The sequence below is a fragment of the Nocardia concava NBRC 100430 genome (assembly GCF_000308815.1).
GTDB lineage: Bacteria > Actinomycetota > Actinomycetes > Mycobacteriales > Mycobacteriaceae > Nocardia > Nocardia concava.
This window is the reverse complement of record NZ_BAFX01000083.1, coordinates 1-56,596: the sequence shown is the minus strand read 5'-3', so window position 1 is coordinate 56,596 and position 56,596 is coordinate 1. Positions and strand designations below refer to the sequence as shown.

The following is a 56,596-nucleotide window of genomic DNA, read 5'->3' as shown; positions in this document are numbered from 1 at the left end:
CGGGCACCATTCCCGTCGAACCCGGCGTCTACAAGTTCCGGGACAAGTTCGGGCAGGTCATCTATGTCGGTAAGGCGAAAAGCCTGCGGCAGCGGTTGAACTCGTACTTCGCGGACGTGGCCGGGCTGCACCCGCGCACCCGGCAGATGGTGACCACCGCGGCCGGCGTCGAGTGGACCGTGGTGTCCACCGAGGTGGAAGCGCTGCAGCTGGAATACAACTGGATCAAGGAATTCGATCCGCGCTTCAATGTCCGCTACCGCGACGACAAGTCGTATCCGGTGCTGGCGGTCAGCCTCAATGAGGAATACCCGCGCGTGTTCGTCTACCGGGGCGCGCGCAAGAAGGGCGTGCGCTACTTCGGCCCCTACGCCCACGCCTGGGCCATTCGCGAGACCCTCGATCTGCTGCTGCGCGTGTTCCCGGTGCGCACCTGTTCGGCGGGAGTCTTCAAGCGGCACAGCCAGATCGGGCGTCCCTGCCTGCTCGGCTACATCGACAAGTGCTCCGCGCCGTGTATCGGCCGGGTGAGCGCGGCCGAGCACCGGCAGATCGTGGACGACTTCTGCGACTTCCTCTCCGGCAAGACCGACCGCCTCGTCAAGCAGCTCGAGCGCCGCATGCACGAGGCCGCCGACGAACTCGACTTCGAACAGGCCGCGCGGCTGCGCGATGACGTGCAGGCGCTCAAGCGGGCCCTCGAAAAGCAGGCCGTGGTGCTGGGCAGCGGCACGGACGCCGATGTCATCGACTTCGCCATCGATGAACTCGAGGTCGCGGTCCAGATCTTCCATGTGCGCGACGGTCGCGTGCGCGGCCAGCGCGGCTGGGTGGTCGACAAGTCCGGTGACGCCATCGACTCGGTGGAATCCGGCGGGGAAATGCCTGCACTCGTCGAGCAGTTCCTCACCCAGTTCTACGGCGAGCAGACGGCGGTCGCCGAGCAGAGTGGGGAGACCCAGCCCGGCGCGGTGGTGCCGCGCGAGGTGCTGGTCCCGGCGCTGCCCAACGACCATGAGCAGGTGCAGCAGTGGCTCTCGGCGCTGCGCGGGTCCGCGGTGCAGCTGCGGGTACCGCAGCGCGGGGACAAGAAGGCCCTCGCCGAGACCGTGCAGCGCAACGCCCAGGAGGCCCTGGCCCAGCACAAGCTCAAGCGCGCCGGTGACCTGACCGCGCGCTCGGCCGCGCTGCAGGAACTGCAGGACGCGCTGGATCTGGACTCCGCGCCGCTGCGCATCGAGTGTGTGGACATCTCGCACGTGCAGGGCACCGATGTGGTGGCCTCGCTGGTGGTCTTCGAGGACGGCCTGGCCCGTAAGTCCGAGTACCGGCACTACAGCATCAAGGAGGCCGCCGGTGACGGCCGCTCCGACGATGTCGGCTCCATCGCCGAGGTGACCCGGCGGCGCTTCGGCAAGTTGCGCCGCGATCTGGACGCCGCCGAGGCCGCAGAGCTCGAATCCGATTCCGACGCGGTCGATTCCGATCTGCCGCCCGGCATCGACCCGAAAACCGGGAAACCGCGCCGTTTCTCGTATCCGCCCAACCTGTACGTGGTGGATGGCGGTGCGCCGCAGGTGAATGCGGCCGCCGAGATCCTCGACGAGCTGGGCATCACCGATGTCGCGGTGATCGGCCTGGCCAAGCGCCTGGAAGAGGTCTGGGTCCCCAACGAGCCGGATCCGGTGATCATGCCGCGCACCAGCGAGGCGCTATATCTCCTGCAGCGCGTCCGCGACGAGGCGCACCGGTTCGCCATCACCTTCCACCGCTCCAAGCGTTCGCGGCGGATGACCGAATCGGTCCTGGATTCGGTGCCCGGCCTCGGCGCGACCCGCAAAACCGCCCTGGTCCAGCACTTCGGATCGGTCGCCAAGCTCAAGCAGGCTACGGTGGAGCAGATCATCGAGGTCCCGGGCATCGGCGTGGCGACGGCGAAGGCGGTGCTCGCGGCCCTGCAGACCCCATAGGGCAGTCGGTTTCAGCAGGTCTGTGCGGGGCATTGTGATGCCGAGGGCGCAGTGTGACTCCGATAGCGGATCGGTGTGGCGCGTGATCCGCGCGCCATGGCGCGTCGAATCGGGACTCACCGGGTAGAGTCCGACACGCCGATCGGAAAAATTGCGACACGCCGTGTGTGCTGGTCGGGAGCAGAAATTACAGCTAGGTCTCGCTCCCTTCGTGCGCCTGCCGCGTTTCCGGCCATCGGTGCAGGATGATCGAGGGAACCCCAGACACGAACCGGTAGGACATGACGCGCGTCGAAGCCAGTACCGATACGGCCGAAAACAGCAAGACAACCGATAGTGATTCCCAGCCGACCGCCCGCCGCGGGCGGTCCGCCGCCGACTCTTCACCCGTCGAGGTCGTCATCGTGACGGGCCTGTCCGGCGCCGGACGCGGCACCGCCGCCAAGGTGCTCGAGGACCTCGGCTACTACGTCGCCGACAATCTCCCGCCCGAATTGATCGGGCGCATGGTGGAACTCGGTGCGAGTGCCGAACCACCCATTCGCAAACTCGCGCTCGTCATGGACGTGCGCAACCGCTTCTTCACCGGAAACCTCGCGGCCGTGGGCGAACACCTACGGGCGGCGGGTGTGCGCACCCGGATCCTGTTCCTCGAGGCCTCCGACGATGTGCTCATCCGCCGCTTCGGTTTCGCGCGCCGCCGCCACCCGCTGCAGAGCGAGAGCGCCGACGGCACGCTGACCGCCGGCATCGCCGCCGAGCGCCGCCGCCTGGACCCGGTGAAGACGGCCGCCGACGTGGTCATCGACACCACCGCGCTGTCCATCCACCAGCTGCACCGCAAGCTCGAGGAGGTCTACGGCGGCGATGCCGCCACCGTGCTGCAGCTGACCGTGCAATCGTTCGGTTTCAAGTACGGAGTCCCGCTCGACGCCGATATGGTGTTCGATTTGCGATTCCTGCCGAATCCGCACTGGATTCCCGAACTCCGCGAAAAGACCGGACAGGATGCCCCGGTCAGTGAGTATGTTTTGTCGCGCCCGGGCGCCCAGGACTACCTGGACACCGCGCGGCATCTCGTCGACCTGACGACCGAGGGTTACCGCCAAGAGGGGAAGCGATACATGACCGTGGCAGTGGGCTGCACCGGCGGCAAGCACCGCAGTGTGGCGATGGCGGAAGCCTTGTGCGATGCGTTAGGCGCGGACGATGAGTCGGGGGTAGTGGTTCGTGTGGTGCATCGGGATCTGGGGCGGGAATGACTGAGACGAACGGCCGCACCGCCAATCCGGCCATCGTGGCGCTCGGCGGTGGACACGGCCTGTACTCGACGCTGACCGCCATCCGGCGGCTCACGCGCAAGATCACCGCGGTGGTGACCGTGGCCGACGACGGCGGCTCCTCGGGCCGCCTGCGCTCCGAGCTCGGCATGCTGCCCCCGGGTGATCTTCGAATGGCGTTGGCGGCCTTGGCCGAAGAGGCCGACGGCATCTGGGCGCGAACTTTGCAACACCGCTTCGGCGGGACCGGCGCGCTGGCCGGGCACTCGGTCGGCAACCTGATCCTGGCGGGCCTGACCGAGGAGCTCGGCGATCCCGTCGCCGCCCTCGACGAGGCCGGGAAGGTCCTGCGCATCACCGGGCGCGTGCTACCCATGTCGCCGATCGCCCTCACCATCGAGGCGGATGTCTCTGGGCTGGAAGGCGATCCGCGCGTGAGCCGCTGTATCCGCGGTCAGGTGGCGGTGGCGACCACGCCCGGGAAGGTGCGCCGGGTGCGGCTGATCCCCTCGGATCCGCCCGCCTGCCCCGAGGCGACCTCGGCCATCGAGCACGCCGATGTGGTGGTGCTGGGCCCCGGGAGCTGGTTCACCAGTGTCATCCCGCACGTGCTGGTGCCCGAATTGCACGAAGCGCTGCTGCATACCCGGGCGCGGAAAGTGCTGGTGCTCAACCTCGCTGCCGAACCGGGCGAAACGGCCGGATTCTCCGCCGAGCGGCACCTGCATGTATTGTCCCAGCACGCACCGGATTTCACAGTCGACCATGTTTTGGTCGACTCGGGTTCCGTACCCGAGGGTAGGGAACGCGAACATCTGGCAAGAGCTGCCGAACAGCTGCGTGCACGAGTAACCTTCGCTGATGTCGCCGAGGCGGGGACGGACCGGCACCACCCCGGAAAGCTTGCCGCCGCACTGGATCAGGTGATCCGGCAACCTCGGCCGGAATCAGCAGGGCTTCGAGTCGAAGGACGGCATATGGGCCAACGTGTGCGGTCCGGGTTGGGTGGAAAGGAGCGCGTCTCGTGGCGATGACAGCGGAAGTGAAGGACGAGCTGAGCCGACTCTCTGTATCTCAGGTGAGTTCGCGCAAGGCCGAACTGTCCGCGCTACTGCGGTTCGCCGGTGGATTGCACATCGTCGGCGGTCGAGTGATCGTCGAAGCCGAGGTGGACATGGGTTCCATCGCGCGTCGGCTGCGTCGAGAGATCTTCGAGCTGTACGGCTACGGCTCGGACGTGCATGTGCTCGGCGCCGGCGGGCTCCGGAAGACTTCCCGGTATGTAGTGCGGGTTTCCAAGGAAGGCGAGGCGCTGGCGCGCCAGACCGGTTTGCTCGATGTGCGCGGCCGTCCGGTGCGCGGTCTACCGGCACAGGTGGTCGGCGGCAGCATCGGCGATGCCGAAGCCGCTTGGCGCGGGGCGTTTCTCGCGCACGGCTCGCTCACCGAGCCGGGCCGCTCCTCGGCGCTCGAGGTGAGCTGCCCGGGCCCCGAGGCCGCACTGGCCCTGGTGGGCGCGGCCCGGCGCATGGGCATCTCGGCCAAGGCGCGCGAGGTGCGCGGCACCGATCGCGTGGTGGTGCGCGACGGCGAGGCCATCGGCGCCCTGCTCACCCGCATGGGTGCGCAGGACACCAGGCTCACCTGGGAGGAGCGGCGCATGCGCCGCGAGGTCCGGGCGACGGCCAACCGGCTGGCGAACTTCGACGATGCCAACCTCCGGCGTTCGGCGCGGGCGGCCGTAGCGGCGGCGGCGCGGGTCGAGCGGGCACTGGAAATACTGGCCGACGATGTGCCGGACCATTTGGCCGCCGCGGGCAAGCTGCGCGTGCTGCACCGTCAGGCGTCGCTGGAGGAGCTGGGCCAGCTGGCCGAGCCGCCGATGACGAAAGACGCTGTGGCGGGCCGGATTCGGCGTTTGCTGTCGATGGCGGACCGGCGCGCCAAGGAACTCGGCGTGCCCGATACCGAAAGTGCCGTCACCGCAGAGCTGCTCGAAGAGGCCTGAATCACGCGGGCTACTCCGTGATTGCCGAAACGGAGCCGCCCCGGGGCCGGAAAACAACCATCCGGAAGCGTCGCAACCCGTTGGGTCGCGGCGCTTCCGGGCGTCTGTGGCGAAAGTGAACGTTTCGTAGTTCACCGTGGCGGGGGTGTGTCCGTGATGTTTCCGTTACCGGTCTAGTGTTAGAAGCGCAACGGAAACGATCCGCAAAGCTGAGGAGCGAAAACGTGACTGTCCGGGTAGGGATCAACGGCTTCGGCCGTATCGGGCGCAACTTCTTCCGCGCCGTCGAGGCACAGAAGGCCCTCGGCACCACCGATATCGAGATCGTGGCGGTCAATGACCTGACCGACAACAAGACCCTTGCCACCCTGCTGAAGTACGACTCCATCCTCGGCCGCCTGCCGCAGGACGTTTCCCTCGACGGCGACTACATCGTGGTCGGCGAGCAGCGGATCCGCGCCCTGGAGATCAAGGAGGGCCCGGCGGCCCTGCCGTGGGGCGACCTGGGCGTCGACGTCGTCGTCGAGTCCACCGGCATCTTCACCAACGCCGCCAAGGCCAAGGGCCACCTGGCCGCCGGCGCCAAGAAGGTCATCATCTCCGCGCCCGCCACCGATGAGGACATCACCATCGTGATGGGCGTGAACGACGACAAGTACGACGGCTCGCAGAACATCATCTCCAACGCCTCGTGCACCACCAACTGCCTGGGCCCGATCGCCAAGGTGCTCAACGACTCCTTCGGCATCGAGCGTGGCCTGATGACCACGGTTCACGCCTACACCCAGGACCAGAACCTGCAGGACGCCCCGCACAAGGATCTGCGTCGCGCCCGCGCCGCCGCGCTGAACATCGTGCCCACCGGCACCGGCGCCGCCAAGGCCATCGGCCTGGTGCTGCCCGAGCTGCTCGGCAAGCTGGACGGCTACGCGCTGCGCGTGCCGGTCCCGACCGGCTCGATCACCGATCTGACCGTGGACCTGGCCAAGGCCGCCTCGATCGACGAGATCAACGCCGCCATGAAGGCCGCCGCGGACGGCCCGATGAAGGGCATCCTGAAGTACAACGTGGACCCGATCGTCTCCTCCGACATCGTGACCGACCCGCACTCCTCGATCTACGACGCGCCGCTGACCAAGGTCATCGACAAGCAGGTCAAGGTCGCCTCCTGGTACGACAACGAGTGGGGCTACTCCAACCGTCTCGCCGACCTGGTCGGCCTCGTCGGCAAGTCCCTGTAAGCGCCGATGACGATCAAGACTCTCCAGGATCTGCTGAACGAGGGTGTCGAGGGCCGGGGCGTGCTGGTGCGCTCCGATCTCAATGTGCCCCTCGACAACGGCGTCATCACCGACCCGGGCCGCATCATCGCGTCCGCGCCGACCATCAAGGCGCTGGCCGAGGCCGGCGCCAAGGTCGTCGTGACCGCGCACCTGGGCCGCCCGAAGGGTGAGCCGGACCCGAAGTTCTCGCTCGCTCCCGTGGCGGCGCGGCTGGCCGAGGAGCTGGGCCGCAATGTCCAGCTCGCCGGTGACGTGGTGGGCTACGACGCCCTCTCGCGCTCGGAGGGCCTGACCGACGGCGACGTCATGCTGGTCGAGAACGTGCGTTTCGATCCGCGCGAGACCAGCAAGGACGACGCCGAGCGGACCAAGCTGGCCAAGGCCCTGGTCGAACTCGTCGGCGACGACGGCGCTTTCGTGTCCGACGGCTTCGGTGTCGTGCACCGCAAGCAGGCGTCGGTCTACGACGTGGCCAAGCTGCTGCCGCACTACGCGGGCAATCTGGTCGCGGCCGAGACCGAGGTGCTGCGCAAGCTCACCACCGACACCGAGCGGCCGTACGCGGTCGTGCTGGGCGGCTCGAAGGTCTCCGACAAGCTGGCGGTCATCGAGGCGCTCGCGCCCAAGGTCGACACCCTGGTCATCGGTGGCGGCATGTGCTTCACCTTCCTTGCGGCACAGGGCCTTTCGGTGGGCACCTCGCTGCTGCAGGAGGAGATGATCGAGACCTGCAAGGGGCTGCTGGACAAGTACGCCGACGTCATCCACCTGCCGGTGGACATCATCGTCGCGGACAAGTTCGCCGCCGACGCGGACTCGAAGGCCGTGGCGGCCAACGAGATTCCCGACGGCTGGATGGGCCTGGACATCGGTCCCGAGTCGACCAAGCGCTTCGCGGCGCTGCTGACCGAGGCCAAGACGGTGTTCTGGAACGGCCCGATGGGCGTGTTCGAGTTCGAGAAGTTCTCGGCCGGCACCCGCGGTGTCGCCGAGGCGATCGCGGTCGCCACGTCCAAGGGCGCGTTCACGGTGGTCGGCGGCGGCGACTCGGCCGCGGCCGTGCGCACCCTCGGCCTGCCCGACGACGGTTTCTCGCACATCTCCACCGGTGGCGGCGCGTCGCTGGAATACCTGGAGGGCAAGGAACTTCCCGGCCTCGCCGTGCTTGAAGAAGACACAGCGGAGGACTGAACCATGGCACGTAAGCCTTTGATCGCCGGCAACTGGAAGATGAACCTCAATCACCTCGAGGCCATCGCTCTGGTGCAGAAGATCGCGTTCGCGTTGCCGGAGAAGTACTTCGACAAGGTCGACGTCACGGTGATCCCGCCGTTCGTGGACCTGCGCAGCGTGCAGACGCTGGTCGAGGGTGACCGTCTCCTGATCACCTACGGTGCCCAGGACGTGTCGACCCACGACGAGGGCGCCTACACCGGCGAGATCAGCGGTTCCATGCTCGCGAAGCTGGGCTGCTCGTTCGTCGTGGTCGGCCACTCCGAGCGGCGTCAGTACCACAACGAGGACGACGCCACGGTGCTGGCGAAGACCAAGCAGGCGCTCAAGTACGGCATCACCCCGATCGTCTGCATCGGTGAGGGCCTGGGCGTGCGCGAGACCAAGACCCACGTGGCCTACAACCTCGAGCAGCTGCGCGGTTCGCTCAAGGGCCTGACCGCCGAGGAGATCTCCAAGGTCGTCATCGCCTACGAGCCGGTCTGGGCCATCGGCACCGGCAAGGTCGCCACTCCGGCCGACGCCCAGGAAGTCTGCGGCGCCATCCGCAAGGAACTCGCCGAACTGGCGAATCCCGAAGTGGCCGCGGGCGTCCGCGTCCTCTACGGCGGCTCGGTCAACGCCAAGAACGTCGGCGAACTGGTCGGTCAGACCGATATCGACGGCGCTCTGGTGGGCGGTGCCTCGCTGAAGGGCGACGAGTTCGCCACCCTCTCGGCGATTGCCGCGGGCGGCCCGCTGCCGTAACCACCGGCATCTGCCGTAACGACCGGTATCTTTCCGCTCTCGAAAGGGCCGGGCATCCCATGGATGCCCGGCCCTTTTCGGCAGAATGACGATCATGAGCGATGACTGGAATACCCAAATCATCAATGAGTTCCGGGCCAATGAAGGGCGGGTGGGCGGTCCTTTCGAGGGGGCGCCCATGATCCTGGTGCACCATCGCGGGCGGAAGTCGGGGAAGGAAGGGGTGACGCCGCTGATGTATCAGGCCGATGAGCAGGATCCGAAGGTGATGTACATCTTCGCGTCGGCGGCGGGGGCGCCGAAGAATCCGGCCTGGTATTACAACCTCATCGATGCTGGGAAGGCCGACGTCGAGGTCGGGACCGAGACGTTTCCGGTTCAGGTCTCCGAGGTGACCGGGGCCGATCGCGACCGGATCTATGACGTTCAGGCCAGCCGGTACCCGGGCTTCGCGGGCTATGCCGAGAAGACCGCGGGGATTCGCACCATCCCGGTGCTGGCGCTGCGCCGGGCGTAGGCCGGATCGCGCCGCACCGGGCCGAAAGGCTATGTGCCGGTGCGGCGTACCGAGCGGCGGGCGCCCGCGGCCTGGGCGCGGTCGTCGAGGATTCGACGACGGCGCTCGGCCATGGCGGCGGCGGGGGAGGTGTTCGAGGTGAGGGCCCGGTAGACGGCGTGCGCGTCTTCGAGGGCCTCGCGGGCGCCGACACCGGCCGCCGGGGTGATGGCGTGGTCGGCGTCGCCGATGAGCAGGACGGAATCGTTCGGGGGCGCAGCGACGTCGAGCGGGACATTGCGGGCATTGCTCACGTGCACCGATTCGGTGGTCTCGAGGAACGTTTCGACGATCGAGCGGGTGGTCGGGGTGGCGGCACGAATCTTGTCGGCCCAGTCGGCGATCGGTTGCAGGCCGAGGTCGTCGGTGCCGGGCAGCGGCGGCCGGGGGAGTCGCAGGAACCAGAGCGCGGCCGGGTCGCCGGGCCGCCAGATATGGCCGAGGGTGCTGGAAACGTTTCCGGCGGGGGATAATTCGGCGAAGAAGTGCAGGGTGGCGGGGGTCGTCGGCAGGTTCAGGGGTTCGGTGGTCATGCCGTACAGGACCACGTCGCCCGCGTAGAGCGGGGTGCGGTCGGGTTCGAGCCGGGCGCGGATGCGTGAGTCGATGCCGTCGGCGGCGATGATCAGCTCGTCGTCGATCGCGGTGAGGTCGGTGACCGGTGTGCCGAAACGGGTTTCGGCGTCGGAGGTGGTGACGAAGTCCATCAAGATCGCCATCAAGTTGCGGCGCAACCAGAATCGATGACCCCGGCCCGGGGTTTCGCCGTGGTGGCCCGCGCTGTCGGTGTATTCGAGGCCGCCGGTGAGGGGATAGGACCCGGCGTGCAGGGTCGCCTCGTCGACGCCCAGGCCCGCGAGTGCCTCGTGGCCGCGGCCGTCGATGAACAGGAAAGCGCCGCCACCTGGGTTTTTCGGCTGCTGTTCGCAAAGGGTGACCGCAGTGCCCGCTCTGGCGAGCGCACCCGCCAGTGCTGATCCGGCAATGCCGCCCCCGATGATCGTGACCAAGTCGAACCCTCCTCGCCGTGCCCGCCATCCATAGCCGATTCCCATGATGGTGAGTGCTGGGACGTTGCGCGGCCGATCGGCTTCAGGTGACAGTGGATTCCTTGTTGACAGTAACTCTCATGTCGGCAGATACTCGCAATGACTGAAGGAGGCCGAATGTCATTGCGGGAGCGGCAGCGCCGACAGGTGCGCGACGAAATCCAGCGGGCGGCTTACGAACTGTTCGCGGCCAAGGGGTTCGCGGAGGTGACGACCGAGGAGATCGCCGCGGCGGCCGGGGTGTCGGCCAGCACGTACTTCCGGCACGTGCGCAGCAAGGACGATCTGCTGCTGGATCCGGTGCGCGAGGGCGGGGCCGGGATCGTGGCGCTGCTCGAGGAGCGCGCGGCGGACGAACCCGCCGATGTGGCGCTCGCACAGTCGATTCTGGCGCGGTCGACGGCGCTGGCGGCGGTGGAGCTGGAGCACTGGCGCGCCGCGTTCCGGACCGCGCCGCATCTGCTGGAGCGGGTGGCGTTGATCACCGAGGAACATCGGGCCCGGCTCGTTGAGCTGGTCGGGGAGCGAATGGGGCGGGATTCCCGGGAGGACAGCACTCCGGGTTTGCTGGTACACCTCATGCTCGCGGCGGCGGAATTCGGTTACCTGCAATGGCTTCGGGCTTCCGGGCATCCGGAGATGTCGCTGGCGGTGTGCGTGGAGGGTGCCCTCGACGCCGTGGTCGGCGAACGCTGGCGCGTGGACGGCTGAGCCCTGCTCGGGTCGATACAGCTGTGCGCGGGCCGAGACAACAGAACACGAAGATAGAGGAAACATGCAGGACGACAGGGAAACTGCCGGGACGTTCGATCTGATCGTGGTGGGGTCGGGGGCGGCGGGCATGGCCGCGGCGCTCACCGCGGCCAAGCACGGACTGTCGGCGGTCATCGTCGAGAAGGCGCGGCACTGGGGCGGGTCCACGGCCAGATCCGGTGGCGGCGTGTGGATTCCGGGGAACTCGGTGCTGCGCCGGGAAGCGCCCGCCGATGACCTGGAGGCCGCGCGCACCTATCTGAAGGAGATCATCGGGGCGGGGGTGGATCCGGTACGGATCGACACCTATCTCGATCGCGGGCCGGAGGCGTTCGAGTTCCTGGCCGCGCACTCGCCGCTGCGGATGCGCTGGGTGCCAGGCTATTCCGACTACTATCCGGAAGCTCCCGGCGGTCGCTCGCACGGTCGGTCCGTGGAACCGGCGCCCTACAACGCCAAGGCGCTCGGCGCCGAATTGGCCACGCTGGAACCGGATTACGCGAAGGCTCCCAAGAATGTCGTTGTGACGCAGGCGGAGTTCCGTCAGCTGCATCTCGGCCTGCGCAACCCCCGCAGTCCGCTCACCGCCATGGGTATCGCCGGGCGCTGGCTGGCCGCGACGGTCCTGCGGCGGCGGATTCTCGCCCGTGGCCAAGCCTTCTCCGCCATGCTGCGCGCGGGCCTGATCCAGGCGAATGTGCCGCTGTGGCTGGACACTCCGCTGCTCGAGCTGACCACCGAGGACGGCCGGGTGACCGGCGCGGTGGTGCTGCGTGACGGCCGCGAGCAGGTGCTCACGGCCCGGCGCGGCGTGGTCATCGCGGCGGGCGGCTTCGAGCACAACGAGGTGATGCGCAAGCAGTACCAGCGCGACCCCATCGGCACCGACTGGACCGTCGGTGCGGCCGCCAATACCGGCGACGGCATCCGGGCGGGCCAATCCGTCGGCGGCGCGGTCGAATTCATGGACGACGCCTGGTGGGGTCCGTCGATCCCGCTGCCCCGTGAGGCCTGGTTCTGCCTGGCTGAACGCAACCTGCCGGGCAGCCTGGTCGTCAACGACCGCGCCGAGCGGTTCATGAACGAGTGCTTGCCCTACGTCGAGGCCACCCACCGCATGTACGGCGGCGACAACGGCCAGGGCGAGGGCCCGGCCGAAAACCTGCCCGCCTGGCTGATTTTCGACCAGCGCTACCGCAACCGCTACCAGTTCGCGGGCGTGCCGCCGCGACAGGCGCTGCCGGGCCGGTGGTTCAAGTCCGGCGCGCTCACCCGAGCCGACTCCCTGCCCGAACTCGCGGAGAAGATCGGTCTCCCGGTCGAGAAACTCCAGGCGACCGTGACCCGATTCAACGAATTCGCCACCGCGGGTATGGATCCCGACTTCGGTCGCGGCGACAGCGCCTACGACAACTACTACGGCGACCCGCGCCAGCACCCCAACCCGAATCTCGGTGCGCTGGAGACCGGCCCGTTCTACGCGGCCAAACTGGTCCCCGGCGACCTCGGCACCAAGGGTGGCCTGGTGACCGACGTCGACGGCCGAGTCCTCCGCGAGGACGGCTCACCCATCGACGGCCTGTACGCCGCGGGCAATGCCAGCGCCCCCGTCATGGGCCACACCTACGCCGGCCCCGGCGCGACCATCGGCCCCGCCCTGGTCTTCGCCTACCTCGCCGCCCGCCACGCGGCGAGGTAATCCGCCGAGTGGCACACCAGCGAGGGGATTTGTCCGAATATGCCGCGCTGGTGTGCCACTCGACGAAACTCAGGCGAGGACTGCGCCGCCATCCAAGGGAAGGATGGTGGCGGTGGCGTGGGGCTGGGTCAGGAAGAAGACGAAGGCCTGTGCGATGTCGTCGACTTCGGCGATGCGCCGCAGCGGGGTGTTGGCCGCGGTGTCGGCGTAGAACTGCTCGCGCAGGTCCTCGGGGAAGTTCCACAGCGGAGAGCGCACCACGCCGGGCATGACCGCGTTGACCCGGGTCGGGGCGAGCTCGACCGCCAGTGCGCGGGTCAGGGCCTCGACCGCGCCGCAGACGCTGGAGGTGACCGACGATCCGGGCACGGGTCGCGGCCCGGCGGTACCGGTGGTCAGGGTGATCGACCCGTCCGCCCGCAGGTGCGGTGCGGCCGCCTGTACGGCCGTCAGCACGCTGAAGTAGCGCAGCTCGAAGAACTTCCGGGCCGCGTCGATATCCAGCTCGGCCACGGGGGAGAGCAATAGGGGCTCACCGGCGGTGTAGACGAGGTGGTCGAAGCTGCCCAGCTCGTCGAAGAGCGTGCGAATCCGGTTGGCGTCGGCGAGATCCGCGACCACACCGGTCACGCCGGTCGGGAGTTCGGCCACCGCGCGATCGACATTCTCCTGGCGGCTGGAGGCGACGGTGACCTTCGCGCCCCGCGCGGCGGTCGCCGCGGCCACGGCATAGCCGATTCCGGAGGTGCCGCCCAGGATGACGACGTGCTGTCCGTCGAGAGACATCGGATTTCCTTTCGGGGAACTGCTGTTCGTGTGTGCCTCTCCACCTTCGGTTCCGCGGCCGCCGCTGGTCCAAGACCTATACCGCCGCCTGTAATACCCTGAAGGCATCATGAGCGATGTCGATCTGCGCAAGCTGCGCTACTTCGTGGCGGTGGCCGAACACCTGCACTTCGGCCGCGCCGCTGAACAGCTGTTCATCGCGCAGCCGGTGCTGTCGCGGCAGATTCGCGCGCTCGAGGAGGAGTTGGGGGCGCGGCTTTTCGCGCGGGATCGGCGCGGGACGGCGTTGACGGCCGCGGGGGAGCAGCTGCTGGCCGACGCCAAACCGCTGCTTGCCTCGGCGGAAGCATTGCGGCGCAGGGTGATTCGCGCTGATAAGGGGGCCGATACCTTCACCGTCGGCTTCATGCCCGGCCTCATCGTGACCACGGCCGTGCGCGCGCTCACCGACCGGCATCCCGGACTCGAGGTCGAACTCGTGCGCACCGACTGGTTCGACCAGGTCGAGGTGATTCATGACGGCCGCGTCGATGTCAGCATGGTGCGCCTGCCGGTCGATCCGCGCGGACTCACCATTCGACCCCTCTACACCGAGCCCCGCGTGGTAGTGCTACCCGCCGGCCATCCGCTGGCCGGCAAGGAGATGCTGGCCGTCGCCGACCTCGCGGACGAACACCTGCTGCAGGATCCCGACCTGATCCCCGAATGGCGCGCACTGGCAACCGAATTGCGCACCGACCGCCCCGGCGTCCCGGTCTTCCGCAGCGTCGAGGAGAAGCTCGAACACGTGGCGGCGGGCCACGGCATCATCTTTCTGCCGCTGTCGGTCATGACCTTCTACACCCGACCGGACATCGCGTACGTCCCGGTGCCCGATATCGCGCCGAACGAGGTGAGCCTGGCGTGGTCGGCCGACCGTCCGGTTCCGCTGGCCGAGGAGTTCGCGGCGCTGGCCGGGCATTAGAGAGTCTTTGCCGAGCCTTGTGATGGTGTTGGCGCGCAACAGAATTCGATCTACACCGTCCAGAATCCCTGATCGCGATTCCACGAGCCGAATCCCGAAACAGAGGTTAACGTCGATAGGGTGTTCGGCATCATCCGGCCCTGCCGTCATCGGCTGGGCGAGGAACTCGGGCGGGCTTGGCTGGCGCAACTGTGCGGGCTGTGCCTCGCACTGCGTGACGATCACGGCCAGAGCGCCCGCCTGGCAACCAATTACGACGGGCTGATCATTTCGGCCCTGGTGGAGGCGCAGTCCACGGCGTCGCCCACCCGCCGCGTCGCCGGGCCCTGCCCGCTGCGCGGCATGAAGCGCGCCGACGTCGCCACCGGGGACTGCGTGCGGCTGGCCGCCACCGTTTCGCTGGTGCTGGCCGCCGCCAAGGTGCGCGACCATGTGGACGATCACGACGGCGTCGCGGGTACGGCTGGATTCCGGCCCGCCGCCCGCGCGCTGGCCCGGCGCTGGGCCAGGCAGGGCGAATCCACCGGGGCCGGGCTCGGTTTCGACACCGGCGTGCTGGTGACGGCGGTGGATCGCCAAACGGAGATCGAGTCCGCGGCCGTGGTCGGCACCCCACTGCTCGAGGTCACCGAGCCCACCGAGACTGCCACCGCGGCCGCTTTCGGCCACACCGCCATCCTGGCGGGCAAGCCGGGCAATCAGGCGGCGCTGATCGAGGTGGGCCGATTGTTCGGGCGCATAGCGCATCTCGTGGACGCGGTCGAGGATCTGGGCGAGGATCTCGCGCAAGGCAAATGGAATCCACTGGCCGCCACGGGAACCGACGTAGCCGAGGCGCACCGGCTGTGCACGGACGCGCTACTCGGCATCGAATTGGCGTTGGCCGAGGTGGAATTCACCGACAAGCGGCTGATCCACAAACTCCTGACGCATGAACTGGGTCGTTCGGTGACCCGGACCTTCGGCGGTCACGGACCGGCCTGCACCACCCACGGCGCCGCCACCGCGCCGAATCCCGGCTCCGTCGTAGCGCCCATGAGTCGCTGGCGTCGTCGCGGCCCCGACCCGTGGGGCCCGCCGCCCGGCTACGGCTATGGTCCGCCACCGGGGTATGGCCAGGGCTATTACGGCCCCGCGCGCCGCCGCAGCGGCTGCTGCCTCCCGTGCTGTGAGGGCTGCGTCTGCTGCGGTGAAGGATGCTGCTGTTGCGAGGAGTCCTGTTGCTGCTGTGAGGAATCCTGCTGCGACTGCTGATTTTTCGAGATGAGGGGCCGGGCGCCGTGGTGCCCGGCCCCTCGCGTATCGACGACCCGCCTACTCCGGGCAGGCGGGTTCGGCGGTTGCCGACGCTTCCGCCCGGGCTATTTGCCGCTGGATCCGGCCGACAGCAGATTGGCGAGGAACGTGGAGGTGCTGCCGCTGCTCGAACCGGAGGAACCGGAGGTGGTCGTGGTGGTCTGTAGGGTCCAGGTGCCGCAACCGCTGGTGAAGAACGCGACATCGCTGGGCTTGATCTCGACGGTGGCGGTGCCGCCGACCGCGCCGCCCGTCTCGATGGTCACGCTCGGGCTGATCGAGGACAACCGCGCCCAGGCGCACACGGTGCCCGCGGACGTGGTCTTATAGACGCCCGGCTGGATGTCGACGCCGACCTTGAAGGTGGAGTCGCCGCCCATGGTGGTCGGCACCGCGGCGTCCGCGGCACCGGCGCTCGCCAGCAAGGCGGCGGCGGTGAGGGCGAGACCGTTGGCCCAGACTGTCTTTCTCATACGACTTCCTCAGGTATGTGAAACGAGAATGTTTCGCAGGTTAATGGGTGTGACAGCCCTCGGGGTGCGTTTTCCGTAACCTGGCGTAATCGGCGATATGGCGTGATCGGGCACCGGTCATCAGGACTATCCGGACATTGGGTGCCGTCTTCGGCGCGAACGATCATGATGGGTTGTGTGGCAGGACAATTCGTTCCGATCCCGGATTGGTTCGCGCAGGACAATGAGGACTGCGGCATCGCCGTCGCCGACCTGAACGGCGACGGGACGCTCGACGTCGTGGTCCTGACGGTCGACAATCCCGCAGGTCAGAACACCGGAAACTATCGGGTCGGGCGGAGTCTGGCCGCCGACGGCACGGTCGGGGAGTGGGGGCCGTGGCTCGAGGTGCCCGACTGGTGGGGCTGGGAGAACCAAGGGGCGGGCATCGCCCTCGGCGACCTGAACGGCAACGGGCGACCGGATCTGGTCGTCTTCCTCGTAGACAATCCGGCGGGCCAGAACCAGGGCTACTACCGCATCGGTCGCGATCTCGCCCCGGACGGCACCGTCACCGGCGGATGGACCGCGTGGCAACAGATTCCGGATTGGTACGGCTGGGAGAACCAGGGCGCGGACATCTGCCTGACCCGGCTCGACGGGCAGCCGGTGCTCGTGGTCATGACCGTCGACAATCCGGATGCCCAGAACAGCGGGCAGTTCCGGCTCGCCAAAGGGCTCGGCGCGGACGGGTCGGTGGTGGAATGGACGCCGTGGGTGGCGATTCCGGACTGGTGGGGGTGGGACAACCAGGGCGCGGGCCTGACCGTCGCCGACCTGGACGGGGACGGGCGGCCGGAGTTGATCGTGTTCGCGATCGACAATCCGCAGGGTGAGAACGGTGGGATGTACACCATCGGCTGGGGGCTGGACGGCAGTGGTCACTGCGTGGACGGGTGGAGTCGGTGGTCGCGCGTGCCCGACTGGGGATTCTGGGAGAACCAAGGCGCGGCCGTCGCCCTGCTGTCGAACGCCGACGGTGCGCCGCGAATGGTGTTGTGCACCAGCGACAATCCGGAGGGTGTCAATACCGGATATCTGCGAACGCTCGATGTCGAAACCGACTTGGCCACCGCCGCGGTCGAAGGCACCTGGCGCATATTGGATTTCGGCACCGAGATCAATCCGGTGCACGCCGCTCTGCTGCACACCGGCGATGTGCTGTTCTTCGCGGGATCCGGCAATGACCCGGATCGGTTGAACGCCCACGACTTTCGCACGCGGGTCTGGCATTACCCGAATCCGGGACTCGACGCGCCCGCGACGCCGATCGACCTGTTCTGCACCGGGCAGGCGTTCCTGCCCGACGGGCGGCTGCTGGCCGTGGGCGGCACCAAGCAGTACGACCCGTTCTACGGTCTGCGCGACGCCCTGCTGTTCGATCCGCAAACCCTGACGTGGGACGCGCAGCCCGACATGACCTACGGGCGTTGGTATCCGACGCTCGCTGCCCTGAAAACTGGTGCGGTGGTGGCAGTTTCAGGCCTCGGTGACGAAGGCTTCCTGTCGGAGACGCCGGAACTCTTCGATCCCGAGACTCTGACGTGGTCGACTCTGCCGGTGCCCGGCCCGATTCCGATGTACGCGCACCTGGTGCTGCTGGCCGACGGCCGCGTGTTCTACACCGGCGGCCAGTACGGCACCGACAACGGTATGCGCCCGTCGATCTGGGACACCGCGACCGGCACGGTCACCGAGGTGCCGGGCCTGTTCGACCCGGAATCGCGCAATCAGTCCACGAGTGTGCTGCTGCCGCCCGTGCAGTCGCAGCAGGTCATGCTGCTCGGCGGCGGCTTCGTCGACCCGCACGGCCCCGGCCGCGCGACCGCCGACACCCGCATCGCGGATCTGACCGCCGCCGCACCCGCCTACCGGGCCGGTCCGCCGATGATGCACGCCCGCATGCACGTGTGTGCGGTTATCCTGCCGGACCGCACGGTGCTGGCGGCGGGTGGTTCGGCCATGGAGGAGATGGCGGACATGGTGGCACCCCATGCCGAGATCTACGACCCGGTCGCCGAAACCTGGTCCGCGACAGCGCCGCAACGGGTGGCGCGGCTGTACCACTCGGTGGCGCTGGTGACCCCGGACGGCAAGGTGGTGACGGCTGGATCGAATCCGATGCGCAAGACCGAGGAGCTGCGCATCGAAGTCTTCTGGCCGCCTTACCTTTTCAAGGGTTCACGGCCGGAGTTCGAGATGTCCGCGGCCACACTCGAATACGGGGCCGAACTGACCTTGACCACCACGGCGGCCGTGCGGGAGGTGAGCCTGATGCACCCGACCTCCTGCACCCACTCCTGCGACAACAATCAACGCCTGATCGACCTGCCGATCACACCCGCCGCGCCCGGCTCGCTCACCGTCGCCATGCCCTCGAATCCGGCCCTCGCCCCGCCCGGCTGGTACCTCCTGGTCGTGGTGGACGCCAACGGGATTCCGTCGACGGGCCGCTGGCTGCGCCTCAATCCTGCGACGCCGTCACCGGTGTGAGGATTACCGTGGACCCATGACGGAGTACCGGCACCTGCTCGTGAAGCGCGACGGCGACACCCTCACCGTCACCATGAACCGGCCCGACCGCCGCAACGCGCTGTCCGCCGACCACCTCACCGAACTGCTCGCGGCCTTCCGCGCGGCGGGCGACACCGACGCGACCGGGCTCGTATTGGCCGCCGCCGGACCGGTGTTCAGCGCGGGCCACGATTTCGCCGATGTGGCGAGCCGCGACTTGCTGAGCGTCCGCGACCTGCTCACCCTGTGCCAGCAGGTGATGACGACCCTCGAAGAGCTGCCGCAGGTCGTGATCGCCCGCGTCCACGGCCTGGCCACCGCGGCGGGCTGCCAGCTGGTCGCCTCCTGCGACCTGGCCGTCGCCGCCGAGTCCGCGGGCTTCGCCCTCCCCGGCGGCAAGGGCGGCTGGTTCTGCCACACCCCGGCAGTCCCCGTGGCCCGCTCGATCGGCCGCAAACGCCTGATGGAACTCGCCCTCACCGGCGACGTCATCGACGCAAAGACCGCAGTCGATTGGGGCCTGATCAACTACGCCGTCCCCGACGCCGACCTCGACACCGCCGTCACCGACCTCCTCGCCCGCGCCACCCGGGGCAGCCGCGCCTCCAAGGCCCTCGGCAAACGCACCCTCTACGCCCAACTCGACCGCCCCGAAGCCGACGCCTACACCCTCGCCCGCGAGGTCATGGCCGCCGCCTCCCAATTACCCGGCGCCCGTGAGGGAATGGCCGCCTTCCTGGAGAAGCGCCACCCGACCTGGACCGACTAGCGCCGCCCGGGTCAGCTTTCCACCCCGTCTCCACCCGCGGGTGGTGGGTCGCAGCGGCCCGGGGCGCGACGGTAGAGGCATGAATTTGCAGAATGCGGTGGTCTCGGGTCTGGTCGCGGTGATCGTGGTCGGTTGGATCATGTATCGGCAGACACAGTGGCAGTCGCTGGATCAGAGCCGGTTGTGGCGGGGGCCGATCATTCTCGGGCTGGTCGGATTCCTGCAGATGAAGTCGGTGGTGAGCGGTGGGCTCGGCGTGGCCGCGGTGGCGCTGCTGGCGGTGTCGGCGCTGCTGGCGGGCGGGATCGGGCTGGTGATGGGCCTGCTGTCGCAGGTTCGCTCCGGCGCACAGGGATTGGAGGCGCGGACCGGCGTGGCCGGGACGCTGCTATGGCTGGTACTGCTGGCGATGCGGATCGGTGTGGATGTGGTCGCGCACCTCGCCGGGGCGGCGGCGGTCACCTCGGTCGGGGCCATTCTGCTCACGGTGGCGCTGAATCGGGCCGGACGCGCAGTGGTACTGGCCCGGCGTGCCGAGCAGGCCCATGCGGTTGCGGCACACTGAGAGCGATGTCGATCTTCGACCCCTCCTCGACCCTGTCCAGGCTGCTTCGCCTGGTGGGGCTCGTCGCCGTGGTGTCGTCGTCGGTGAACACGGAGCTGTTGCACCGGCCCTGGGCGCTGGCGCTGGCGGTGTTGTCGTGGCTGGGCTGGGCCGGCTGGTTCGCCGCGCCGCTGGGGTCGCGGCTGGAGCGAATCTGCGTGAGCGCCATGGCGGTCGGCGGCGGATTGACCGTCGGCCAGGCGGCCGGATCGGCCATCACGGCGTTCGCGACGATCTTCGTGGCGGTGAGCCTGCTGGGCGAGCCCCGCTGGTTCGGCTGGCTGATCGCGGTGGGCACCGCCGTGCTGATGTGCGTTTCGGTGCTGATCGATGGCCAGCCGGGCAGAATGCTCGGGCTGCTGGTCGGTGCGGTCGTGATCGCCCTGGGCGGCTGGAGCCGACGCCAAGCCCGCACGGTCGCCGAGCGCAATCGGCTGCTGGTGGAACAGAATCGGATCATCCGCGTCGAACGTGACCGGGCCGCCGCGCTCGCCGAACGCGGCCGGATCGCCCGTGATATCCACGATGTCCTCGCGCACACCCTCGGCGGACTGGTGCTGCAGTTGGACGCGGCGGACGCGTTGCTGGAGGCCGGGAACGTGGAGCGGGCGGCGGAGCGGGTGAAGGCGTCGCATGCGCTGGCGGTGTCCGGGTTGGCGGATGCTCGCCAGGTGGTGGGGGCATTGCGATCGGATCGGCTCGACGCCGCCGCGGAGCTGCGCCGGGTGATCGACGAACACCGCGGCGCCGGAGGGGAATTGGCCGAACGCGTGGATACGGCGGTCGAGCTCGCCGACGAGCAGGCCGCCGTGGCGCTCACCCGCGCCGTTCAGGAAGCGCTCACCAATGCGCGCAAACATGCCCCGGGGCAACAGGTTACGCTCGCCATCCGGGACCGCGGCGGTGCCATCGAGGTGGTGATCTCGAATCCCGTCGGCGCACCTCGAACACTCCTGGGCGGCTCCGGCTCCGGCGCGGGTCTACTGGGTATGCGCGAACGCATCGAGGCGGCAGGCGGCACCCTGGCCGCCGGGAAGGAGGACGGTCGATGGACGGTGCGAATCCTGCTGCCGCGGAGGTGATCACGGTCGTGGTGGCCGACGACCAGACCACGGTCCGGGACGGGCTCACCACGGTGTTGTCGCTGCTGCCCGATATGCGGGTGGTGGGGGAGGCCCGCGACGGCGCGGAGGCCGTCGAGTTGGTGCGTCGTGTGAAACCCCGGGTGGTGCTGATGGATCTGCGCATGCCCGGCATCGACGGCGTGGCCGCCACCGCAGCCATCACCGCCGGACATCCCGAGACCGCGGTCCTGGTGCTCACCACCTACGCCGATGACGCCTCCATCGCGGGCGCGCTGCGGGCCGGCGCGCGCGGCTATCTCACCAAGGACGCGGGCCGCGCCGAGATCGCCGCGGCCATCCGGTCGGTCGCCAGCGGTCACACCACGCTCGCGGCCGAGGTGGGTCGCCGCGTGCTCTCCGCCCTCGACACCCCGCCCGAACCGCCGGTCGATCTCACCGATCGCGAGCGAGACGTGCTGCGGCTGATGGCGCAGGGGCACAACAACTCCGAGATCGCGAAGGAGTTGTTCGTGGGGGTGAGCACGGTGAAAACGCATATCAATTCGCTGTTCGCCAAGCTCGGCGTGCGCGACCGCGGCCAAGCCATCGCCTACGCGCATCGGACCGGGCTGGCCCGCTGAGGGGCGGCCAGAGGGGCAAGCGGGAGAGCTCCGAGGTCATGGCTATCTGAGTTTGTAGATATTGCAATCTAAACATGGATTGCACCTCTGGCCCGCTGTCGCGAAACCCGGCGCAAGGTTCCGTCGACAACAAGCGCTAGGAAGAGGAGGGCTGCCCGAAGTGGGCCTCGAAGGCGGCGCGGTTTTCGGAGAGGACGGGGGCTCGGTCCAGGATCGCGAAGACCACCGTGTCGAAGGCTGCACCGTGGTTGCGCAGGGCGAGGTCGAACGCTTCGGCGACTTCGGCCGGATCATTGCGGAACACACCGCATCCCCAGGCGCCCAGCACGAGTTCGCGCACGCCGTGGCGGGCGGCGACGGCCAGCACGCGGTCGGCGCGTTCGATGAGCGCATCGCGCACCGGGACCCGGTGGCCCGAACGATTCGCCAGCGCACCGGCATTGGGGGCGGGTGAGGTCAGGAACGACACCGGGATCGGCCGCGGGCTCAGGGTGCGATTGTCCTCGCGGATGACCGGGACGTCGGGGGAGTAGATGACCCGATGGCTGTAGCGCAGGTCGTCCGAGGCGCGGTGGGCCGCATAGTAATCGGGGGCTTCGAGCAGGCATCGATACAGCAGGGCGCTGCGGCAGAGATCTTCTTCCTGGGCTCGGGCGCCGCCGAGGTAGCCACCGCCGGGATTGCGGGCGGAGGCGAAATTCAGGACGGCGATGGCCTTTCCGCCTTCGTCGTGGAGTCGCCGGGCGGCTTGCAGGCTGCCTTCGGAGGTGACCTCGAGGGTGCCGGTGAAGGGTCCGCGCGGTCCGCCGGCCACGTCGTCCTCGGGTGCGTAGGAAACGGTTCCGGCGCGGGCGGCGGCGAGGGTGGCGCTGATGTCGACGGTGGTGCCGTCGTCGGTGCGGTAGTGGCCGAGGTCGGCGATCTGCTCGTTCTCGACGGCGATTCCCTTGGGGCTGGTACTCATTGGACCGACCCTACGGATCGGGTGGCGGCTCGGCATCTTATTTTAGTGATGATGACTAATTCGATCTGGGAGCAGAGTGATCTCGTGCGTGATGGCCGTCGCCGCCTACGATGTCGCCATGACCGGCTCCCAGCGCTTGCGGATTGTGCCCTCGCAGTTCGCGGTTGATCACTTGCCGAATTCGACGTTCCCGGAGGACGACGAGTGGATCGCCCTGGTGCGTGCGCCGGAGGGGCTGACGGTGATTCGTGAGGCGCCGGCGTGGGCCGAGGGTGAGATCTGGAAGGGCTTCTACGGTGATCCGGGTGGCCTGGATACGCCGGGCACGCTGGCGGCGTTGATCGGTCCGCTGGCGGAGTCGGGGGTGCCGGTCTTCGTGGCGTCGACCTTTCACGCCGATCTGGTGCTGGTGCCCGCGCACCGGTTGGAGGAGGCGGTTTCGGCATTACGGGACGCGGGTCACCGCGTCGCGGAGTAGGGTAATACTGTCTACGTACGTAGAGCGTATGTGCGTGAGGAGGCGGCGGACGTGAGTGTTCGAGGCTTCGGAGATCTGGAAGCGGTTGTCATCGAACGCGTCTGGGACCGCTCCGAGAAGACGACGGTCCGGGAGTTGTACGACGAGCTGGCCGCCGAGCGCGACATCGCGTACACCACGGTGATGTCGACCATGGACAACCTGCACCGCAAGGGCTGGCTGGAACGCGAACGCGTGGGCAAGGCGTATCGGTATTGGCCGACGCTCTCGCGTGAGGAGTACAGCGCCCGGCTCATGCGCGAGGCGTTGGGCAGCGGTGGCCGTTCGGATCTGGTGCTGGCCCATTTCGTGGAGCAGATGAGCGCCGAGGAGTCCGAGGGCCTGCGCGCGGCCCTGCGCAAGATCGCGCGTTCCAAGCTGCGCTAGCCGATTCGGGTGCTCCGGGTGGACCGGTTCGCCGCTCCACGCTAGCTGGTCGTGCAGACTTCGATGCCGATGATCGCCACGACCACGGCGGCCAGCGGGATGGCGACGGCGGTGACGGCAGCGGCGGTCGCGGCCACCTTGGTGTGCAGCCGTGGCGGATTCGCGGGCATGGCCAGGCGGCGCACGCGCGGCAGCAGTGCGGCCTCGACGGTCGCGGGCGGGGTGGGCAGGGTCGCCAGCGTGAGCAACGCTTGCAGGACGGTGGCGCGGCCGTGGATCGCGGCGGCGGCATCGTCGGCGAGCATCTCGAGCAGGCGCGCCACCTCGCGGGCGCCGACGGTGAACAGGTCGATGCGCGGCAGCACGGTCGCCAGTCCCCGGGTGAGGGTGAGCAGCAGGTGGTGGCGGCCGTCGAGGTGGGCGCGTTCGTGGGAGAGCACGGCGTCGAGGTGATGGTCCTCCAGTGCGGTGACCACGCCGCGGCTGACCACGACCGTATGTGGTTTGCCCGCAACGGAGTACGCGGCCGGATGGTCGACCTCGAGGACGACGGCGTCGAGATCGGGCCGGTGGCGTCCGGCCAGGCGGGCCAGGCGGCCGTGTTCGACGGTGTTGCGGTGGAAGCGGCGCACGGTGGTGGCGAGGCGGACGGCGACGAGAATCGCCGCGAGCGTGGCGAGTCCGGACAGCACGAGCAGTCCGGTCTGCAGGGGTCCGCCGTAGTCGCCGACTGCCGCGTCGTGCAGGTGCAGCAGGCAGCCGTCGACCAGGCGCACCGGGAACAGTGAGATGCGGTGCGTGGCAAGGTCGACGATGACGATGCCCAGGCTGATGGTCCAGGCCAGCACGGTGGTGGTCATGGCGGCGAGCCAGGCGGCGATGGCCAGGCGCGGGGTGGTGGCGTCGGTGCCGAGTCCGCGCAGCAGTCGCGGTGCCAGGACGGTGACCGCGAAACCGTAGAGCATCAGGCAGACGGCGACGCTCATGGTCGCTCCCGCGCTGCTCGCATTCGAGTTCCTCCCGTGAAGTGGGCTCGAGTGTAGAGGGCAAAACTGAGGGCAGCCTTACTGTCGCGGGTGTGGTGCTGTGGTGGTCGCCACCCGGTCGCGGGGTGGAACTGTGAATTCGGCGGTAAGGCTGTGAATTCGCCGAGCGCGCTTGCGCTCCGGGGTGAAACTCGGGTATTACGTATCTACGTAGTTGATACGTAGTTAAGCCGGGTGCCGTCCCCTCAACGGCACCGGGACGCCGACCGGACCGGCGTCGAGGGCGGGTGGGGGCCGGGTGTCTGCCGCGAGCTGCGCCCGGCCCCGCCCGCCGTCACCGGGGCGCGGGGGCGGCCAGCAGTGCGCGGGCGGCCGATTCGATCGCCGCCTCGTCCAGCAGCACCGTCGAGGCGGCCGGGCCGAGCGGCACGAAGCTGTCGGCGCTGGTGACCCGTGCCAGGCGGCCGTCGAAGCCGGCGTCGAGCAGGGCGGTGCAGACGGCCTCAGAAACGCCTCCGCTGCGGCGGGTTTCGTCGGCGATGAGCACCCGGCCGGTGGCGCGGGCATTGTCGAGGAGATCCTCCACCGGCAGCGGGGACAGCCAGCGCAGGTCCAGCACGCGGGCGTGGATGCCGTCGGCGGCCAGCCGCCGGGCCACCCGCAGGCTCATGGGGACGCCGTTGGCGAAGCTGACGATGGTCAGGTGCGCGCCGGAACCGTGCACGCGGGCGCTGCCGATATCGGCATGGCGCACACCGGAAATCGGGGCCAGCCAGGCACCGTCCCCGGCCCGGTACAGGTCGCGGGTGTGATAGAGCGCGATGGGTTCGAGGAACACGCACACGCGCCCGTCCACCCGGGCGGCCGAGACGCAGGTGCGCAGCATGGCTGCCGCGTCGTCGGCGCGGGATGGCGTGGCGATCACCACGCCCGGGATATCCCGCAGCGCCGCAATCGAATTGTCGTTGTGGAAGTGCCCGCCGAAGCCCTTCTGATAGGCCAGGCCCGCGATGCGCACCACCACCGGGTTGCGGTAGCGGCCGCCGGAGAAGAACGACAGTGTCGCCGCCTCCCCGCGCAACTGGTCCTCGGCATTGTGGACATAAGCCAGGTACTGGATCTCCGGAATCGGTACGAATCCGGCCAGTGCCGCCCCGAGCGCGGTGCCCAGCACGCTCTGCTCGTCGAGCAGGGTGTCGAAAACCCTTCGCACTCCGAAGCTCTGCTGCAAACCCTTGGTGACGCCGTACACGCCGCCCTTGCGGCCCACGTCCTCGCCGAAGACCAGCACGTCGGGATCCCGTGTGAGCAGTTGCGCCAGGGTCTGATTGACCGCCTGCGCCAGGGTGAGTTGCTCGCCTGTGGTGGCGGGCGGCTCGGCGGGCTCCGAAGACGGCGGCCCGGCAACGGTATTCGCGGAGCCGTTCGTTCTGCCGTTCCCGTTTCTGTCCGCGTCGGGCACCGAGCGCAGCGCGTCGGTGCGCACCACGGTGGGCCGGGCCGGTGCCAGCGGTGCGATGACCGCGGCGGTGGAGGTCAGTTTCGGTTCGTTCCAGGCGCTTTCGGCGGCCTTGGCGACCTGCGCGGCGATATCGTCGTAGCGCTGGGCGATCTCGGCGGCGGTGACCACGCCCGCGGCGACGAGCAGCCGGGCGGTGGCGGTGACCGGGTCGCGGCGCAGGTCGGCGGCGATCTCGGCGGGGCGGCGGTAGGCCGACTCGACATCGGAGCCCGCGTGGCCGAGCAGTCGCACGGTGCGCAGGCGCAGGAACACCGGTTTGCGGTGGGCGCGCACGTATTCGGCGGCGGCGCTGGCCGCGGCCACGGCGTCGGGCAGGTCCGAACCGTCGGCGTCGAAGTAGGCCAATCCGGGCCGGGAGCCGTAGGCCTGTTCGATCCAGGTGCGCGGGGTGGGGACGCTGATGCCGATCCCGTTGTCCTCGCAGACGAACAGGATCGGCACCGGCACATTCTGGTGCGCGGTGTGGATGGCGGTATTGATCGCCCCGGCCGCGGTCGAATGGTTGGCCGAGGCGTCGCCGAAGCTGCACACCACCACCGAGTCCCCGGGCCATTCGCAGCGCAGTCGCAGGTGCGCGGCGCGTTCGAGGGCGAAGGCCAGCCCGACCGCGCGCGGCAGATGCGAGGCGATGGTGGAGGTCTGCGGGATCACGTGCGCGGGTTTGGAGCCGAAAACCTTGTGCCGCCCACCGGAAATCGGGTCGGCGGCCGCCGCGGCGACCCCGAGCATCACATCGCGGATGGGATCCAGTCCCGGCACCTGCCGGGCCCGGTGCACGAAGAACGCCCCGGACCGATAGTGCAGCAGCGCCGGATCGGTGACCCGCAGCGCCGCCGCCACCGCGACATTGCCCTCGTGTCCCGAGGACCCGATGCTGTAGTACCCGTGCCCTTCCCGTGTCAGCCGCCGCGCCGCCAGATCCAGGTGCCGCGAGGCGGCCTGGGCGTCGAACAGCTCCAGGCATCGCGCCCCGGTGAGGCCGGTGGCGTCCATCGGTTCCTGCTGATCGCGAGCCGGACCCGGCGTCGTCGCGGCCACTTCCGCGCGAAACCACTGATCCAGGTCAGCTTCCCGGTCGTTGATGACGCCTCCCATATGTCCCATATGTCGCGTACGTCGGGCTCAGCGTAGAGGTCGTTCCACGCTTCTCCCGGCAACATCCGATCCCTCGGCCAGTCCACCCAGCCTGACCCGAAACCGTCCGACACGGCAACGTTTTCGATCAAGTCGGGCAGGCGGCGGGTCAGCCCGCCCAGGCGTCGGTGGCGAGCATGTCGGCGATCAGCGCGGCGATGTTCCAGGCGTCGTCGCCGCCGCGGTGGTGGGTGCCCTCGAGGGGGAGTCCGGCCAGGCGCAGGGCGCCGGCCATGCCGTAGCGGCGCTTGGTGTCGCGGGCGGTGGAGAAGGCGAGCTTGGCATTGGTGTGGCGGGAGCCGAAGGGGTAGGGCACGCCGGTGCCCTCGCACTGGGCCAGGAACTGTTTGCGGTCGTAATCGCCCCAGCTCGCCCACGGGCGGGAATCGGCGTGGAATTCGGTGCGCAGCAGCGTGCACGCCTCGGCGAAGGTGATGCCGGTGGCGACCTGCTCGGGAGTCAAAGTGGTCAGCCGGGTGCAGAACTCGCTGACCGTGGAATGCTCCGGACGCACCAGGATGCTGTGCTTGCTCACCCGCTCGCGGGTCTGGGTATCGAGCACGCACAGCCCGATCTCGATGATCTCGTTCGGCTGGCCGGGCGGGTTGGGTCCCTCCCAGCAGGTGGCCTCCACATCCACCACATTGAGGTATCTGGTGTTCATGCGGTGCGACGCTAGCGGGTGGACCCGGCGGCGCGACAACGATTTTCGGGCGCGCGGGGGCGGGCCCGCGCGGGCGCTCACTCCGCGTGCAGCTGCAATCCGGTGTTGTTGCCGGTGTTGCGCAGGGTCAGCTCGTCGGAATCGATGGTGGCCTTGGTCTTTCCGTCCAGGGCCTGGAGCACCTGCTGTTCGACCTCCATGACCTGCGGGTCGCACATCATGCGGGTGGTGGCGACGTGGAAGGTGACCTCGTCGCCCTCGATCTGCGCGCTGCCGGTCATGGTGTTGCAGCCCGCGGTGCCGGAGATCTTGCCGTCGGGGGTGATGGTCAGCGCGGGGCGGACCTCCTCGAGGGTCTTGGAGTGGACCACCGCGTCGGTGCGCAGCAGGGCGGTGACGATCCAGGTGGTGCCGGTGAGCGGTTTGTCCGGGTGGGCGACCTTGCGGTCGAGCATGGTCACGGTGGACCCGTTGCCTTTGAGGGTGAGGGTATCGCCGACGAGGGTCCAGGTCGGTTGCGAGCGCAGCAGCCCGTCCTGCCAGCCGTCGGCGCCGGCCACCTCGCCCGGGCAGGCCATCAGGGTGGTGGCCATCTCACCGACCTGGAGCGTATTGCCTTGCAGGTCAACGGGTCCGGTGGCGGTATTGCAGCCCGCCTGGGCGGTGACCCGGCCCTCCTTGAAGGTCAGCGTCAGCGGGCCGCCGCCCGGGATCGGCGTGCCCGACACCGCCGTGGACACATACGTGTGCCCCATCAAGGAGGTGGGCGGAGTCTCCGAGCCGCCGCTGTTGGACGAGCATCCGGCGGCGGCCGCGGAGAGCGCGAGCAGAACCCACACACGAGTTGCTGGCATGGTGCCGATCGTACGGTGACTACACCGGCATCCCGAGCGCCGACGCGAGGGTCTGGCCGATCGCGTTGACGAAGGCGCCGATCGCGCCCGGATCGAGAATGCCCGAATACACGTCGCGGTTGTGGCAGCCGGCCGGGGCGGGGATCCCGTTGAGGCGGTCGCTGAGCCACATGGCCGCGCTGGCGGTATTGGAGACCGCGGCGATGCCGTGCTCGCTGAACAGGTCCCGGGTGTACTGCACGCGCGCGGCCGGGTCCTGGCAGTAGATGTCGTAGGTGTTGTTGACCGCGTTGAGCGGCATCACCTCGTCGAAGGTGCCCTCGTAGATGTAGAGCGGCGCGGTCGGGGTGCCGCGGTGGCCCAGGCTGATCTCGTCGAGGACCGGCTGCAGCTCCGGGGCGAGCATGGGATCGCCCGGATAATCGAACAGGCCCTTGATGTTGACGAACGGGAAGGCCGCGAACTGCAAAGCCACGCACTGGTTTTCGTGCGCCAGCCGTAGCGCCTTGCCCAGCGGGTTCATGTGCTCGTCGATGAACCGGTTCAGCTGCGGGTACTCGTGCGCCACGCCGAACAGGCCGCCCAGCACCGCGCCGCCGAAGGTGGAGGTGCCGTTGTTGTAGTTCAGCGACGCCCGGATGTCGGCCAGCAGTCCACCGGTCGCCGAGCCGACCAGGTCGATCTCGGGCGCGTAGGTCGGCTGGAGTTCGGCGGCGTGCGCGGTGGGCATCGCGCCGCCGGAGTAGCCCCACAAGGCGACGCGGGTCGCCGTGCCGGGCAGCCCCGCGGGATCGAAACTCTCGGCGGCGCGGATCCCGTCGAGGGTGATGCGCCCGCCGAGTGGCCCGGCCGCGTACGCCGCGTTGGGTCCTTCGTGATCGGGGATCACCACCGCGTGCCCGAGCTGCAACATGGCCTGCACCTCGACGAATTCGGCTTCGTGCACCGGGTTCAGCGGATTGGGCAGCGACCCCATCTGCAGGGCGTAGGAGGGTGCGCAGTTGACCGAGAGCGAGTCCTCGGCCATCTGGAACGACACCAGCCCACGCTGCCCGGTGGGCGCCGGGCGATGCGGCACAACCACCGTCGCGACCGCCGCGATCGGCTCGCCGCGAGTATTGGTGCTGCGGTAGGACAGTTGCCAGGTGTTCGCGTTGAGCGGTAGCAGCCACAGGTTTGCCAGATTCACCTGCCGGGCCGCGAGGATCTCGCCGGGCTGGGCGGCGGCGACCCGCGCCGGATCCGGTTGATAGAAGCCCGGATCCAGATACGGCGGCGCGGGCGGGGTCGGAAACGGCAGTGCGGGCGCTACCGGCACCGGGTCCGCCGCGGCGGTTACCGCCGGGCACACCGCGACCGTCAAGCCCGCCGCCACGGCCACACACGCCTGGGCGATCGCTCTGGTTCCCGCTGTCATATCGAACTCCTCCGTGCCGCTGCGGCGGCCGAGCACCCACCCTCAAAGTTAGAGAGCAGCTGTTTTCTAAGTTGTGTCCCAGACAATAGGATGCGGTGGTGGAATGTGTCAACGGTCACGTTGGGCCGGATGTTTGCTGTGCGCCCCACACCGGGCAGGATGGTCGCTCGTGAGTGAAGTTTCCCGCCCGCGGCGCACGCAACAGGAGCGCCGGGCTGCCACCGTGGCCAAGCTGGTCGATGCCACCATCGCCGCCATCGGAGAGGTCGGCTATCAGCGCACCACGGTGCAGGAGATCTGTGGGCGGGCCGGATTGTCGGCCGGGGCCATGTTCCGTCAGTTCGACACCCGGCTGGATCTGATCGTGCGCACCGCCGAGGAGGTGTTCGCCCGCCAGCTCGTCGGCTACGCGGTCACCATGGAACACCTTGGGGCGAAGGACAATCCGCTCGACGTCGCTTTGCGCTACCTGCGCCAGGCCCAGCAGTCCAACCTCACTCACGCGCTGCGCGAGATCTTCCTGGCCGCGCGCTCGGACACCGAGCTACGCGAGCGCATCGCGCCCATCGCCGAGAACTACTACCGCGAGATCGTGGCGACCCTCGAGCGAACCGGGCTGCTGTCGGACTTTCCGGCCGAGGTGCGTGAACCGTTGTTCTTCGTGCTGCTGCACGTGTTCTCCGGTGAGGCTGTGGTGCGCGGGGTCTTTCAGCGCCCCGATCTGGATGTGTCGGTGCTGCGGCTGGTGGAGGACATGCTGGCGGTTTACTCCGGCCGTGCCGCGCCTCCCGGTCCGGAGAGTTGACCTTGCCGCTACGTCAACCCCTAGCGTCGAGGCCATGAGCGAGAACACCGACCCGGCCATCGACCGGACCATCTACCCCATGCCCATGTTCGCCAACTTCGCCGTGGCCGACATCGCGGCCGCGACCGCCTTCTACGAGAGCGTCGGATTCATCGCCCTGGCAACGATTCCCGGGCCCTACGGCACACCGGCGGTGGTGCATCTGCGCCGCATGAAATACCAGGACCTGCTGCTGGTCCCCGGCACCGCGCGCCCGGGCAGCACCACCGTCAGCTTCTCCGCCGGTGGCACCGACCTGCCCGCCCTCGCGGAATCCCTGCGCGCCAACGCTTTCCCGGGCACCCGGGTCGAAGGCCCCACCGACACCGCGTGGTACACCACCGACCTGACCATCGACGACGCCGACGGCAACCGCATCATCCTGACCGCGCCCCGCCTGGCCGAGATCGATCAGGCCAAGGAATGGGCCAAGACCTTCGAGGGCGACTGGGTCGGCAAGAACTGACAACAATCCGGGAGGGCTTCGTGGAGTGGACGATTCAGCAGTTGGCCGACAGCGCCGGCGTCACCAGCCGCACGCTGCGCCACTACGACGAGATCGGCCTGCTCCCGCCCGCCCGGGTCGGCCACAACGGCTACCGCTACTACGACACCGATTCCGTCGCCCGCCTGCAGCGCATCCTGCTGCTGCGTGACCTGGGCCTGTCCCTGCCCGTCATCGCCGAAGTCCTCGACCGCGAACGCGACCAGGACAAGGCCCTGAGCACCCATCTCGCGCTACTGGAAGCCGAACGCGCCCGCCTCGACGAACGCATCGCCGCCTTGCGCCAAACCCTCGACGCCCCCGCCGCCGCCGAAGGCTCCCTGCAGATGATGCTCGAGGGCTTCAACGACCCCTACCGCGACGAGGTCATCGCCCGCTGGGGCGAACGCGCCTACACCGCCGCCAACGACTGGTGGCACGCCAAATCCCTCGCGGAGCAACGCGACTGGAAACGCGACCTCGACACCCTCATCGCCACTTGGATCACCACCTGGAAGCAAGGCCACACCCCCGACTCGCCGGTCGCCCAATCCCAAGCCGCCCGTCACATAGCCTGGCTGACCGCCATCCCCGGCACCCCCTTGGCCGACGGCGACCGCGAGAACTCCAAAGCCATGGTCCTTGGCCTGGCCCGCCAATACGCCGAAGACCCCGCCTACGCCGCCGCTTACGGAACCCCAGCCTGCGCCGTCTTCGTCCGCGAGACCCTCGAGGAATACGTCCGCCGCTCCCTGTGAGGAAAATCAGTTGCGGCAGCTGCGGGCTGCTGCGAACCTCGTTGTATCGCAGCCATGATCAAGGCGGCGACAGTGGAAGGCTCCGGCCAGTGGAGGCCACCCGGTCTTGAAAACCGGTGGCGGGCATCGCGTCCCGGGGGTTCGACTCCTCAGCTTTCCGCGATGGAAGATAAACCGGTCGGGGTGCCGGGACTCGTTGCTGGCGAGATCGAGGCTTCGCCTTGGGATTCGATTTCTCTGTCTTCCGCGTCATTCCAACAGAATGGAAATGCGTAGCCCAGCAGCTGCGCATGCGTAGCGGTGTAGCGCAGTTCGGCAGCGCGGTGGGCTCATAACCCACAGGTCGTCGGTTCGAATCCGACCACCGCCACCAACCGGTTGAGCACATGGTGTGCACGGAGGCTGTAACCCTCCCGCCTTCGGGCACAGGTGGTTCGATTCCATCCAGCCGGACAACGTCTCTCGCGCCCCCTGGTGCACGGGGGTTTTCTCAGGGTATGCACCGAGTGCCGTGTAGGTCTCGCGGAGGATCCGCCGTCCGGGTCGCGTTCCTACCGTTGATCCATGGTCGACGAACAGGCGCCAGTGCCGCGGCTCGTGGAGTTGGATGTTTTGCGTGGGTTCGCGCTCGGCGGAATCCTGCTGGTGAACATTATCGTGATGTCGGGCCCATGGTCGTTTCCGGACGGCGCGCTGTTGTCGACGCTGGAAGCGTTGTTCCACAACAAGTTCTACATCCTGTTCTCCTTCCTGTTCGGCTATTCACTGACCATGCAGTTCCGCGCGGCGGATCGCGCGGGGGTGAGCAGGCGGGCACGGACCGTCCGACGGTGTCTGGCACTCATGGCGCTCGGTGCGGTGCACGCAGTGTTCTTCTTCATCGGTGACGTACTGTTCGGATACGGTGCGATCGGCCTGATCCTGTTGCTGCTGAGCGGATTACGCCCACGCACCGCAGTGTGGACGGCCGCCGGATTACTCGGGTTCGCCGCTGTCGCCATGACCGTGATGAGCCTGCTGACCAACCCCCAAGGGCGTTCGACCGACACCTCCGAACACATGCGGGACTTGGAGGCCATGCGCGCGGGCTGGGGCGAGGCCGCAGCATGGCGCTGGGAGCAGTTCAGCGGGAACCTCCCGCAATACCTCGTATTCGGCGTAGTCGCAGTGCTGCCGCTGTTTCTACTCGGCCTGGCCGCGGGCAAGCTCCGCCTTTTGGAGGATCCGACCCGATATCTCGGCTGGCTTCCGCGGGTGCAGCTGATCGGATTCGGTGTGGGAGCACCAGTCTCGATCCTGGGTGCCCTGTTCCACTGGCCCCTGCTGGCCGGCCCGAGTTTGCTCACCGCACCCCTCCTGTCCGCCGCCTACGCCGCCACACTCTTACGCCTGCTGCACACCCGTCCTCGCGTAGCGGAAATCTTCGCCCCGGCCGGAAAAATCGCCGCCACCACCTACATCAGCCAGTCCGTGATCACGTCCCTGATCTTCACCGGCTACGGATTCGCCCTCGCCGGACACCTGAACGCCTGGACGATCGTCACCATCGCCCTCGCCATCTACACCACCCAGCTCTACCTGGCCCGAATCTACGTGCAGCGGCACCGCTACGGCCCCATCGAATGGCTGCTACGCGCGGCCACCTACGGCCCCAACCAATTCCGCCGCACGCCCACCACCGCCGCTCCATGACCCCCACCGCGCCCCGGACCAGGCGAGAGCTGGAAAACTCGGCTTCGACCACAGCGGGCGCGCCGACCGACGATATAGATGCCCCAATGCTCGACGAGCATGCAATCGGGCAGGCAAACGTCGAGAAGACGTCTGCTCCAGTGCATTCTCGTGGGGTGAGAGGTTATTTCTCGCAGGCGATTCCGTCGCCGTCGCGGTCCAGGTCGGGGCGGTAGCCGGGGTCGCCGCGGTGGAGGGGGGCGGCGCCGGCGCGTTTCGCGTCCGCGCAAGTCTTGTAGTAGACGGAGGGCGTGGGCTTCGTTGTGGGAGGTTCCGCAGGTGGTGCCTGCGGGGCCGGTGGGGGCGCGGCCACGGCGGTGGTCGTCGGGGGAGCGGCGGCTGGTGGCGGAACCAAGGGCTGGATGGGCTGAGGCGGGGAGGTGACGGCGGTGGGCGTCGGTGCCGCCGTAGGGGTGGCGGTGGTGGTTGTCGGTGCGGCTGTGGTTGTGGCGGTGGTGGTTTTCGGTGTGGTCGGGGCCGGGCCGCTGGTGCTGGTGGAGCCGCAGGCTGCGGCGAGCAGGGTGCAGGCGGTGAGGGCGGCCAGGTATAGGGAGTGTCGGACGGTGTGCAAGTGAGTGGTCCCCCGGGAAAACGGATGGGTGTGTCGCGGACGGCCCGCGTGATCACCGACCCTGCATCGCCGCCGGGCGCCGGTGCGGAGTCGAGGGGACAGTTGGCACGATCAGTCACTGGGAACGGGGTTCGCGGGGGATTGGCCGGACCGGGGGACTGGTTCGTGGCGACCTGATTCGGGTACTGGGGTACCAACCGCATACACTGTCGGCCATGCGGATGTTCCTGGATATCCTCCTCGTTATCACCAGCGTGCTGCTGGTGCTGCTGGTGCTGCTGCACCGCGCCAAGGGCGGAGGTCTGTCCAGCCTCTTCGGTGGTGGCGTGCAATCGAGCCTGTCGGGCTCCACTGTTGTTGAGAAGAACCTCGACCGCATCACCATTTTCATCGGCTTGATCTGGCTGATCTCCATTCTGGGGATCGGCCTCGAAATCAAGTTCGCTTAGCCCCCAAGCTCCTGTGATCGCCCGGGCACCCCGAAAGGTGCCCGGGCGATTCGTCGTGCATGCCCGGACCTAGGGCCGTCCGCGTGCAGGCCCCGGCCTCGGGTCAGCGTGAATTGCGGTGCACCGGGGACAGATTCGCCAGGGCGGCGGAGAGGGCGCGGCGGGCGTCGGCGCGGCTGATGGGGGTGTCGTCGTCGAGGGCGGCCAGCTCGATGGTGAGGAAGTCGCGGATCAGGTCGGACATGCTCATGCCGCGGTGGTCGGCCTCGGCGCGGATGCGCTGGTCCATGGCGTAGGGGAGCCGGACGGTGCGCAGCACCGTGACGGGGGTGTCGGGGCCGGGGAGGTCGGGTTCGGGGGCGTCCTCGTCGAAGGTCAGGTTGTCGAGGAAGTCGCGGGCCTCATCGGCCGTGTGCGGGTACCCCTTGTCCGGATAGTCATTCATGGTCCGCCTCCCATTGTTCGAACTGGGCGAGAAGCCGTCCGGTCACCGGCCGGACGCCGATGACCTGCTGGTCCCACTGCGACAGCGGACGCACCACCACCGCCAACGGGAGCCCGGTACCGGTACGGCCGAGGATCATCAATGCGGGCAGCCCGCCCGTCCCGCGCACCGGTCGCGGCCAGCGCCGGCCCGGGCCGGTCAGGACCCGCATGATCTCCTCGGGTGCGATGCCGAGCCGGGCCGCGACGTCGAGGGCCCACTCGGGAATCTCATATCCCACGGCCGCATAATACGATCGTAAAACAGCTGGTCGCCACCTGTCGACAAGTCTTTCCCCGACCGGGCGGGCGCGTCGGTGGCGGGCGTGTTGCCGGGTTCGTTCCCGAACGGTGTCGCGAACTCGCATGACGTGTCGCGTCGCGATGGGCATCATGAACGGATGGACCCGGTGAAGACGGTCGCGCCGAGCCTTGCGGGGGTGCTGGACCGAAACTTGTTCTGGATGCTGTGGAACAGCGTATTGGCTTGGATCCCGGTGGCTTTGGCGCTGCTGGTGTTCCGGGGCGCGCGCGATGAGGAACGGCGACTACCGATTTCGCCGATCTGGTGGGGCGGCGCGGTGCTGTTGCTGCTGTTCCTGCCGAACGCGCCCTATGTGGTGACCGATCTGGTGCACCTGCGCGACGACATCCGCGCCGCGGGCAACGGACCGGTGGTGACGACCATCCTGCCGGTGTACGCGGTATTCATCGCCTCGGGCTTCGTGGCCTACTACCTGGTGCTGGCCGAGCTGGGCCGTTTCCTGGAGGCACGCGGACTGGGCGCGTGGCGGACCCCGGCCACGCTGACCGTCCATTTGCTGTGCGCGATAGGCGTTTTCCTGGGCCGCTGGGTGCGGTTGAACAGCTGGGAGCCGGTGGTGCAGCCGCGCGGCACCTTAGACCGCATGCTGCTGGCGCTGAGCTGGAGCTGGGCGCCGGTATTGATCACCGCCGTGTTCGTGGCCACGGCGTTGGGGCACTTCGTGACCCGCGCGGTCATCGAAACCGGGATGGCGAGCCTGCGCAGGGGCGCCCGGCTGCTGCGAACCCGCAGGTTCGCCTAGCCGAGCGCCCCGCGCACCGAAATCAGGCCAGGCCCAGTCGTTCCCCGGCGAGCACCCGGATCGCCTTCTTGTCCGGCTTACCCAATCCGGTCAATGGCAGCTCGTCGATCACGAGGACATGCTTGGGCACCTGCACCGACCCCTTGCGCTGCTTGACCGCGGCCTGGATCTCCGCGGTCACCACCTCGACCGCGGCCGGATCGGCGGCGGTGGCCGGATCCAGCACCAGCACGGCGGTCACGGCCTCACCCCAGTGCGCGTCGGGCACCCCGACCACCGCGACCGTGAGCACCTTCGGGTGTTCGGAGACAACGTCTTCCACCTCCCGCGGGAAAACGTTGAACCCGCCGGTGACGACCATGTCCTTGGAACGCCCGACGATGAACAGGAACCCGTCCTCATCCTGACGCGCCAGATCGCCGGTGCGCAGCCAGCCGTTCTTGAACGTATCCGCGGTCACCTCGGGCAGGTTCAGGTAGCCGCCCGCCAGCAGCGGTCCCGAGACACAGATCTCGCCGACCTCACCCTGTGGAACCTCCTTGTCCTCGGAGTCCAGCAGCGCCACCCGCACCGCGACCGAGGGCCGCCCGCACGAGGACAGCCGCTCCTTGTCGTGCTCGTCCTTGGCCAGGTAGCTGATCGCCATCGGCGCCTCGGACTGCCCGAAGTACTGGGCGAAGATGGGGCCGAACCGATCGATGGCCTCCTGCAACCGATTCGGATCGATCGCCGCCGCCCCGTAGTAGACCGTCTCGAGCGAGGACAGGTCACGGGTGTGCGAATCCGGGTGATCCAGCAGCGCGTACAGCATCGACGGCACCAGCATGGTCGCCGAGATCTTGTGCTCCTCGATCGCCTTCAGGACTTCTCCGGCGTCGAAGCGCGGCAGCACCACGCACTGCCCGCCCAGCAGCACCGTCGGCAGGAAGAACGCCGCACCGGCATGCGAGAGCGGTGTGCAGATCAGGAATTTGGGATGGCGCGGCCACTCCCATTCCGAGAGCTGGATCTGCGTCATGGTGTTCATGGTCAGAGCCGTGCCGATGACACCCTTGGGCTTGCCGGTGGTGCCGCCGGTGTAGCTGATGGAGATGACATCCGACGGCAGCAGCTCGACCGCCTTGACGTCGCGCGGCTCGTACTTGTCAGCGGCCGCGAGAATGTCCACGCCGACATCGGCCAGCGATTCGGGCACCGGGCCCAGCACCAGCACCTTGTTCAGCGCCGGAACCATGTCGACCAGTTCGCGGGCGCGCTGCACGAACGCGGGCACCGGATCCAGGATCAGCGTCGAAATACCGGCGTCGGCAAGCACATACGCGTGATCGTCGAGCCCACCGATCGGGTGCAGCGCGGTGCGCCGCGAGCCCACGATCTGGCCCGCGCCGATGGTGAACAGCACCTCGGGCCGGTTGAGCGCGAGCACCCCGACCGGCGTGCCCGTGGTGACACCGTGCTCGGCGAAGGCATCGATATAGCGGCTCATCCCGTCCAAAACCTCACCGCCGGTGAGGATGTGATCGCCCAGGGTGAGCACCGGACGGTTCTTGTGCCGCTTGAGGCCCGCCACCAGGGCGTGACCGTTGTGCACGGGCAGCCGCAGCATGGTGTCGGCATCGAATGTGGTCATGATTTCCTCCTCCATCCGGAGAGGGGTTCGGAGGCAAGCCCCGAACCCCCTTGTGTCACAGGGTGTTGGCGCCGTAGAGGGTGACGACGACCGCGCCACCCAGGCCGAGGTTGTGCGCGAGCGCGGTGCGCGCGCCGGCGACCTGGCGTTCGCCCGCCAGACCGCGCAGCTGCCAGCTCAATTCGGTGCACTGCGCCAGCCCGGTCGCGCCCAGCGGGTGACCCTTGGAGATGAGGCCACCGGACGGGTTGACCACCCAGGTGCCGCCGTAGGTGGTCGCACCCGACTCCACCAGCGCACCCGATTCGCCCTCACCGCACAGCCCCAGCGCCTCGTAGGTGATGAGCTCGTTGATGGAGAAGCAGTCGTGCAACTCGATCACATCGACATCGGCGACCCCGATCCCGGCGCGCGAGAACACCTTCGACGACGCCGCCCGGGTCATGGGCGCACCCACCACGTCGATCATCGATCCGGTGGAGAAGGAGGTGGCGTCGTCGGTGGCCAGCTCCTGGGCCAGGATCTCGATGGCCTGGCCTTCCAGGCCGTTGGCCTTGACGAATTCCTCGCTCACCACGACCGCCGCCGCCGCGCCATCCGACATGGGCGAGCACTGCGAGCGCGTCAGCGGCCCGTGCACCGGCTTGTCGGCGAGCACCTGCTCGAGGGTGTAGGCATCCTGGAACTGCGCCAACGGGTTCCGCGTGGAGTGCTCGTGGTTCTTGACCGCGACCGCCGCCAGCTGCTCGGGCGTGGTGCCGTAGCGCTTCATGTGCTCGATGGCGGCGTTGCCGAAGAACTGGGTGGTGATCGGCGCCGCCGAGAACTCGAACAGCTCACGGTTGACCTTCAGATGCGCGTCGACGGTGGTGACCTTCGGTTTGGTGGCCGGACCGGCCATCGCCTCCTTGGTCATCTGCTCGAACCCGACGGCGAGGGCCACATCGGTGATCCCGGCGGCCACCCATTCGCGCGCGAACATCAGCGCGGTGGAACCGGTGGCGCAGTTGTTGTTCACGTTCACGATCGGAATACCGGTCAGGCCGATGTCATACAGTGCGCGCTGGCCCGCCGCCGAGGGCTGGAAGACGTAACCGACCGCGGCCCGCTGCACCTGGTCATAGGTGACGCCCGCGTCCTTCAAAGCGCCGTTGACGGCCTCGGCCACCATCTGCGGGTAGGTCCACTCGCGGGAACCGATCTTGACGAACGGCGTCATGTTCACGCCGACGACGAAAACGCGTCGCATAGGGTTGTCCACTCCTGTTCTTCGGGAACGTAATTCGATGTCTAGTCGGCGCGCGGAACGCGGCCGTCGAGGTCGGTGAAGCCGTAGGCCTCGGCCAGGTCGGCGACCTTCCAGGCTTTTCCGGTGCGCGCCAGCCGATCCGGGTCCGCGGCCAGGGCGACCACGGCGCGGCCCGGGAAGCGCGGGGTCTCGGCCGCGTCCAGGTCGAAGGTGCCCTCACCGGGCAGGGTGACCAGACGCCGGCCGTCCTTATCGGGCGGAACCATTTGCAGCAGTTCGGTATTGACGATGCCCGGCCAGATCGACACCGCCGTCGCGCCGGTGCCCTCGAGGTCGTGGGCCATGTCGGCGGTGAGCCGATCCACCGCGGCCTTGCCGACCCCGTAGACGGCGTTGTGCATCTGGCGGACCGCACCAGGGGAGGAGACGGACACGATCAGACCCTGCGATTCGATGATCAACGGCGCGGCGAAAACACTTGCCACATAATGTGATCGCACCCCGATATCGAAGCCCGCGTCCCACGCCTTGGGCGGCACCTCCCAGAACTTGCGCCCGATCCACCGCGCCGAACCCGGCGCGTCGTAGACGTTGTTGACCAGCACATCCAGGCGGCCCTGCTCGTCGCGGATCTGCGCGAACAGCTTCTCCACCGCGGCGTCGTCGCGGTGATCGCACACCACCGCGATGCCGGTCCCGCCGAGCTCGTCGATCTCGGCGGCGGTGGCCGACACCGTGCCCGGCAGGTGCCCGGCCGTGACGGTGCGCCCGGTGACATACACGGTCGCCCCGGCCGCGCCCAGCTCCAGGGCGATGCCCTTGCCGATGCCGCGGCTGGCCCCGGTCACCACCGCGACCTTTCCGGCGAGAATCTTGGGTATTTCGCTCACGACCTCTGGACATTACCTTGAAATAGGAACGTGTTCTAGAAATTGGAGGCGGAGTGGAACTGACGCATCGGACGATCGACACCGGGGAGGTCCGCATGCACGTCGCGGATACGGGCGAAGGCTTCCCCGTGATCTTCTGTCACGGCTTCCCGCACACCTGGTTCATGTGGCACCGCCAGCTCGACGCCCTCGCCGCCGCAGGCTACCGCGCCATCGCACCTGACCTGCGCGGATACGGCCGCACCGACGCGCCCGAGGACCCCGCCGCCTACACCAACGAGGCCGTCATCGGCGACCTGCTGGCGCTGCTCGACGACGTCGACGCCGAGAAGGCAGCCTTCGTCGGCCTGGATTTCGGCGCGCAACTGGTGTGGGAGCTGAGCCTGCGCCACCCTGAGAAGGTCGCCGCCGCCATGGTCCTGAACAACCCGTTCGCCCCCCGCCCGCCCAAAGCGCCCTCGGCGTTCTGGACCCGTGCGGCCGAACGCCACTTCCTGCACCTGTCCTACTTCCAGGAACCCGGCGTCGCCGACGCCGAACTCGCCGCCGACCCCCGCGGCTTCCTGGAACGGGTCTACTACTCCCTCTCCGGCGACTACCACTACCTCGACACCTGGAAGAACCCACCCGGCATCGGCTACCTCGACGCCCTCCCGCAAGCCCCCGCCCTACCCTGGCCGTGGCTCTCCCAGCCCGAATTCGACACCCTGGTAGCCGATTTCGAACGCACCGGCTTCACCGGCGGCCTCAACTGGTACCGCAACCTCGACCGCAACTGGGAACTCACCGCCGCCTACGCCGACGCCAAGATCGAGGTCCCCACCTTCTTCCTCTACGGCGAAAACGATCCGGACATGGAAGGTTTCAGCGGCCGCGACCCCCTGGCCACGCTGCGCGCCAATGTCACCGACCTGCGTGAGGTGGTGGAAATCCCCAACGCGGGCCACCTCGTCCAGCTCGAGCAGACCGACGCGGTCAACGCCTTCCTGCTCTCCAGCCTCAAGAGCCTGGAGCTGTGACCGAGTAGCCGAATTCAGTTGCCGACGCGGCAGTTCACGCCGGGTACCGGTGCCGTCGTCACCGCGGCCACACCCAGCGGTGGTGCCGTCGGCTGCCCCGGATAACCGGTAGGCGTGGACTGCGCTGCAGTGGTGGGACATAGCGGCAGCTCGTCGTGGTGTGCGCGAAGAGCGTTGTAGCCGACCACGATTGCCGCCGTCGCGGTAATCGCCACGGCCCACCCGACCAGTCGCCGACGGCGAGTCGGATCCGGCGGCACGGAGGCGGGTCGCGCGGCAGCGGCGGCCCCGGACGGGCCCCGGGACGGCGGCGACGCGCCGCGGAATCCGGCACTGGATGGCGGCGGTGTATCGGCCCGGGGCGGTCCGGGATCCGCCCTCGGCGCAGTCCTCGACCGCTGGGTCGCCCCGGTTGATCGCGGTGGCCGGGTATCGGATCGCGGTGTCGCCCCGGATGATCGCGGTGTGGAACCATTCGGCCGACGCGGCGGGTTCGCTCGCGGCGCGGCAGACGCCGGACCGGGTGCCGAGCGCGTTTGTTGCAGTGCGGCGCTCGCGGCCGCCGCCAGTTCGCGGGCGGTGGCGAAGCGGTGGTCCGGGTCCTTGGCCAGTGCGCGGGCGAGGACCGCGTCGAAGGCGTCGGGCAGGCCCGCGCGCAGGGAGGTGGGTTCGGGCGGCGGCTCGTAGAGGTGCGCGTGCATGACCGCCGCCGGATTCGCGCGCGGGAACGGCACCGACCCGGTGAGCATTTCGAACAGCGTCGCGCCCAGTGCGTACAGGTCCCCGCGCGGGCCGACGGGTGCGTCGGTGAAGGTCTCGGGTGGGGCGTAGGCGATGGTCGCCACGAACGCGCCGGCGCTGGTCAGCCTGCTGGATTCGTCGAGGCTGCGGGCAATCCCGAAGTCCGACACCACGACTCGCTCACCCTCGCCGGGATCGCCCGGCGCGAGCAGGATATTGGCGGGTTTGATGTCGCGGTGCAGCAGCCCGTTGCGGTGGGCGTGATCGATTCCCGCCGCGGCCTGGGTCACGATGTGCACGGCCTGCGGGACCGGCAGCCCGGATCGGTGGCGGCGCAACAGCGCGGCCACGTCGGTGCCGTCCACGAATTCCATGCAGATCCACGGCCGGCCCTGCTCCACCCCGCGATCGAAGATGGTGACGATATTGCGGTGGTTGGTGCGCGCGGCGAGATCGGCCTCGCGGTCGAAGCAGCGCCGAAAATAGTCGTCGCGTGTGGCGGCATCGGACAGCACCTTCACCGCGACCTGCCGGGGCAGCCGGGGATGTCGCGCCCGATATACCTCGCCCATGCCGCCGCGCCCGAGCAGCGCCTCGATCGTGAATCCGGCGAAGACCGTCCCCGGCACCAGCACCATGCGCACAGTTTCGCCCTCGCCGGGCATCGGCGCAGGGTTTCCCGAGGGCCGGTACGCCCGAAACGCTTTCCGTCGCATTGAGTTCGGAATCGGGTCAATTGTCCGGTTTGGGTGGGGTGCTGCCGGGAACCGCTTCGGGTGGCCGCCCGATGGACGTGCGGCTGGCAAGAGAAGTCAGGAGATCGGAAGGAAAGGAATCGAGATGTCATTACCCGTTCCCCGCTCGCAGTACAGCCCGGCGACCCCCGCGCGCTGGGATCCGTTCCGGGACTTCGACAATCTGTTCGGGCAGATGAGCAAGTTCATGGACGAGACCTTCGGTCCGCGCGACGATCAGCGGGGCCGTTGGTTGCCGCCGGCGGATCTGACCGAGACCGACGACGCCTACCTGGTGCAGGTCGACGTGCCCGGAGTTCGCCAGGACGACATCGACATCGAGTTGTTCGGTGCGGAATTGCGCGTCCGTGGTGAGGTGAAGCAGGTGGAGAAGGAGGGGATCTTCCGGCATCGGACGCGGCGCACCGGTGAATTCGACTATCGGGTCACCCTGCCGCAGGACATCGATGCCGACAATATCTCGGCGCGGCTCGCCGACGGCGTGCTGACCGTGCGCGCACCCAAGAGTGAGCAGACCAAACCGCGCCGCATCGAAATCACCAATCGCTGAGAGGTAGTCGGCCGGGTCTGAACCGCGAATCCTGCTGTTCGTTCGTCCAGTTTGTGTAGGGTCGGGCAGAAGTCGGGTGCACGAGTTCGATGAGGAGGCCCGGTGTCATGACCGCACGAGTTCACGCCTTCGGCGATGACGCCCTCGGTGACCACGACGGCGTGGCCTTGGCCGCGCTCATCCGGCGCGGCGAGCTCAGCGCCGCCGAGGTCGCCAAGGCGGCCCGCGAACGCGCCGCCCGCGTCGATCCGGCGCTCAATGCGATTGTGGTGCAACCGGATACACCCCGCCTGGCCACCGACCGCGACGCGCTGCTGTACGGCGTGCCGACCTACGTCAAGGACAACACCGATCTGGCCGGGCTGCCCACCCAGCACGGCAGTGTGGCCTGGCGCGCGCGAGCGGCCAAATCCGATGGGCCGTACGCGAAACAGTTCCTCGGCAGCGGTATGACCGTGCTCGGCAAGACCACCTTGCCCGAATTCGGGTTGAACGCGACCACCGAATTCGCCGGGGCCGACCCGACCCGCAATCCGTGGGATACCGGATTCTCCTCCGGCGCGTCCTCGGGTGGCTCGGCCGCGCTGGTGGCGGCGGGCGTGGTCCCGATCGCGCACGGCAATGACGGCGGCGGCTCGATCCGCATTCCCGCCGCCTGCTGCGGACTGGTCGGCTTGAAACCCACCCGTGGTCGCCATATCGACGGCCCGCAGGCCCGCTCGATGCCGATCAATCTCGTCTCCGAGGGTGTGCTCACCCGCACCGTTCGCGACACCGCCACCTATTTCGCTGCCGCCGAACGCTTCTGGCGCAACCCGGCCCTACCCCCGGTCGGTCTGGTCGAGGGCCCCGCCGAGCGCCGACTACGCATCGGCATCCTGTCCGAACCCATCACCGGCGCGCCTCTGGATCCGCAGATCCGCACCGTCCTCGACGACACCGTCAAACTCCTCGAGAGCCTCGGCCACGAGGTCCGCCCCATCGCCTACCCGGTCGATCCCGGTTTCGCCGACGACTTCGCCACCTACTGGGAAATGCTGGCTGCCCTGCTGGGCCTCACCGGCAAACTGACCCTCGACCGCGGCTTCGACGCTGCGAAACTCGATCCCTTCACCCAGGGTCTGGCCGCCCGTTTCCGCGGTTCGGTCCTGCGTTCCCCCGCTGTCCTGTACCGGCTTTCGCGCCTGCGCCGCGCCTACGCCGAATCCTTCCGCGACATCGAACTGGTGGTGTCCCCGGTGCTGGCCTCGCTGACCCCCAAGCTCGGCTACCTGGCCCCCGACCAGCCCTTCGACGAGGTCTTCGACCGCCTGCTCGCCTACGTCACCTACACGCCCCTGGCGAATGTGACCGGCGCCCCAGCCCTTTCGCTGCCGCTGGGCGCGTCCGCCGCCGGGCTGCCGATCGGAATCATGTTCTCCGCGGCCCACGGCGACGAACGCACCCTGCTGGAAATGGCCTACGCCCTGGAATCGGCGCGCCCGTTCCGGCGCATCCAGGACTAGCCGATCAGGAAACGTTCTTCAGGAACGACACCTCGTTGGCGTCACCCGCGACGGCGATATCGGGCTTGCTGTCCTTGTTGTAGTCGGCCACCACGGGCGTCTGCGGCTGGGTGGTCACCGCGACTTCGCCTGTCTTGGTGAGGGTTCCGTCGCCATTGCCGGTGAAGATGACCATCTTCGAGTTCAGCACCGCCGACATCGCGGCATCGGCCTTGCCGTCGTGATCGAAGTCGCCGACCGCGATGCTGGTCGGGCCCAGGCCCGAGAGGTTGACGCGGTTGGTCTTCTTGAACCCGCCCTGGCCGTCGGAGACCAGCACGGTGGTGGAGAAGGAGAACGAGTCCGCGGTGACGATATCGTCGATGCCGTCGCCGTCGAAGTCAGCGGCCCGGATGTCCTCGGTGATCAGGCCGCTGGTGCTCGACCCCTTGCGGGTGAAGCTGCCGTCGCCGTTGCCGAAGAACACCTCGACCTGCTGGGTCACATCGTTGTTGATGGCCATGTCGACCTTGGCGCCGGCATGGAACTTGCCGAGGGTGAAGGTGCCGGGTGTGCCGCCGAAAGTGGTCACCGCACCCGCCTTCAAGGTGCCGTCGCCATTGCCCAGCCAGGTTTGCACCCCGATCGGAAGCAGGCTCAGCACATCGGCTTTCCCGTCGCCGTTCACATCCGCGACCAGCACCTCCTGCTGCGCGCCCTCGACGGTCGTGGACTTCTGGCCCACCTTGAAGGTGCCGTTGCCGTTGTTGAGGAACACCACGACCTGCGTCCACGCCTGCGCGATGACGTCGGGCTTGCCGTCACCGTTGAGATCACCGGCCGCGATCGCCCCGTACCCGTTGCCGACCGACCCGACCCGGGTGCCGGGCGCGAAGGTGCCATCGCCCTTGCCCTTCATGAGAATCGGGCCGTCGCCCTGGAAATCGGCGGCCACGATATCGGGATTGCCGTCGCCGTCGAAGTCGGCCGCGACCGTGCCGATGGGGGCAGGCCCGGGACCCCACGACGGGAACGAGCCACCGGAGGGCGAATTCACCGCCGGTGCGAAAGCGATGGCCCCCGCCGCCCACGCGGCGCAAGGCAGCGTGAGCACGGCGGCGGAGGCGACGGCGGCGGAGACGAACAGGCTGCGGAAAACACGTATGTGCATAGGTATTCCTGAGTCGGGGTGGCACCACCGAACGGTGGTGGCCACGGACTCTAGGACACCGTGTAACAGGAAATACCGGCGTTCAACGCAATTCGGCCGATTGCCAGAAACTCGCTTATCGGGCTAGTGCACAGTGTCGGTCCGCCCTCGGGCCCTAGACCGATACCGGGCGCAGTGCTTCGGCCGTCAGGTCCTTCAGTGTCGGATAGCCGTCGACGGCCATGATCAGGTCCGCCTCGGCGAGTAGGGTGCGCAGCACGTGCACGATGCCGTCCGCCCCGCCCAATGCCAGGCCGTAGGCGTAGGGGCGGCCGATGCCGACCGCGGTCGCGCCCAGCGCGAGGGCCTTGATGATGTCGGCGCCGGAACGGATCCCGGAGTCGAACAGCACCGGCAACCCGTCGGCGGCGGCCACCACCTCGGGCAGCATGTCCAGCGCGGGCAGTCCGCCATTGGCTTGGCGGCCACCGTGATTGGAGCAGTAGATGCCGTCCACGCCCAGATCCTTGGCCCGGCGCGCGTCCTCGGGATGGCAGATGCCCTTCACGATCAGCGGCAGCGTGGTCAGCGACCGCAGCCACGGCAGGTCGTCCCAGGTCAGCGGGTTGCCGAAGAGCTGGATCCAGCGCAGGATCGCCGACTGTGGATCCTGCTCGGGCGACTGGGCGAGCCCGGCCCGGAACACCGGATCGGTGAAGTAGTTGGCCAGGCAGTGCCCGCGCAGCTGCGGGAAGTTGCCGGTGGACAGATCGCGCGGACGCCACCCGGTCACCCAAGTGTCGAGAGTGACCACGATGCCCTTGAACCCGGCCTTCTCCGCCCGCTGTACCAGGCTCGCGGCCAGCTCGCGATCGGTAGGGGTATAGAGCTGGAAAAAGCCTGGCGTATCACCGAATTCGGCCGCCACCTCCTCCATCGGATCCACCGTGAGCGTCGACGCCACCATCGGCACCCCGGTCCGGGCGGCGGCCTTGGCGGTGGCCAGATCACCGTGCCCATCCTGCGCACACAGCCCGATCACCCCGACCGGAGCCATGAAAACCGGTGCGGGCAAGGTCATTCCGAACAGATCCACCGACAGATCCCGCTGCTTGGCCCCCACGAACATGCGCGGCACCACACCCCACCGGTCGAACGCCGCGACATTCGCGTTCTGCGTGCGCTCATCACCCGCACCCCCGGCCACATACGAGTACACCGACGGCGGCATCGCGGCCCGCGCCCGCTCGGCCAACTCCGCGAAGCTCACCGGCAGGGCCGGCACCACCCCGCGCAACCCGTTGAAGTAGATCTCGTTCTGAAAATCACCGAATGCCACGACGCACTCTCCCGTTCCACAGCTCACCCGAAGGGACCCTTCGATTGTGCGAGACTGGGCATGCCGAGACGGGCAATCGCAGTATTCGGTCAGGAGGTAGGCGATTGTGCAGGATGACGTCAGACTGCTGAGCGAGGAGGATCTCGCGCTCATCCACGCCCTGCAGCTGCGGCCCCGCGCCGCGTGGACCGAACTCGGGCGGGTGCTCGGCGTGGACCCGGTGACCGTGGCCCGCCGCTGGCAGCGCCTGCACGACCGCGGCGAAGCGTGGGTGAGCGTCTCACCCGGCCCGGCCGTCTTCGACCTGCTGTGCGCCGCCTACGTCGACATCGACTGTGCCGCAGGCAGAACCGACGCCGTCGTGGCCACCCTGGCCGCGCACCCGCACATGCTCACCCTCGAACGCGCCGGCGGCAGCAACCGCATCCTGGCCACCGTCGCCACCGGCGACTTCGACCAGATGTCGCGCTACACCCTCGACGTGCTGCCCGCCGTGCCGCACATCGCCGCCGTGCGCACCCAGATCGTGACCCACTGGTTCGCCGAGGGCGGCAGCTGGCGCATCGACGCGCTGGCCCCCGGTCAGCGCGAGCAACTGCGCACCCCGCCCGCCCGGGCCGCCGAGGAACGCGGCCGCCGCATCACCCCGCTGGACCGGGCCATGATCGCCGCCCTGGCCCGCGACGGACGCGCCGCCCACAGCACCCTCGCCGCCGCCCTCGACACCAGCGCCTCCACCGTCAAACGCCGCATCGACGAGCTGAGCCGACTCGGCCTGCTCGGGTTCCGCTGCGATTTCGCGCGCCCGCTCGGCGGCTGGCCGGTCGCGGTCACCTTCTGGGCGACCGCGCCGACCGCCGCACTCCCCGACATCGGCTACGACCTCATCCGCCTGCCCCAAACCCGCAACTGCGCCGCCGTCAGCGGCACCCACAACCTGGTGCTGCAGGCCGGACTGCACTCGGTCGCCGAGGTGACCCGGTTCGAAAACCAGGTCGCCACAAGCCATCCCGGGCTCACCATCACCGAACGCACCATCACCCTGCGCCACGAGAAACTGCTCGGCCGCATCCTCGACCACCACGGCCGCTCCCGCGCGGTGGTCCCGCCCGACGTGTGGCGGGACCCGGCGCTCAGTAGTTCGCGTTGAGATAATCCGCCGCGTGGGTGGTCCACAGCACGCTGGTGCCCGGCATGTTGTGACCGGAATACAGCACGTGCTGGCCGTCGGGCCACGGTGTCAGATACCCCAGCAGGCCACGCACCGCGGCGGCATAGCGATCCAGATTCGCCACCGGATTCAACAGCAGGAAATTGAGCAACTCGTGGAAGATCACCGGCGTCAGGTTCCCGATCCGGGCACCCTCCACCAGCGAGAACGGCGAGATCGCGGTATCGATGGCCCGCAGCGGCGAATCACCGGGGGAGGAGGTGATGATGTCATCGGGATTCGCATACTCGCGCACATCGATCCCCAACGGCCACGCACCACGCGCCCTGTGCAACCCGTAAGTCGTTGCCGGGCACAGATTCCCCACCGACTGCCCCGCCCGCCGCATCGGATTGGCGATATTCACCACGAACGCGATCTCCAACGGCGAATCATCGAGATTGGTATACACCCCCGCCCGAGCCCCCTCCAGAATCGTGCTCGCCACAATCCCACCCAGCGAATAACTCAGCAGCCCACGCACATTCGGTGAATCCTGCAACGCCTTCACCCCCGCCGCCACCCCCAACCGCACCGACGTCTCCAACGACGGCCCCCACACATTCGGATCCGGCCCGATCGAAGCAGGCCAATCCGGCTCGAAACACCTGAACTTCTCCGTATCCAACAACTTGGCAACGTCATGCAGCATCCCCGCCGGCGTCCCATCGTCGTTCCGCTGTTCCCCGGTGCCCCGCAGGGTAATGATGTCGATCATTTCTTCCCCCTCCACGCCGAACCTTTCGACGCCAACCCCGACGCTAACCACCCCCCACCAGCGAATCGTGAGTAGTCCACTACCCGTTTCGACCGCGCAATCCGCCATACCTCGGCGGTGGCCCAATCCGTTCGGAAGTCCGGTCGATCGCCGGGCAGCATCGATATCTTCGGCTCAGAGGCGGTTGTCGCGTCTCGGGTCTGCGTGAGAAATTCACTGGCGCAGCCGTTTTAGACTGGCGACGTGTTCCGGCTGATCTTGATGGTGCCGCTGGTGTGCTGGTTTCTTGCCGTGCGGGTGCCGCGTAACCGGTGGCGGGTGGGGGTGGTGTTGGCCGGGCTGGCCGTGGCGCAGTTGGCGGTGTCCTTCGCCGAATGGCGGCTGCGGCATTGGCAGGAGAGCCTCGAGGTGCTGCTGTTCTCGGTCAGTGTCGTGGTGTTGTTGGCCGCGCTGGTGTGGGATTGGGCCGAGACCGGTGGGGGAGGCGTGTTGCACTGGGGTGTGCGGGGGTTCGCCGGGTTGTTCGCCGCGGTGAGCGTGGTCGGGGTGCTGTTCGTGATGGCGGTCGATTCCGGGGAGCTCGACGGTCCCGGCGGCAATGGCGGGAAGGTTGTCACGACTCCGGACGTCGAGTTGTTGCTGCCCCTGCCCGCGGGCCTGAAGGTCGTCGGCGACTCGACCGACTGCAACCGCACCACGTGGGGGTCCTACTGCAATCGCAGCTTCGCCATCGCCGTCACCGACGGCAGCCCTGGCAGCGAGGTCGCTGACCGCCTGCTGCGGCATCTGAGGGACACCGGCGGCTGGACGTTCAAGCCCGAGGGCGACTACGGAACCGGCGAGCCGAGGGGAACGCGCTGGGGTGCGTGCCGGACCGCGGGGTGGTGGCTGGATCGCCAGAACGAGGACGTCTCGGTCTTCGCTTTCGCTCCCGGCGCGCCGCATGACAGGTACGCACCACCGCAGGCGGCCGCCATCGTCGAATTCGGCTTCTCCCACCAGGGCTGCGCCTAGCGCCCGGCGGACCGATATGGCTCAGGGGCGGTCCCGCGGATGCGAGACCACCCCTGAAGCGGGCGAATCCGGTTGTCAGTGCGGCAGATCGGCGGCCGCGGCCTCGTCCAGTAGCCACGTGGTGGACTCGGTGCCGATCGCGCCTGCGGCCGGAATGTCCAGCGGCGAAGCGCCATTCAGTGCCGCGGCCACCGCGGCGGCCTTGGCCTCGCCGCCCACGATGAGCACCACGTGCCGCGACTTGCGGATCGCGGGCAGGGTCAAGGTGATGCGGACCGCCGGGGGCTTGGGGGAGTGGGTTTCGGCGACCACGAGCTCGTGTTCCTCGCGGGTGGCGTCGGTGTGGGGGAACAGGGAATTGATGTGTCCCTCACCGCCCATGCCCAGCAGGTGCAGGTCGAACTGGCCGTGTTCGGCCAGGTAGGCGTGCACGGTGGCGGCGTACTCGCCGGCGGCTTCCAAGGGGTCCGGGTAGTCGCCGCTGGAGGACTCGGTCGGGTGCACGCGGGCCGGGTCGACCGGGACATGGTCGAGTAGGGCCTGGCGGGCCTGGAGTTCGTTGCGGTCCGGGTCGCCGGTGGGGACGAAGCGCTCGTCGCCCCAGAACACGTCGAGGTTGGCCCAGTCGATGTCGCCGGGCGCCTCGCGCACCAGTTCCAGCAGTTTGATGCCGGTGCCGCCGCCGGTCAGCACCACCGACGCCGAGCCGCGCAGGCGCTGGGCCTCCACCACCTCGGCGACGAAGCGGGCCGCGGCGGCCGCCACGAGTTCGTCGGTGCCGGAATAGGTTTCGACAGCGGACTTACTCATAGGTCACCTTCTCGATTCCGGTCAGGGCCTCGGCGTAGATGTCGTCGGCATCCAGATGCCGCAACTCCTCGGCCAGGCAGTCCTTGGTCTCGCGCCGAGCCAGCGCGAACCGCTGATCGGGTTCACCGGTACGCGTCAGCGTCGCGGTGCGCCCGTGCTGGGGTCGCGCGATGGAGATCGACACCGAACCCCGGTGCATCTCCACCTTCAGCTCACCGGTGCGCCGCACCACCGGGCAGTCCAGCCGCGCGGCCAGCCAGCCCGCCAGCATGTCCAGCGCCGGTTCTTCCTTCAGCCCCGAAATCGTCACCGACTCAACCGGTTCGAACGGCGCCTCGTCCAGCGCCGCCGCCAGCAGCGCCCGCCAGTAGGTGACGCGGCTCCACGCCAGATCGGTGTCGCCGGGTGCGTAGGACTGCCGCCGACCCTTGATCGTGGACTGCGGGTCCGGCGCGAAGGTGGCGTCGGTGATGCGGCGGGTCGCCAGGCGGCCCACCGAATCCTTGGACGGGAACTCCGGCGCGCCCCGCGGCCACCACGCCACCACCGGGGTGTCGGGCAGCAGGAACGGGATCACCACACTCGCCTCGTGGGGCACCAGATCCCCTTGCAGCCGAAGCACTATCACCTCGGCCGCCCCGGCATCCCCGCCGACGCGGATCTGCGCGTCCAGGCGCGTCTGCGCCATGCGGTCCCCGCGCGCCAGCACTATCACCCGGCACGGGTGCTCGCGGCTGGCGTCATTGGCGGCGTCGATGGCGTCCTCGGCCTCGGAGGAATCCAGGGTGCACACCACCAGGGTGAGCACCCGCCCCATGGTGACCACACCATTCGATTCCCGCAGCTGCACAAGACGTTTCGACACCTCGCGGGTGTCGGTGTCGGGCATGTCGATGATCACGGTCGCCGCCATTCCCGCCCGCTGCGCGCGAGCATCTCGTCGGCCGAATCCGGACCCCAGCCGCCCGCCTCGTACGGGTCGGGCTTACCGGTCGCGGCCCAGTGGTCGAGAGCGGGATCGAGGATGCGCCAGGACAATTCGACTTCTTCGTTCACCGGGAACAGCGACGGCACCCCGAGCAGCACATCCAGGATGAGCCGCTCATAGGCCTCGGGGGAGTCCTCGGTGAACGCCTCGCCGTAGCTGAAATCCATGTTCACATCGCGCACCTCCATCGACGACCCGGGCACCTTGGACCCGAATCGCATGGTGATGCCCTCATCCGGCTGCACCCGGATGACCAGCGCGTTCTGCCCCAGCTCCTCGGTCATGGTCTGATCGAAGGGCAGGTGCGGGGCGCGTTTGAACACCACCGCGATCTCGGTGACGCGCCGCCCCAGCCGTTTTCCGGTGCGCAGATAGAACGGCACACCGGCCCAACGGCGGGTCTCCACGGCCAGCGTGATCGCGGCGTAGGTCTCGGTGCGGGAATTAGGGTCGAACCCCTCCTCCTGCAACAAACCCACCACCGGTTCGCTGCCCTGCCAGCCCGCGGTGTACTGCCCGCGCGCGGTCGTCTCGTCCAGCGGCGCAACGAGTTTCGTCGCCGAGAGCACCTTGATCTTCTCGATCTGCAGCTGCTTGGGCTGGAAGCTGACCGGCTCCTCCATCGCCGTCAACGCCAGCAGCTGCAGCAGGTGGTTCTGGATGACGTCGCGGGCCGCGCCGATGCCGTCGTAGTAGCCCGCGCGCCCGCCCAGGCCGATGTCCTCGGCCATGGTGATCTGCACGTGGTCCACATAGTTGGCGTTCCAGATCGGATCCCACAGCTGATTGGCGAAGCGCAGCGCCAGAATGTTCTGCACCGTCTCCTTGCCCAGATAGTGGTCGATGCGGAACACCGACCGCTCCGGGAACACCGTGTTCACCAGCGCGTTGAGATCCTGGGCGCTCTTCAGATCGTGCCCGAAGGGCTTCTCGATGACCACCCGCCGCCACGGATCGGGTTGTCCGGCAGGCGAATCGGTCGCCTTGGCCAGCCCGTTCTTGGACAGCTGCTCGAGCACGATCGGGAAGTCGTCGGGCGGAATCGACAGGTAGAAGGCGGTATTGCCGCCCGTCCCGCGATCCCGATCCAGATCCTTGAGGGTGGTGGCCAGCTTGTGGAAGGCCGCGTCGTCCTCGAAAGTGCCGCGGACGAAACGCAACCCCTCCTTCAGCTGCTGCCACACCTCCTCGCGGAACGGTGTCCGCGAGGAGGCCGTCACCGATTCGTGGACGTGGTTGGCGAAATCCTCGTCGGTCCAGTCCCGGCGCGCGAACCCGACCAGCGAGAAGCCCGGGGGCAGCAGCCCCCGGTTCGCCAGGTCGTAGATCGCTGGCAGCACCTTGCGCCGCGCGAGGTCACCGGTTGCGCCGAATATCACCACATTGCATGGTCCAGCGATCCGCGGAACCCGGCTGTCGCGTCCATCGCGCAGCGGATTCGGCGTCGCGACCGTCGTCGCCGCGCGAGCCACTGTCAGTTGCCTCCCGCCACCTGCAGCTTTTCGGTGGTGGCCACGAGCAGCTCGTTCCACGAGGCCACGAACTTGTCCACGCCCTCGGTCTCGAGCACACCGAACACGTTGTCCAGATCGATGCCGACCGCGACCAGCCGATCGAAGATCGCCTGCGCCTCGGCCGCCTTGCCGACCGCGAAGTTCGGCACGATCTCGGCGTGGTCGGCGACCGCCTCGAGGGTCTTCTCCGGCAGCGTGTTCACCGTGTCGGGCGCGACCAGCTCGGTCACGTACATGACATCGGAGTACTCCGGATTCTTCACACCGGTGGAGGCCCACAGCGCGCGCTGCTTGTTCGCGCCACCGGCCGAGGCCAGCTTGGCGAAGACATCGGTGTGCTTGCCGCCGTCGAACACGTCCTGGTAGGCGGCATAGGCCAACTGCGCGTTGGCGATTCCGGCCTTACCGCGCAGCGCGAGCGCTTCCTCGGTGCCGATCGCTTCCAGGCGCTTGTCGATCTCGGTGTCCACGCGCGAGACGAAGAACGAGGCGACGGACTGGATCTTGGCCAGGTCGTGCCCGGCGGTGAGCGCGTTGCGCAGACCGTCGAGGTAGGCGCCCATGACCGCGATGTAGCGCTTGACCGAGAAGATCAGCGTCACGTTCACGCTGATGCCCTCGGAGATCACGCGGGTGATCGCGGGCAGACCGGCCTCGGTGGCCGGAATCTTGATGAACAGGTTGGGCCGGTCCACGATCTTCCACAGCTCGAGGGCCTGGGCCACCGTGCCGTCGGTGTCGAAGGCCAGGCGCGGATCCACCTCGATGGACACCCGGCCGTCGAGGCCCTTGGAGGCGGCGAAGACATCGGCGAACACGTCGCAGGCGGCGCGCACGTCATCGGTGGTGATGGTGCGGATCGCCGAATCGACATCGGCGCCGCGCGCGGCGAGCTCGTTGACCTGCTCGTCGTAGGCGTGGCCCTTGGACAGGGCGCCCTGGAAGATGGTCGGGTTGGTGGTGACACCGACGACGTTGCGAGTATCGATCAGGCCCTTGAGGTTTCCGGACTTGATGCGATCACGCGACAGATCGTCCAGCCACACCGAGACCCCGGCGGCCGACAGGGCCGCGGTGTTCGTGTTCTGGGTCATGGAATTATCCCTTCACCTTGGCAAGCGAGCGGGTGGCAGCGGCGACGACGGCGTCGGCGGTGATGCCGAACTCGCGGAACAGGGTCTTGAAATCGGCCGAGGCACCGAAGTGCTCGATCGAGACGTTCTCACCGGCGTCCCCGGTGAACCGGTGCCACGGCATCGCGATCCCGGCCTCGACCGAGACACGTGCGCGCACCGCGGGCGGCAGCACCTGGTCGCGGTAGGACTGCTCCTGCGCGTCGAACCACTCCACACACGGCATGGACACCACGCGGGTGCCGATGCCCTGCGCCTCGAGCGTAGTCCGCGCCTCGACGGCGAGCTGCAGTTCCGAACCGGTGGCGATCAGGATTACCTGCGGTGTGGCGGTGGAGGATTCGGCCAGGATGTAGCCGCCGCGGCGGACGCCCTCGTAGCTGGTGCCCTCCTGGATCGGCAGGTCCTGGCGGGTCAGGGCCAGCGCGGACGGGCCGTCCTGATGCGGGGGCTCGGAGACCAGGAAGTGCGAATGCCGCTCGGCGCTATCGCGTTCCAGGATGGTGCGCCAGGCATAGGTGGTCTCGTTGGCGTCGCCGGGGCGGACCACATTCAGGCCCGGGATCGCGCGCAGCGCGGCCAGGTGCTCGATCGGCTGGTGGGTCGGGCCGTCCTCACCCAGGCCGATGGAGTCGTGGGTCCACACATAGGTGACCGGGGTGCGCATGAGCGCGCCCAGGCGGACCGCGGGGCGCATATAGTCGGAGAACACCAGGAACGTGCCGCCGTACGGACGGGTCGGTCCGTGCAGGGCGATGCCATTGAGGATCGAGCCCATCGCGTGCTCACGCACACCGAAGTGCAGCGTGCGCCCGTACGGGTTGGCCGACCAGTGGCTGGTGGAGATGGACTCCGGGCCGAAGCTCGGCGCGCCCGGCATGGTGGTGTTGTTGGACTCGGCCAGGTCGGCCGAACCGCCCCACAGCTCCGGCAGCACCGGCGCCAGCGCTTCGAGGACCTTGCCCGACGCCTTGCGGGTGGCCATGCCCTTGGGATCCGGGGCGTGGGTCGGCAGCGCCTCGGCCCAGCCCTCCGGCAGGGCGCGCTGCTGCAGGCGGTCGAAGAGCGCCTTGTTCTCCGGGTTGGCCGCGGCCCACGCGTCGAACTGCTCCTGCCAGGCGGCGCGCGCGGACTTGGCGCGATCGGCGACATTGCCGCGCGAGTGCGCGATGACCGCCGGATCGACCTCGAAGGACTTCTCCGGGTCGAAGCCCAGGACCTGCTTGGTGGCCGCCACCTCGTCGGCGCCCAGCGCGGCGCCGTGCGCGGCGCCGGTGTTCATCTTCTTCGGGGCCGGGAAGCCGATGATGGTGCGCAGCAGGATGATCGAGGGCTTGTCGGTGACCGACTGCGCCTCGGCGATGGCCGCCTCGATGGCGGTGACGTTCTCGCCGCCCTCGACCGTCTGCACATGCCAGCCGTAGGCGCGGTAACGCGCGGCGACATCCTCGGTGAAGGCGATGCGGGTGTCGTCCTCGATGGAGATCTTGTTGTCGTCGTAGAAGACGATCAGGTTGCCCAGCTCCTGGGTGCCCGCCAGCGAGGACGCCTCGGAGGTGACGCCCTCCTCCATGTCGCCGTCGGAGGCGATCACGTAGATGAAGTGGTCGAAGGCCGACTTGCCCTGCGCCGCCGCGGGATCGAACAGACCGCGCTCACGCCGCGAGGCCATCGACATGCCGACCGCGGAGGCCAGACCCTGACCCAGCGGGCCCGTGGTGATCTCGACGTGATCGGTGTGGCGGTACTCCGGGTGGCCCGGGGTCAGCGCGCCCCAGGTGCGCAGCGCCTGCAGGTCGGACAGCTCGAGACCCATGCCCGCCAGGTACAGCTGCACGTACA

Annotated in this window: 54 protein-coding genes and 2 tRNA genes (1 of these 56 cut by a window edge); 32 read left to right on the top strand and 24 right to left on the bottom strand. The window is 68.4% G+C overall.

The genetic code is table 11. The features are described from left to right. From uvrC to ON43_RS19350, 8 genes are all read left to right on the top strand, one after another. Positions 1 to 1,970: the 3' portion of an excinuclease ABC subunit UvrC gene (uvrC, locus tag ON43_RS19385; RefSeq protein ID WP_040809465.1), read on the top strand. The gene continues 31 nt to the left of window position 1, outside the view; only the last 1,970 of its 2,001 coding nucleotides appear in the window; its start codon lies off the left edge, out of view; the stop codon is at positions 1,968 to 1,970. A gap of 281 nt (positions 1,971 to 2,251) precedes the next feature. Next, the gene (gene rapZ / locus ON43_RS19380) at positions 2,252 to 3,232 is read left to right on the top strand and encodes an RNase adapter RapZ (RefSeq protein ID WP_040809463.1); all 981 of its coding nucleotides are present in this window, start codon (positions 2,252 to 2,254) and stop codon (positions 3,230 to 3,232) included. After that, complete coding sequence (locus ON43_RS19375; protein WP_040809459.1) at positions 3,229 to 4,284, top strand: gluconeogenesis factor YvcK family protein; 1,056 nt, start codon at positions 3,229 to 3,231, stop codon at positions 4,282 to 4,284. Before rapZ ends, ON43_RS19375 begins: the two co-directional genes overlap by 4 nt. Then, positions 4,275 to 5,258 (top strand): DNA-binding protein WhiA, encoded by a 984-nt coding sequence (whiA, locus tag ON43_RS19370; protein ID WP_040809457.1) that lies wholly within the window; start codon positions 4,275 to 4,277, stop codon positions 5,256 to 5,258. The genes ON43_RS19375 and whiA overlap by 10 nt, the downstream gene beginning before the upstream one ends. A 224-nt stretch (positions 5,259 to 5,482) precedes the next feature. Beyond that, positions 5,483 to 6,499, top strand: coding sequence for a type I glyceraldehyde-3-phosphate dehydrogenase (gap, locus tag ON43_RS19365; protein ID WP_040809455.1), 1,017 nt, complete (start codon positions 5,483 to 5,485; stop codon positions 6,497 to 6,499). A gap of 6 nt (positions 6,500 to 6,505) precedes the next feature. After that, a complete protein-coding gene (locus tag ON43_RS46275) occupies positions 6,506 to 7,732 on the top strand; it encodes a phosphoglycerate kinase (RefSeq protein WP_040809453.1) in 1,227 nt (408 codons plus the stop codon). A 3-nt stretch (positions 7,733 to 7,735) separates the two neighbouring features. After that, positions 7,736 to 8,521: a triose-phosphate isomerase gene (tpiA, locus tag ON43_RS46270; RefSeq protein WP_040809451.1), complete on the top strand. Its 786-nt coding sequence runs from the start codon at positions 7,736 to 7,738 to the stop codon at positions 8,519 to 8,521. A gap of 85 nt (positions 8,522 to 8,606) precedes the next feature. Continuing rightward, positions 8,607 to 9,038 carry a nitroreductase/quinone reductase family protein gene (locus tag ON43_RS19350; RefSeq protein WP_373283461.1) on the top strand — a complete coding sequence of 144 codons (432 nt, stop codon included), beginning with the start codon at positions 8,607 to 8,609 and terminating at the stop codon, positions 9,036 to 9,038. Positions 9,039 to 9,067: 29 nt separating this feature from the next. Here ON43_RS19350 and ON43_RS19345 read toward each other — a convergent pair whose 3' ends face one another. Continuing rightward, positions 9,068 to 10,087: an FAD-dependent monooxygenase gene (locus ON43_RS19345; RefSeq protein ID WP_040809449.1), complete on the bottom strand. Its 1,020-nt coding sequence runs from the start codon at positions 10,085 to 10,087 to the stop codon at positions 9,068 to 9,070. 156 nt (positions 10,088 to 10,243) lie between these two features. On the opposite strand from ON43_RS19345, the gene ON43_RS19340 reads away from it, so the two are divergent. Continuing rightward, a complete protein-coding gene (locus tag ON43_RS19340; RefSeq protein WP_174416475.1) occupies positions 10,244 to 10,837 on the top strand; it encodes a TetR/AcrR family transcriptional regulator in 594 nt (197 codons plus the stop codon). Between the two features lie 64 nt (positions 10,838 to 10,901). Then, entirely contained in the window at positions 10,902 to 12,578 is a 1,677-nt protein-coding gene (kstD, locus tag ON43_RS19335; RefSeq protein WP_040809445.1) for a 3-oxosteroid 1-dehydrogenase, read from the top strand. Positions 12,579 to 12,647: 69 nt separating this feature from the next. On the opposite strand, the gene ON43_RS19330 is transcribed toward kstD, so the two are convergent. Then, on the bottom strand, positions 12,648 to 13,364 hold the full coding sequence (locus ON43_RS19330) for an SDR family oxidoreductase (RefSeq protein ID WP_040809443.1): 717 nt from the start codon (positions 13,362 to 13,364) through the stop codon (positions 12,648 to 12,650). A gap of 109 nt (positions 13,365 to 13,473) precedes the next feature. Between ON43_RS19330 and ON43_RS19325 the strand changes: the two genes are divergently transcribed. Both ON43_RS19325 and ON43_RS19320 read left to right on the top strand, forming a co-directional pair. After that, the gene (locus ON43_RS19325) at positions 13,474 to 14,328 is read left to right on the top strand and encodes a LysR family transcriptional regulator (RefSeq protein ID WP_040809441.1); all 855 of its coding nucleotides are present in this window, start codon (positions 13,474 to 13,476) and stop codon (positions 14,326 to 14,328) included. A 120-nt stretch (positions 14,329 to 14,448) separates the two neighbouring features. Further along, the gene (locus ON43_RS19320; RefSeq protein ID WP_040809439.1) at positions 14,449 to 15,582 is read left to right on the top strand and encodes a DUF5685 family protein; all 1,134 of its coding nucleotides are present in this window, start codon (positions 14,449 to 14,451) and stop codon (positions 15,580 to 15,582) included. A 107-nt stretch (positions 15,583 to 15,689) separates the two neighbouring features. On the opposite strand, the gene ON43_RS42620 is transcribed toward ON43_RS19320, so the two are convergent. Then, positions 15,690 to 16,097 (bottom strand): Rv1352/Rv1906c domain-containing protein, encoded by a 408-nt coding sequence (locus tag ON43_RS42620; RefSeq protein WP_051178705.1) that lies wholly within the window; start codon positions 16,095 to 16,097, stop codon positions 15,690 to 15,692. A 177-nt stretch (positions 16,098 to 16,274) separates the two neighbouring features. On the opposite strand from ON43_RS42620, the gene ON43_RS19310 reads away from it, so the two are divergent. The 5 genes from ON43_RS19310 (at position 16,275) to ON43_RS19290 (ending at position 21,728) form a co-directional block, all read left to right on the top strand. Beyond that, entirely contained in the window at positions 16,275 to 18,629 is a 2,355-nt protein-coding gene (locus tag ON43_RS19310; RefSeq protein ID WP_040809437.1) for a galactose oxidase-like domain-containing protein, read from the top strand. Positions 18,630 to 18,645: 16 nt separating this feature from the next. Continuing rightward, positions 18,646 to 19,419 (top strand): enoyl-CoA hydratase-related protein, encoded by a 774-nt coding sequence (locus ON43_RS19305; RefSeq protein WP_040809434.1) that lies wholly within the window; start codon positions 18,646 to 18,648, stop codon positions 19,417 to 19,419. A gap of 79 nt (positions 19,420 to 19,498) precedes the next feature. Then, positions 19,499 to 19,984: a hypothetical protein gene (locus ON43_RS44915; RefSeq protein WP_040809432.1), complete on the top strand. Its 486-nt coding sequence runs from the start codon at positions 19,499 to 19,501 to the stop codon at positions 19,982 to 19,984. 5 nt (positions 19,985 to 19,989) lie between these two features. Further along, positions 19,990 to 21,105: a sensor histidine kinase gene (locus tag ON43_RS19295; RefSeq protein WP_051178703.1), complete on the top strand. Its 1,116-nt coding sequence runs from the start codon at positions 19,990 to 19,992 to the stop codon at positions 21,103 to 21,105. Further along, the gene (locus ON43_RS19290) at positions 21,072 to 21,728 is read left to right on the top strand and encodes a response regulator transcription factor (RefSeq protein ID WP_040809430.1); all 657 of its coding nucleotides are present in this window, start codon (positions 21,072 to 21,074) and stop codon (positions 21,726 to 21,728) included. The genes ON43_RS19295 and ON43_RS19290 overlap by 34 nt, the downstream gene beginning before the upstream one ends. A gap of 136 nt (positions 21,729 to 21,864) precedes the next feature. Here the strand turns inward: ON43_RS19290 and ON43_RS19285 are convergent, their stop codons facing one another. Next, a complete protein-coding gene (locus ON43_RS19285) occupies positions 21,865 to 22,692 on the bottom strand; it encodes a TIGR02452 family protein (protein WP_040809429.1) in 828 nt (275 codons plus the stop codon). Positions 22,693 to 22,810: 118 nt separating this feature from the next. Between ON43_RS19285 and ON43_RS19280 the strand changes: the two genes are divergently transcribed. Both ON43_RS19280 and ON43_RS19275 read left to right on the top strand, forming a co-directional pair. Then, positions 22,811 to 23,170, top strand: coding sequence for an ACT domain-containing protein (locus ON43_RS19280; RefSeq protein WP_040809530.1), 360 nt, complete (start codon positions 22,811 to 22,813; stop codon positions 23,168 to 23,170). A gap of 51 nt (positions 23,171 to 23,221) precedes the next feature. After that, positions 23,222 to 23,596, top strand: coding sequence for a BlaI/MecI/CopY family transcriptional regulator (locus tag ON43_RS19275; RefSeq protein WP_040809529.1), 375 nt, complete (start codon positions 23,222 to 23,224; stop codon positions 23,594 to 23,596). Positions 23,597 to 23,637: 41 nt separating this feature from the next. Here the strand turns inward: ON43_RS19275 and ON43_RS19270 are convergent, their stop codons facing one another. The 5 genes from ON43_RS19270 to ON43_RS19250 all read right to left on the bottom strand — a co-directional run bounded on the left by ON43_RS19270 (position 23,638) and on the right by ON43_RS19250 (position 30,173). After that, complete coding sequence (locus ON43_RS19270) at positions 23,638 to 24,582, bottom strand: M56 family metallopeptidase (RefSeq protein WP_040809428.1); 945 nt, start codon at positions 24,580 to 24,582, stop codon at positions 23,638 to 23,640. A 334-nt stretch (positions 24,583 to 24,916) separates the two neighbouring features. Further along, entirely contained in the window at positions 24,917 to 27,208 is a 2,292-nt protein-coding gene (locus tag ON43_RS19265) for a thiamine pyrophosphate-dependent enzyme (RefSeq protein WP_373283460.1), read from the bottom strand. Between the two features lie 139 nt (positions 27,209 to 27,347). Next, positions 27,348 to 27,902 (bottom strand): 3'-5' exonuclease, encoded by a 555-nt coding sequence (locus tag ON43_RS19260; RefSeq protein WP_040809427.1) that lies wholly within the window; start codon positions 27,900 to 27,902, stop codon positions 27,348 to 27,350. Between the two features lie 77 nt (positions 27,903 to 27,979). Then, positions 27,980 to 28,756, bottom strand: coding sequence for an META domain-containing protein (locus ON43_RS19255; protein WP_051178701.1), 777 nt, complete (start codon positions 28,754 to 28,756; stop codon positions 27,980 to 27,982). Positions 28,757 to 28,775: 19 nt separating this feature from the next. Beyond that, the gene (locus tag ON43_RS19250; protein WP_051178700.1) at positions 28,776 to 30,173 is read right to left on the bottom strand and encodes a lipase family protein; all 1,398 of its coding nucleotides are present in this window, start codon (positions 30,171 to 30,173) and stop codon (positions 28,776 to 28,778) included. Between the two features lie 169 nt (positions 30,174 to 30,342). On the opposite strand from ON43_RS19250, the gene ON43_RS19245 reads away from it, so the two are divergent. From ON43_RS19245 to ON43_RS19225, 6 genes are all read left to right on the top strand, one after another. Further along, positions 30,343 to 30,978 (top strand): TetR/AcrR family transcriptional regulator, encoded by a 636-nt coding sequence (locus tag ON43_RS19245; protein WP_040809425.1) that lies wholly within the window; start codon positions 30,343 to 30,345, stop codon positions 30,976 to 30,978. 34 nt (positions 30,979 to 31,012) lie between these two features. Further along, a complete protein-coding gene (locus tag ON43_RS19240; protein ID WP_040809423.1) occupies positions 31,013 to 31,483 on the top strand; it encodes a glyoxalase/bleomycin resistance/dioxygenase family protein in 471 nt (156 codons plus the stop codon). Positions 31,484 to 31,503: 20 nt separating this feature from the next. Further along, the gene (locus ON43_RS19235; protein ID WP_040809421.1) at positions 31,504 to 32,259 is read left to right on the top strand and encodes a MerR family transcriptional regulator; all 756 of its coding nucleotides are present in this window, start codon (positions 31,504 to 31,506) and stop codon (positions 32,257 to 32,259) included. Between the two features lie 74 nt (positions 32,260 to 32,333). Next, positions 32,334 to 32,419, top strand: a tRNA-OTHER gene (locus tag ON43_RS44910). Between the two features lie 136 nt (positions 32,420 to 32,555). Then, positions 32,556 to 32,632, top strand: a tRNA-Met gene (locus ON43_RS19230). A gap of 191 nt (positions 32,633 to 32,823) precedes the next feature. Beyond that, positions 32,824 to 33,951, top strand: a complete 1,128-nt coding sequence (locus ON43_RS19225; protein ID WP_051178696.1) for a DUF418 domain-containing protein — start codon at positions 32,824 to 32,826, stop codon at positions 33,949 to 33,951. Positions 33,952 to 34,114: 163 nt separating this feature from the next. Here ON43_RS19225 and ON43_RS43795 read toward each other — a convergent pair whose 3' ends face one another. After that, the gene (locus ON43_RS43795; RefSeq protein ID WP_086007978.1) at positions 34,115 to 34,561 is read right to left on the bottom strand and encodes an excalibur calcium-binding domain-containing protein; all 447 of its coding nucleotides are present in this window, start codon (positions 34,559 to 34,561) and stop codon (positions 34,115 to 34,117) included. 215 nt (positions 34,562 to 34,776) lie between these two features. Between ON43_RS43795 and secG the strand changes: the two genes are divergently transcribed. Further along, positions 34,777 to 35,010, top strand: coding sequence for a preprotein translocase subunit SecG (secG, locus tag ON43_RS19220; protein WP_040809420.1), 234 nt, complete (start codon positions 34,777 to 34,779; stop codon positions 35,008 to 35,010). 103 nt (positions 35,011 to 35,113) lie between these two features. On the opposite strand, the gene ON43_RS19215 is transcribed toward secG, so the two are convergent. Together ON43_RS19215 and ON43_RS19210 are read right to left on the bottom strand one after the other, a co-directional pair. Next, on the bottom strand, positions 35,114 to 35,455 hold the full coding sequence (locus ON43_RS19215; RefSeq protein ID WP_051178695.1) for a hypothetical protein: 342 nt from the start codon (positions 35,453 to 35,455) through the stop codon (positions 35,114 to 35,116). After that, the gene (locus tag ON43_RS19210; RefSeq protein ID WP_040809417.1) at positions 35,448 to 35,735 is read right to left on the bottom strand and encodes a hypothetical protein; all 288 of its coding nucleotides are present in this window, start codon (positions 35,733 to 35,735) and stop codon (positions 35,448 to 35,450) included. Before ON43_RS19210 ends, ON43_RS19215 begins: the two co-directional genes overlap by 8 nt. Positions 35,736 to 35,894: 159 nt before the next feature. On the opposite strand from ON43_RS19210, the gene ON43_RS19205 reads away from it, so the two are divergent. Continuing rightward, positions 35,895 to 36,560, top strand: a complete 666-nt coding sequence (locus ON43_RS19205; RefSeq protein ID WP_040809524.1) for a DUF1361 domain-containing protein — start codon at positions 35,895 to 35,897, stop codon at positions 36,558 to 36,560. 22 nt (positions 36,561 to 36,582) lie between these two features. Here ON43_RS19205 and fadD8 read toward each other — a convergent pair whose 3' ends face one another. Genes fadD8 through ON43_RS19190 form a run of 3 tightly spaced genes read right to left on the bottom strand, consistent with a single transcriptional unit; the run spans position 36,583 to position 40,329 of the window. Then, entirely contained in the window at positions 36,583 to 38,190 is a 1,608-nt protein-coding gene (gene fadD8 / locus ON43_RS19200) for a fatty-acid--CoA ligase FadD8 (protein ID WP_040809523.1), read from the bottom strand. A gap of 55 nt (positions 38,191 to 38,245) precedes the next feature. Then, positions 38,246 to 39,439, bottom strand: a complete 1,194-nt coding sequence (locus ON43_RS19195) for a thiolase C-terminal domain-containing protein (RefSeq protein WP_040809415.1) — start codon at positions 39,437 to 39,439, stop codon at positions 38,246 to 38,248. A 41-nt stretch (positions 39,440 to 39,480) separates the two neighbouring features. Then, positions 39,481 to 40,329, bottom strand: coding sequence for an SDR family NAD(P)-dependent oxidoreductase (locus tag ON43_RS19190; protein WP_040809413.1), 849 nt, complete (start codon positions 40,327 to 40,329; stop codon positions 39,481 to 39,483). A gap of 53 nt (positions 40,330 to 40,382) precedes the next feature. On the opposite strand from ON43_RS19190, the gene ON43_RS19185 reads away from it, so the two are divergent. Further along, on the top strand, positions 40,383 to 41,348 hold the full coding sequence (locus tag ON43_RS19185; RefSeq protein WP_083913532.1) for an alpha/beta fold hydrolase: 966 nt from the start codon (positions 40,383 to 40,385) through the stop codon (positions 41,346 to 41,348). A gap of 14 nt (positions 41,349 to 41,362) precedes the next feature. On the opposite strand, the gene ON43_RS42615 is transcribed toward ON43_RS19185, so the two are convergent. Next, entirely contained in the window at positions 41,363 to 42,754 is a 1,392-nt protein-coding gene (locus tag ON43_RS42615) for a serine/threonine-protein kinase (protein WP_051178693.1), read from the bottom strand. 175 nt (positions 42,755 to 42,929) lie between these two features. On the opposite strand from ON43_RS42615, the gene ON43_RS19175 reads away from it, so the two are divergent. Continuing rightward, positions 42,930 to 43,394: an Hsp20/alpha crystallin family protein gene (locus ON43_RS19175; RefSeq protein WP_040809412.1), complete on the top strand. Its 465-nt coding sequence runs from the start codon at positions 42,930 to 42,932 to the stop codon at positions 43,392 to 43,394. A gap of 107 nt (positions 43,395 to 43,501) precedes the next feature. Beyond that, positions 43,502 to 44,899 carry an amidase gene (locus ON43_RS19170; protein WP_040809411.1) on the top strand — a complete coding sequence of 466 codons (1,398 nt, stop codon included), beginning with the start codon at positions 43,502 to 43,504 and terminating at the stop codon, positions 44,897 to 44,899. A gap of 4 nt (positions 44,900 to 44,903) precedes the next feature. On the opposite strand, the gene ON43_RS19165 is transcribed toward ON43_RS19170, so the two are convergent. Together ON43_RS19165 and ON43_RS19160 are read right to left on the bottom strand one after the other, a co-directional pair. Next, complete coding sequence (locus tag ON43_RS19165; protein WP_040809409.1) at positions 44,904 to 46,049, bottom strand: FG-GAP repeat domain-containing protein; 1,146 nt, start codon at positions 46,047 to 46,049, stop codon at positions 44,904 to 44,906. A gap of 154 nt (positions 46,050 to 46,203) precedes the next feature. Beyond that, positions 46,204 to 47,367, bottom strand: a complete 1,164-nt coding sequence (locus ON43_RS19160) for a lactate 2-monooxygenase (RefSeq protein ID WP_040809407.1) — start codon at positions 47,365 to 47,367, stop codon at positions 46,204 to 46,206. 106 nt (positions 47,368 to 47,473) lie between these two features. Here ON43_RS19160 and ON43_RS19155 point away from each other — a divergent pair, with 106 nt between their 5' ends. Continuing rightward, positions 47,474 to 48,517: an Lrp/AsnC family transcriptional regulator gene (locus ON43_RS19155; RefSeq protein ID WP_218003298.1), complete on the top strand. Its 1,044-nt coding sequence runs from the start codon at positions 47,474 to 47,476 to the stop codon at positions 48,515 to 48,517. On the opposite strand, the gene ON43_RS19150 is transcribed toward ON43_RS19155, so the two are convergent. Continuing rightward, positions 48,501 to 49,403, bottom strand: a complete 903-nt coding sequence (locus tag ON43_RS19150; RefSeq protein WP_245568663.1) for a hypothetical protein — start codon at positions 49,401 to 49,403, stop codon at positions 48,501 to 48,503. The two genes, ON43_RS19155 and ON43_RS19150, sit on opposite strands and share 17 nt — an antisense overlap. Before the next feature lie 135 nt (positions 49,404 to 49,538). Here ON43_RS19150 and ON43_RS19145 point away from each other — a divergent pair, with 135 nt between their 5' ends. Then, complete coding sequence (locus ON43_RS19145) at positions 49,539 to 50,309, top strand: hypothetical protein (protein WP_040809401.1); 771 nt, start codon at positions 49,539 to 49,541, stop codon at positions 50,307 to 50,309. Positions 50,310 to 50,384: 75 nt separating this feature from the next. Here ON43_RS19145 and pgl read toward each other — a convergent pair whose 3' ends face one another. From pgl to ON43_RS19120, 5 genes are all read right to left on the bottom strand, one after another. Then, complete coding sequence (gene pgl, locus ON43_RS19140; protein WP_040809400.1) at positions 50,385 to 51,119, bottom strand: 6-phosphogluconolactonase; 735 nt, start codon at positions 51,117 to 51,119, stop codon at positions 50,385 to 50,387. After that, a complete protein-coding gene (gene opcA, locus ON43_RS19135; RefSeq protein ID WP_174416476.1) occupies positions 51,112 to 52,020 on the bottom strand; it encodes a glucose-6-phosphate dehydrogenase assembly protein OpcA in 909 nt (302 codons plus the stop codon). Before opcA ends, pgl begins: the two co-directional genes overlap by 8 nt. Continuing rightward, entirely contained in the window at positions 52,017 to 53,579 is a 1,563-nt protein-coding gene (zwf, locus tag ON43_RS19130; protein WP_040809396.1) for a glucose-6-phosphate dehydrogenase, read from the bottom strand. Before zwf ends, opcA begins: the two co-directional genes overlap by 4 nt. A gap of 2 nt (positions 53,580 to 53,581) precedes the next feature. After that, entirely contained in the window at positions 53,582 to 54,715 is a 1,134-nt protein-coding gene (gene tal, locus ON43_RS19125) for a transaldolase (protein WP_040809394.1), read from the bottom strand. Between the two features lie 4 nt (positions 54,716 to 54,719). Next, positions 54,720 to 56,596: transketolase family protein (locus ON43_RS19120; protein ID WP_040809392.1), on the bottom strand; the 1,877-nt coding region annotated here is incomplete at its 5' end.

Bases quoted from the DNA above. Each gene is read 5' to 3' on its own strand.
- ON43_RS19325 (WP_040809441.1), top strand. From the start codon at position 13,474: ATGAGCGATGTCGATCTGCGCAAGCTGCGCTACTTCGTGGCGGTGGCC.
- ON43_RS42615 (WP_051178693.1), bottom strand. From the start codon at position 42,754: ATGCCCGGCGAGGGCGAAACTGTGCGCATGGTGCTGGTGCCGGGGACG.
- ON43_RS19265 (WP_373283460.1), bottom strand. From the start codon at position 27,208: ATGGGACATATGGGAGGCGTCATCAACGACCGGGAAGCTGACCTGGAT.
- ON43_RS19205 (WP_040809524.1), top strand. From the start codon at position 35,895: ATGGACCCGGTGAAGACGGTCGCGCCGAGCCTTGCGGGGGTGCTGGAC.
- kstD (WP_040809445.1), top strand. From the start codon at position 10,902: ATGCAGGACGACAGGGAAACTGCCGGGACGTTCGATCTGATCGTGGTG.
- ON43_RS19295 (WP_051178703.1), top strand. From the start codon at position 19,990: ATGTCGATCTTCGACCCCTCCTCGACCCTGTCCAGGCTGCTTCGCCTG.
- pgl (WP_040809400.1), bottom strand. From the start codon at position 51,119: ATGAGTAAGTCCGCTGTCGAAACCTATTCCGGCACCGACGAACTCGTG.
- ON43_RS19170 (WP_040809411.1), top strand. From the start codon at position 43,502: ATGACCGCACGAGTTCACGCCTTCGGCGATGACGCCCTCGGTGACCAC.
- ON43_RS19225 (WP_051178696.1), top strand. From the start codon at position 32,824: ATGGTCGACGAACAGGCGCCAGTGCCGCGGCTCGTGGAGTTGGATGTT.
- ON43_RS19215 (WP_051178695.1), bottom strand. From the start codon at position 35,455: ATGAATGACTATCCGGACAAGGGGTACCCGCACACGGCCGATGAGGCC.
- ON43_RS46275 (WP_040809453.1), top strand. From the start codon at position 6,506: ATGACGATCAAGACTCTCCAGGATCTGCTGAACGAGGGTGTCGAGGGC.
- ON43_RS19350 (WP_373283461.1), top strand. From the start codon at position 8,607: ATGACGATCATGAGCGATGACTGGAATACCCAAATCATCAATGAGTTC.
- ON43_RS42620 (WP_051178705.1), bottom strand. From the start codon at position 16,097: ATGAGAAAGACAGTCTGGGCCAACGGTCTCGCCCTCACCGCCGCCGCC.
- ON43_RS19175 (WP_040809412.1), top strand. From the start codon at position 42,930: ATGTCATTACCCGTTCCCCGCTCGCAGTACAGCCCGGCGACCCCCGCG.
- ON43_RS19165 (WP_040809409.1), bottom strand. From the start codon at position 46,049: ATGCACATACGTGTTTTCCGCAGCCTGTTCGTCTCCGCCGCCGTCGCC.
- ON43_RS19260 (WP_040809427.1), bottom strand. From the start codon at position 27,902: ATGAACACCAGATACCTCAATGTGGTGGATGTGGAGGCCACCTGCTGG.
- ON43_RS19280 (WP_040809530.1), top strand. From the start codon at position 22,811: ATGACCGGCTCCCAGCGCTTGCGGATTGTGCCCTCGCAGTTCGCGGTT.
- rapZ (WP_040809463.1), top strand. From the start codon at position 2,252: ATGACGCGCGTCGAAGCCAGTACCGATACGGCCGAAAACAGCAAGACA.
- ON43_RS19250 (WP_051178700.1), bottom strand. From the start codon at position 30,173: ATGACAGCGGGAACCAGAGCGATCGCCCAGGCGTGTGTGGCCGTGGCG.
- secG (WP_040809420.1), top strand. From the start codon at position 34,777: ATGCGGATGTTCCTGGATATCCTCCTCGTTATCACCAGCGTGCTGCTG.
- ON43_RS19195 (WP_040809415.1), bottom strand. From the start codon at position 39,439: ATGCGACGCGTTTTCGTCGTCGGCGTGAACATGACGCCGTTCGTCAAG.
- ON43_RS19330 (WP_040809443.1), bottom strand. From the start codon at position 13,364: ATGTCTCTCGACGGACAGCACGTCGTCATCCTGGGCGGCACCTCCGGA.
- tal (WP_040809394.1), bottom strand. From the start codon at position 54,715: ATGACCCAGAACACGAACACCGCGGCCCTGTCGGCCGCCGGGGTCTCG.
- fadD8 (WP_040809523.1), bottom strand. From the start codon at position 38,190: ATGACCACATTCGATGCCGACACCATGCTGCGGCTGCCCGTGCACAAC.
- ON43_RS19340 (WP_174416475.1), top strand. From the start codon at position 10,244: ATGTCATTGCGGGAGCGGCAGCGCCGACAGGTGCGCGACGAAATCCAG.
- tpiA (WP_040809451.1), top strand. From the start codon at position 7,736: ATGGCACGTAAGCCTTTGATCGCCGGCAACTGGAAGATGAACCTCAAT.
- ON43_RS19255 (WP_051178701.1), bottom strand. From the start codon at position 28,756: ATGCCAGCAACTCGTGTGTGGGTTCTGCTCGCGCTCTCCGCGGCCGCC.
- ON43_RS19270 (WP_040809428.1), bottom strand. From the start codon at position 24,582: ATGAGCGTCGCCGTCTGCCTGATGCTCTACGGTTTCGCGGTCACCGTC.
- ON43_RS44915 (WP_040809432.1), top strand. From the start codon at position 19,499: ATGAATTTGCAGAATGCGGTGGTCTCGGGTCTGGTCGCGGTGATCGTG.
- ON43_RS19375 (WP_040809459.1), top strand. From the start codon at position 3,229: ATGACTGAGACGAACGGCCGCACCGCCAATCCGGCCATCGTGGCGCTC.
- ON43_RS19240 (WP_040809423.1), top strand. From the start codon at position 31,013: ATGAGCGAGAACACCGACCCGGCCATCGACCGGACCATCTACCCCATG.
- ON43_RS19290 (WP_040809430.1), top strand. From the start codon at position 21,072: ATGGACGGTGCGAATCCTGCTGCCGCGGAGGTGATCACGGTCGTGGTG.
- ON43_RS19285 (WP_040809429.1), bottom strand. From the start codon at position 22,692: ATGAGTACCAGCCCCAAGGGAATCGCCGTCGAGAACGAGCAGATCGCC.
- ON43_RS19305 (WP_040809434.1), top strand. From the start codon at position 18,646: ATGACGGAGTACCGGCACCTGCTCGTGAAGCGCGACGGCGACACCCTC.
- ON43_RS19150 (WP_245568663.1), bottom strand. From the start codon at position 49,403: ATGGCGGATTGCGCGGTCGAAACGGGTAGTGGACTACTCACGATTCGC.